The sequence below is a fragment of the Citrobacter sp. Cu096 genome (assembly GCF_030332285.1).
GTDB classification, from domain to species: Bacteria; Pseudomonadota; Gammaproteobacteria; order Enterobacterales; family Enterobacteriaceae; genus Citrobacter; species Citrobacter meridianamericanus.
The window spans coordinates 402601-460271 of record NZ_JAOWID010000030.1; the positions used below are offsets into that span (position 1 = coordinate 402601).

Sequence of the window (57671 nt, forward strand, 5' to 3'; positions counted from 1 at the left end):
GTTGACGAACCCGGTCATGACGGCCCCAGGGATGAAACGCATCAGACGCGCCATGCCCAGCACGCCAAACAGGATCTGAATAATTCCGGCCAGCACTACCGCAGGCAGGATGTACTGCACACCGTGTTGATGCACCATCGGGCCAATGACCAGCGCAACCGATCCTGCAGCGGCGGTAACCATTGCCGGACGCCCACCTAAAAATGACATTGCCAGGCACAATACAACCGAGGCGATCAGACTGACTTTCGGATCGACGCCAGCAATAACGGAAAAAGAGATCACTTCCGGGATCAGTGCCAGGGCGGTGACCACACCAGCCAGCGTTTCGCGAACCAGCAGACGGGGTTGGCGCAGCACGGCGCGGGTCGTGTGTTCTGCCACTGTTGCAGAGGAGGTGTGAGATGCAGACATAATTACTCTGAGATCAAAATGGCCTGATACAGCAGACCGACAGGCATCCGTGCGGTGAATAGCAAAGCGCAGCATAGTACCTGTCTGAGGGGGCGGTTTCCAGAAATGATTGTCAATAACCCTATAAAATACCAATGTATTGATAACATTTTTAAAAATTAAATATAATTTATAAACAATATTTAATTATTTTTACTTAAGTGTTACCGTTGATGCCGCTCGATTTTCACCTGCATAAAAAGCAAAAAGCGATACTAAAAGTAAGGCATTAACATTATGAAAAAAGTGACTGCCATGCTCTTCACCATGGCCGTAGGACTGAATGTTGTCTCAATGGCGGCAAAAGCGAAAGCGGCGGAAGAGCAGGAAACGGACGTGCTGTTGATTGGCGGCGGCATCATGAGCGCCACGCTGGGAACCTATTTACAGGAGCTGGAGCCGCAATGGTCAATGACCATGGTTGAGCGACTGGACGGGGTAGCGCAGGAAAGCTCAAACGGCTGGAATAACGCCGGAACGGGCCACTCGGCACTGATGGAGTTGAACTACACACCGAAAAAGGCCGACGGTAGCATCAGCATTGAAAAGGCAGTCGAAATTAACGAAGCCTTCCAGATTTCCCGCCAGTTTTGGGCTCATCAGGTCAATAATGGCGTAATGCATGAACCTCGCTCATTTATCACCACCGTTCCGCATATGAGTTTTGTCTGGGGTGACGAGAACGTCAACTTCCTGCGTGCCCGTTACGCTGCACTGCAACAGAGCACGTTATTCCGCGGTATGCGTTATTCTGAAGATCACGCGCAGATTAAAGAGTGGGCGCCGCTGGTCATGGAAGGTCGCGATCCAAAACAAAAAGTTGCGGCAACGCGTACCGAGATTGGTACTGACGTGAACTACGGCGAAATCACGCGCCAGCTGATTGCCTCGTTACAGAAAAAACCTAACTTCGCGTTGCAGCTAAGCACTGAGGTGCGTGGCTTTAAGCGTAATGCTGACAATAGCTGGACCGTGACGGTCGCCGATCTGAAAAATAACGAAGCGGAACACGATATTAAGGCGAAGTTTGTCTTTATCGGTGCCGGTGGTGCTGCCCTGAAGCTGTTGCAGGAAACCGACATTCCGGAAGCGAAAGGCTATGCCGGATTCCCGGTGGGCGGGCAGTTCCTGGTTGCGGATAATCCGGACGTGGTCAATCGCCATCTGGCGAAAGTGTACGGTCAGGCCTCCGTTGGTGCGCCGCCGATGTCCGTGCCGCACATCGATACTCGTATCCTCGATGGTAAACGTGTGGTGCTGTTTGGGCCATTCGCAACATTCTCCACCAAGTTCCTGAAAAACGGTTCCTTGTGGGATCTGCTTAGCTCGACTACTACTTCGAACTTTATGCCGATGGTTAACGTGGGTCTGGATAACTTCGATCTGGTGAAATATCTGCTAAGCCAGGTGATGCTCAGCGACGATGACCGTTTTGCCGCGCTGCAAGAGTACTATCCGCAGGCGAAAAAAGAAGACTGGCGTTTATGGCAGGCAGGCCAGCGTGTGCAGATTATCAAAAGTGATGCGGAGAAGGGCGGCGTTCTGCGCCTGGGTACCGAAGTGGTCAGCGATAAAGAGGGCACCATTGCTGCGCTGCTGGGGGCTTCTCCGGGGGCGTCAACCGCCGCGCCGATCATGCTGCATCTGATGGAAAAAGTGTTTAAAGATAAAGTGGCCAGTCCCGAGTGGCAGGCGAAGCTGAAAACCATTATTCCGTCCTATGGCACGAAGCTGAACGGTAATGTTGAGGCTACGGAACAAGAGCTGCAGTACACCAGTGACGTTCTGGGGCTGAAGTATGATAAGCCGCAGGTCGCTGACGAAGCGCCGAAACCACAGCTGAAACCTCAGGCACAACAGCAGCCTGAGCAAAAAGCTGTCGCGGATATCGCGCTGTAAATAAAATGCCGGATGAGGTGCTACGCCGCCATCCGGCATATTCTCACTTATCGCGCGACTGCGTCCTGAATTTTATCTTCCGCTTTCCAGATGCGGTATTTCACGTCCACGTTTTCCGGGGTGTAGACCACAATCGGCAACTTGCTGTTGTAACGCAGCATACCGTCATCACCCAGATACGCGGTGATGAATTTCTTCTCTTTCTTACCGTCCGGGCAAGCCATCATGGTTGAGATCGGAGACGTAACTTTGTCAAAGACATAGTAGTCATATCCCCAACCTTCCAGCGTTTTGCTGTCCAGTTCTCCGCCCAGGCGGTGTTGGTTGCAGTCAACTTCCAGTGTTTGTCCGATCAGTAGTTCTACTTTGAGAGTAGATTCATCTTTCTCAGGAGTAAGTTGGATAACCTGGCGTTTCATACCCTTTTCCGCTTTAGGATAGGGGGCGACTTTTTCCAGCGGCTGAGCGCTGGTATCGTTACTGGCAGCCCACGCAGAGGTACTGGCAAATGCGGCGAAAAGTACGGCAGGGACAATTGTCTTCATCTTATTGTTCACAGTGTTTCCTTTCTTCTGTCTTATGAACGAGTCTGGATCAGGTTAACATATTTACATAATCTATTAATCTGTATTTACTTATATTTAAGGTGAATTAAATAGTATTTACCTGTCTATATAGCGATATATTCCAAGAGTTATCCTAATGTTGAGATTTTCAGCTTTTTGCGAAATTCGTTATATATGCGTTTATATAACTCATTGAAATGTGAGCAAAAGCGCATTTTTTCCCGCCAACTCAACACTCCTTTGATCCGGCAACAGCATTTACCCCGATTGGGGTATGCTCCTCTAACACATCCTGAAATATCTTACGGCTAAAAATAATTACTCATAAATAGTGCAGTTTTTTATGTCGTTCAACCCGTCGAGGGAGAGCGTCCTTATGGAAGGACAATGTCATGGTTGATTTATCCCGTCGAGGTATGTTGACAGGCAGTTGGCGAAATGCCAACGCGGGGATCCGTCCGCCATGGAGCAAGGAAGACTCCCACTTTCTGGCCCATTGCCTCCGTTGTGACGCCTGCATCCAGGCGTGTGAAACCGACATCCTGCAGCGAGGCCAGGGTGGTTACCCGAGCGTAAATTTCAAACACGGCGAGTGCAGCTTTTGTTATGCCTGCGCAGAAGCCTGTCCCGAATCACTTTTTCTTCCGCGCCACACCAGGGCATGGGATCTGAATTTTACTATCGGGGAAAACTGTCTCGCACACCAGTCCGTTGAATGTCATCGCTGTCAGGATAGCTGTGAACCCATGGCCATAACCTTTCGTCCCACGCTGTCCGGCATTTATCAGCCGCAGCTCGACAATCAGGACTGTAACGGATGTGGCGCATGTGTCGCTATCTGCCCGGTATCAGCCATTAACGCGGAGTACAACCATGGACAATAACTGGCAGGTCTGCAGCCTGGTCGTTCAGGCCAAAAGCCAGCATATCAATGATATCGCCACACAGTTACGTTCCTTTCCCGGTTGCGAAGTTGCCCTCAGCGATATGGAAAGCGGTCAACTGATCGTGGTGGTGGAAGCTGAACACAGCGAAACGTTAATGAAAACTATTGAGTCAGTGCGCAACGTTGCGGGCGTACTGGCGGTGTCGCTGGTTTATCACCAGCAGGATGAGCAAGGTGAGGAAACACCATGAAACTCAGTCGTCGTAGCTTTATGAAAGCTAACGCCGTTGCGGCCGCTGCGGCGGCTGCCGGGTTAAGCGTGCCGGGCGTAGCCCGTGCGGTAGCCGGTCAGCAAGAGGCCATTAAATGGGATAAAGCCCCGTGCCGTTTTTGCGGGACGGGCTGTGGCGTATTGGTCGGGACGCAGCAAGGGCGTGTTGTGGCATGCCAAGGCGACCCGGATGCGCCGGTTAACCGTGGGCTTAATTGTATTAAAGGTTACTTCCTGCCGAAAATCATGTACGGAAAAGACCGTTTAACGCAGCCGATGCTGCGCATGAAGGACGGGAAGTATCACAAAGAGGGCGAGTTCACCCCGATTAGCTGGGACCAGGCTTTTGACGTGATGGAAGAGAAATTCAAAACGTCCATGAAAGAGAAAGGCCCGGAGTCTATCGGTATGTTCGGCTCTGGTCAGTGGACGATTTGGGAAGGTTATGCTGCGGCTAAATTGTTCAAAGCGGGTTTCCGTTCCAATAACATCGACCCGAACGCGCGTCACTGCATGGCGTCAGCGGTAGTCGGCTTTATGCGTACCTTCGGTATGGATGAGCCGATGGGCTGCTATGACGATATCGAGCATGCTGACGCTTTCGTCCTGTGGGGCGCGAATATGGCGGAAATGCATCCGATCCTGTGGTCGCGCATCACCAACCGTCGTTTGTCCGACCCTAACGTTAACGTCGCGGTTCTTTCCACCTTCCAGCACCGCAGCTTTGAGCTGGCGGACAACGGTATGGTCTTCACGCCGCAAACCGATCTGGTGATCCTCAACTACATCGCGAACTACATTATTCAAAACAATGCGATAAATCAGGATTTCTTTAGTAAGCACGTTAACGTGCGTAAAGGCGTAACGGATATCGGCTACGGTCTGCGTCCTACCCATCCGCTGGAAAAAGCGGCGAAAAATCCGGGTTCCGATGCCTCTGAACCGATGAGCTTTGAGGACTACAAAGCTTTCGTTGCCGAGTACACACTCGATAAAACTGCCGAAATGACCGGCGTCCCGAAAGATCAACTGGAACAGTTAGCCCAGTTGTATGCCGATCCGAAGAAAAAAGTCATCTCCTACTGGACGATGGGCTTTAACCAGCATACCCGCGGCGTGTGGGCCAACAACCTGGTCTACAACCTGCACCTGCTGACCGGCAAAATCTCCCAGCCAGGCTGTGGTCCGTTCTCGTTGACCGGCCAGCCTTCCGCCTGCGGTACTGCGCGTGAAGTCGGTACGTTCTCTCACCGTTTGCCTGCGGACATGGTGGTAACGAACGAAAAACACCGCGATATCTGCGAGAAGCACTGGAATATACCGGCGGGGACAATTCCGGCGAAAGTCGGCCTGCATGCCGTGGCGCAAGACCGTGCGCTGAAAGACGGCAAGCTCAATGTCTACTGGACGATGTGTACCAACAACATGCAGGCTGGTCCGAACATCAACGAAGAACGTATGCCGGGCTGGCGCGATCCGCGCAACTTCATCATTGTCTCCGATCCGTATCCGACGGTCAGCGCCCTGTCTGCTGACCTGATCCTGCCGACCGCAATGTGGGTAGAAAAAGAAGGCGCCTACGGTAACGCGGAACGCCGTACACAATTCTGGCGTCAGCAGATTAAAGCGCCGGGCGAATCGAAATCGGATCTGTGGCAACTGGTGCAGTTCTCTCGTCGCTTCAAAACAGAAGAGGTGTGGCCGGAAGAGCTGCTGGCGCAGAAACCGGAACTCCGCGGCAAAACGCTGTATGACGTTCTGTTTGCCACGCCTGCAGTGACGAAATTCCCGGTGGCTGAACTGGCTAACGATCAGCTCAACGATGAGTCCCGTGAGCTGGGCTTCTATCTGCAAAAAGGACTGTTCGAAGAGTACGCCTGGTTTGGTCGCGGTCATGGGCACGACCTTGCGCCATTTGACGATTATCACAAAGCGCGCGGCTTACGCTGGCCGGTCGTTGAGGGTAAAGAAACCCAGTGGCGTTACAGCGAGGGCAACGACCCTTATGTAAAAGCGGGCGAAAGCTACAAGTTCTACGGTAAGCCGGACGGCAAAGCGGTCATCTTCGCGCTGCCGTTTGAACCTGCTGCTGAAGCGCCGGATAAAGAATACGACCTGTGGCTGTCTACCGGACGTGTGCTGGAACACTGGCATACCGGCAGCATGACACGCCGTGTGCCTGAACTGCACCGCGCTTTCCCGGAAGCCGTGCTGTTTATCCACCCGCTGGATGCAAAAGCGCGCGATCTGCGCCGTGGCGATAAAGTCAAAGTGGTTTCCCGTCGTGGCGAAGTGATTTCGATAGTTGAAACACGCGGTCGTAACCGTCCGCCGCAGGGGCTGGTGTACATGCCGTTCTTCGATGCCGCACAGCTGGTGAACAACCTGACGCTGGATGCGACAGATCCGCTCTCCAAAGAGACGGATTTCAAGAAGTGCGCCGTGAAACTGGCGAAGGTGTAACGCGTTATGTCCCGGTCAGCTAAACCCCAAAATGGCCGCCGCCGCTTTCTGCGCGATATGGTTCGTGCTGCGGGTGGGCTGGCCGTCGTTGGCGTGGCTCTGGGGTTGCAACAGCAAACCGCACGAGCAACCGGCGTGCGGTTGCGCCCGCCCGGCGCACTGAGCGAGGAGGCGTTCGCCAGCGCCTGCGTGCGCTGCGGACAGTGCGTTCAGGCCTGCCCGTATGACACGTTGAAGTTGGCGACGCTGGCCTCCGGGCTGGCAGCGGGTACGCCGTATTTTGTCGCTCGTGAGATTCCCTGCGAAATGTGTGAGGACATTCCGTGCGCCAAAGTCTGCCCCAGCGGCGCATTGGACAGGGAAATTGCATCCATAGACGATTCACGTATGGGGCTGGCAGTTCTGCTGGATCACGAAAACTGCCTCAACTATCAGGGGTTACGCTGTGACGTTTGTTATCGCGAGTGCCCGAAAATTGATGAGGCTATCACCCTTGAGCTGGACCGCAACATGCGTACAGGCAAGCACGCGCGGTTTATTCCTACCGTGCACAGCGATGCCTGTACCGGCTGCGGGAAATGCGAAAAAGTCTGCGTACTGGAGCAGCCTGCAATAAAAGTGTTGCCGCTGTCGCTGGCGAAAGGGGAGTTAGGACACCATTACCGCTTCGGTTGGCTGGAGGGGAACAATGGCAAATCGTAAACGTGATGCCGGGCGTGAAGCGCAGGCGAAAAAAGGATGGTGGATGAGCCACCGCTGGCTGGTGCTGCGTCGTCTGAGCCAGTTTTTGATCCTGGCGATGTTCCTCAGCGGCCCGTGGCTTGGCGTGTGGATCCTGCATGGCAATTACAGTAGCAGCCTGTTGCTGGATTCCATTCCGTTCACCGACCCACTGATGACCCTGCAAAGCCTGGCCAGCGGACATCTGCCGGCGACGGTGGCGTTAACGGGCGCCATCATCATCACGGTGCTGTATGCCCTGGCGGGTAAGCGACTGTTTTGCAGTTGGGTTTGCCCAATGAACCCGGTTACCGATTTAGCCAGTTGGCTGCGCAGAAGGTTTGACTTGAATCAGTCCGCGACCCTACCGCGCCATATACGGTACGTCCTGCTGGTGGTCATTCTGGTCGGTTCAGCGCTGACTGGTACGCTGCTGTGGGAGTGGATAAACCCGGTTTCTCTGCTGGGACGCAGCCTGGTAATGGGATTCGGTAGCGGAGCGTTGCTGATCCTCGCGCTGTTTTTATTTGATTTACTGGTCGTTGAACACGGCTGGTGCGGGCATCTCTGCCCACTGGGAGCGCTGTATAGCGTAGTGGGAAGTAAAGGTGCATTAACCGTCTCAGCAAAAGAACGTAACAGATGTAACCGCTGTATGGATTGTTTTCATGTTTGCCCGGAACCGCATGTGCTACGTGCGCCGGTGCTGGATGAGCAAAGTCCGGTGCAGGTAACCAGTCGCGATTGCATGGCCTGCGGTCGCTGTGTGGATGTCTGTTCTGAGGATGTTTTTACAATAACAACACGATGGAGTTCGGGAGCGAAATCATGAAAAGCCATGACCTGATTAAAGCGCTGAGTCAATGGATGGCCGCGCTGGCCTTGCTAGTCAGTGGGGCAGTTTGGGCTGCAAATGGAGTGGATCTGAGCCAGTCACCGGAGGTCTCAGGAACGCAGGAAGGGGCGATTCGCATGCCGAAAGAGCAAGTGCGTATGCCGCTGAACTATGTGAATCAGCCGCCGATGATTCCGCACAGCGTTGAAGGATATCAGGTGACGACTAACACTAACCGCTGCCTGCAATGCCACGGTGTGGAAAGCTATCGCACCACCGGTGCGCTGCGCGTCAGTCCTACGCACTTTATGGATAGCGACGGCAAGGTATTGGCTGAAGTCGCGCCGCGTCGTTATTTCTGTCTGCAATGTCACGTTCCGCAGGCTGACGCTGCGCCGATTGTTGAAAATACCTTCACCCCCTCGAAAGGTTACGGGAAATAAGAGGTCATTATGGAAAATTCTAACCGTAAACCAGGCTGGATTAAGCGCGTCTGGCAATGGTGGCGTCGCCCCAGCCGTCTGGCGCTCGGCACGCTGTTGTTAATCGGCTTTGTGGGCGGCATTATTTTCTGGGGCGGCTTTAATACCGGTATGGAAAAGGCCAATACAGAAGAGTTCTGCATTAGCTGTCACGAAATGCGCAATACGGTGTACCAGGAATACATGGAAACCGTACACTACAACAACCGTAGTGGTGTGCGAGCGACTTGCCCTGATTGCCATGTCCCACACGAGTGGGGTCCAAAAATGATCCGTAAGATCAAGGCCAGTAAAGAGCTGTACGCGAAAGCACTGGGGTTAATAGATACACCGCAGAAATTTGAAGATCATCGTTTAACGATGGCGCAAAATGAGTGGCGGCGTATGAAAGATAACAATTCGCAAGAGTGTCGAAACTGTCACAACTTCGAGTTTATGGATTTAACCGCCCAGAAAGGCGTAGCGGCCAAAATGCACGACCAGGCCGTGAAAGACGGGCAAACCTGTATTGACTGCCATAAAGGGATAGCGCACAAACTGCCTGATATGCGCGAAGTCAAACCGGGCTTTTAACAGGATGTAGATAACCAGGTATGCTTGAAGCCAGAGAATTACTTTGCGAGCGGGATGACAGAATACTTTTCAGTGAGTTGTCATTTCGCGTCAACGCAGGGGAATGGGTACAAATTACCGGCAGCAACGGCGCAGGGAAAACCACTCTTCTGCGGTTGCTTACCGGGCTGGCGCGTCCCGATGCAGGGGAGGTTTGCTGGCAAGAGCAACCGCTGCATCATGTGCGGGATAGCTACCACCAACAATTGTTGTGGATCGGACATCAGCCGGGGATAAAAACCCGGCTTTCGGCGTTGGAGAACCTGCGTTTCTTCCACCACGACGGCGACATCGCACAGTGTCTGGCTGCGCTGGCGCAGGCGGGGCTTGCCGGATATGAAGATATTCCGGTGAACCAACTCTCCGCCGGACAACAGCGGCGCGTGGCGCTGGCCCGTTTGTGGCTGACTCGCGCCCGGTTGTGGATCCTCGATGAGCCCTTTACCGCCATTGATGTGAACGGCGTTGAGCGACTGACTCAGCGTATGGCGCAGCATACGGAGCAGGGGGGTATTGTTATTCTCACTACCCACCAACCGCTCAATGTCGAAACCGATAAAGTGCGACGTATTGCGCTGACCAGCGAGAGGACAACGCAATGATGTGGCGAATCTTCCGTTTAGAACTGCAAGTTGCGTTTCGTCATAGTGCGGAAATCGCCAATCCTTTATGGTTCTTCCTGATTGTTATCACGTTGTTCCCTTTGAGCATCGGTCCGGAGCCGCAGCTGCTGGCGCGCATTGCGCCGGGCATCATCTGGGTTGCGGCACTGCTGGCGTCGTTGCTGGCGCTGGAACGGTTGTTTCGTGATGACTTACAGGATGGCAGCCTTGAGCAACTGATGCTGCTGCCGCTGCCGCTGCCGGCAGTAGTTCTGGCGAAGGTGATGGCGCACTGGGTTGTGACCGGTTTGCCGTTGCTCATCCTCTCGCCGTTAGTCGCTCTGTTGCTGGGCATGGATATGTACGGCTGGAAAATTATGGCGTTGACCTTATTACTTGGGACGCCAACGCTGGGCTTTCTCGGCGCACCGGGTGTGGGGTTGACGGTAGGCTTAAAGCGCGGCGGTGTGTTGTTGAGCGTGCTGGTTCTCCCGCTCACCATCCCCTTACTGATTTTTGCGACCGCCGCGATGGATGCGGCTTCCATGCACTTACCGGTTGAAGGGTACATGGCGATTTTGGGCGCGTTGCTGGTAGGCAGCGCCACGCTAAGCCCGTTTGCCACGGCTGCGGCGTTACGGATAAGCGTGCAATAGCGCAGATTAGATGTGCAGGCCGGGCAAGACGCTCAGGCAAAACGGATATTAATTATGGAGTCTGGTGACTGAACTATGTGGAAAACACTTCATCAATTGGCGATGCCCCCTCGGCTCTATCAGATCTGTGGCTGGTTTATTCCGTGGCTGGCGATTGCCAGCGCGGTGGTACTGATTACAGGCTTGATCTGGGGCTTTGGTTTCGCGCCTGCAGATTATCAGCAGGGGCAGAGCTATCGCATTATTTATCTGCACGTTCCGGCGGCAATATGGTCGATGGGAATTTACGCATCAATGGCTGTTGCCGCGTTTGTCGGCCTGGTCTGGCAGATGAAAATGGCCAATCTGGCGTTGGCTGCGATGGCGCCCATTGGTGCAGTGTTCACCTTTATTGCGCTGGTGACGGGTTCCGCATGGGGCAAACCGATGTGGGGAACCTGGTGGGTCTGGGATGCCCGACTCACCTCTGAACTGGTACTGCTGTTTCTCTACGTTGGCGCCATTGCGCTGTGGCATGCGTTTGATGACCGCCGCCTGGCGGGGCGTGCTGCCGGCATTCTGGTGCTGATTGGCGTGGTCAACTTACCGATAATTCACTACTCGGTTGAGTGGTGGAATACGCTGCATCAGGGGTCAACCCGCATGCAGCAGAGCATCGATCCGGCAATGCGCGCGCCGCTGCGTCTGGCTATCGTCGGCTACCTGTTACTGTTTGTCACGCTGGCGCTGATGCGCATGCGTAACCTGATTTTGATGATGGAAAAACGCCGCCCCTGGGTGAGCGAACTGATCTTAAAAAGAGGCCGCCAATGACCCCTGCATTTGCATCATGGAGTGATTTTTTCGCGATGGGCGGTTACGCCTTGTATGTCTGGCTGGCTGTCGCCATGACCCTTATTCCTCTGGTGGCGCTGGTGCTGCATTCTGCATTACAGCATCGCGCAATCTTACGCGGTGTGGCGCAGCAGCGGGCGAGAGAAGCGCGTATGCGTGCGGCGCAAGTGCAACGGGAGGCGGCGTGAATATTCGACGTAAAAATCGGCTATGGATAGCCTGTGCGGTGCTTGCTGGTCTGGCTTTGACCATTTCGCTGGTGCTCTATGCGCTGCGTTCCAATATCGATCTGTTCTATACGCCGGGAGAGATACTCTACGGTAAGCGTGAAACCCAGCAGATGCCTGAAGTCGGTCAGCGCCTGCGCGTGGGCGGTATGGTTATGCCCGGCAGCGTAAAGCGCGATCCGCAGTCATTGAAAGTGAATTTCAGCATCTATGACGCCGAAGGTGTGGTGGATGTAACCTATGAAGGTATTCTGCCGGACCTGTTCCGTGAAGGGCAGGGCGTCGTCGTTCAGGGCGAGCTGGACGGGGGAAATCATGTGCAGGCCAAAGAGGTTCTGGCCAAACATGATGAAAACTACACCCCGCCGGAAGTCGAAAAAGCGATGCAGGAAAACCATCGTCGTCCGGAAAGTGTTTATAAGGATAAAACGTCATGATGCCTGAAATTGGCAACGCGCTGTTATGCCTTGCGCTTGGCGTTGCATTACTGCTGTCGGTCTATCCGCTTTGGGGCGTAGCGCGCGGCGATGTACGGATGATGGCTTCCGCGCGGCCCTTTGCCTGGGTGTTATTTATCTGTGTGATGGGGGCGTTCCTGATTCTGGTCAACGCCTTCGTGGTTAATGACTTTACCGTCACCTACGTCGCAAGCAACTCCAATACCCAGCTTCCGGTCTGGTATCGGGTGGCGGCGACGTGGGGCGCGCATGAGGGCTCGCTGCTGCTGTGGGTGCTGCTGATGAGTGGCTGGACGTTCGCCGTCGCGGCGTTCAGCCAGCGCATGCCGCTGGATATCGTCGCCCGCGTGTTGGCGGTGATGGGGATGGTCAGCGTCGGCTTCCTGTTGTTTATCCTGTTTACCTCCAACCCGTTTGCCCGCACGCTGCCTAACTTTCCTATTGAAGGGCGCGATCTGAACCCGCTGTTGCAGGATCCGGGGCTTATTTTCCACCCGCCGTTGCTGTACATGGGGTATGTCGGTTTCTCCGTGGCATTTGCTTTTGCCATTGCCGCGTTGATGAGTGGACGACTGGACAGCACCTTCGCCCGTTTTTCGCGTCCGTGGACGCTGGCGGCGTGGGTCTTTTTGACGCTGGGCATTGTGCTCGGTTCTGCCTGGGCCTATTACGAGCTGGGTTGGGGCGGCTGGTGGTTCTGGGATCCGGTCGAAAACGCCTCGTTTATGCCATGGCTGGTGGGAACGGCGCTGATGCACTCGTTGTCGGTGACAGAACAGCGCGCCAGCTTTAAAGCATGGACACTGCTGCTGTCAATCTGCGCCTTCTCGCTTTGCCTGTTAGGAACTTTCCTTGTGCGCTCTGGCGTGTTGGTGTCGGTGCATGCCTTCGCCTCCGATCCGTCGCGCGGTATGTTCATTCTGGCCTTCATGGTGCTGGTGATTGGTGGCTCCCTGCTGCTGTTTGCCGTGCGCGGTCACAAGGTTCGCTCGCGGGTTAATAACGCACTGTGGTCGCGTGAATCGCTGCTGCTGGGGAATAACGTTCTGCTGATTGCCGCCATGCTGGTGGTGCTACTGGGCACATTGCTGCCGCTGGTGCACAAACAGCTTGGGTTGGGCAGTATTTCGATTGGCGAGCCTTTCTTCAACACAATGTTCACCTGGCTAATGGCGCCGTTCGCGCTGTTGCTGGGGATTGGACCATTAGTGCGCTGGGGGCGTGACCGACCGCGTAAGCTGAAAACACTATTGCTTGTCGCGTTTGTCACCACGCTTGTCCTGTCACTGCTGCTGCCGTGGCTGTTTGAGGATCGCATTGCGGCGATGACCGTCGTGGGCCTGGCGATGGCGTGCTGGATTTTTGTACTGGCGATGGCCGAAGCGTTCCTGCGTATTTCCCGCGGAACGAAGTTAACACCAAGCTATTGGGGCATGGTGTTGGGTCACGTAGGGTTAGCGATCACCATTGTCGGTATTGCCTTTAGCCAGAACTACAGCGTTGAACGTGATGTGCGTATGAAGGCGGGTGATAGCGTCAGTATCCATAACTATCAGTTCACGTTCCGCGAAGTGAGAGATATTACCGGACCAAACTACCGGGGGGGCGTTGCCATTATTGGCGTCACTCGTGATGGTAAACCGGAAGCCACGCTGCATGCGGAAAAACGCTTCTATAACAGCACCAGTTCGATGATGACTGAAGCGGCAATTGACGGCGGATTCACACGTGACCTTTACGCTGCGTTGGGCGAAGAGCTGGATAACGGCGCCTGGGCTGTACGTCTGTACTATAAACCGTTTATTCGCTGGATTTGGGCCGGAGGATTGCTGATGGCGCTGGGTGGGTTGTTCTGCCTGTTTGATCCACGCTATCGCCAGCGCACGCGTCCTCGCGCTGCGGTGCAAAAAAATGCGTCGGAGGCTGTATGAAGCGCAACGCACTGTTAATCCCGTTTATTATTTTTCTCATTATTGCTGCGGCGCTGCTGTGGCAGTTAGCGCGCAACGCGCAAGGGGACGACCCCACGAATCTGGAATCGGCGCTGATTGGCAAACCGGTTCCAACATTCCGCCTCGAATCGCTGGAAAATCCGGGTCAGCATTATCAGGCCGATGTGCTGACGCAGGGTAAACCGGTATTGCTGAACGTCTGGGCGACCTGGTGTCCGACCTGTCGCGCAGAGCATCAGTATCTGAATCAGCTGTCTGCGCAGGGCGTGCGGGTGGTGGGTCTGAACTATAAAGACGATCGCCAGAAAGCTATTGTCTGGCTGAAAGAGCTGGGCAATCCATATGCGCTGAGCCTGTTTGACGGCGATGGGATGCTTGGCCTGGATCTTGGTGTGTACGGCGCGCCGGAGACGTTTTTGATCGACGGGAAAGGCATTATTCGCTACCGCCATGCTGGTGATTTAAACGCCAGGGTATGGGAACGCGAGATCAAACCGTTGTGGGATAAGTACAGTAAGGAGGCTGCGCAATGAGAGTTTTACTGGGCCTGCTAATGCTGGTTATCTCGGGATCCGCTCTGGCGACTATTGACGTGATGCAGTTTAAGGACGAAGCGCAGGAGCAGCAGTTCCGCCAGCTTACCGAACAACTGCGTTGTCCTAAATGTCAGAACAACAGCATTGCTGATTCTAACTCAATGATTGCCACTGACCTGCGCCAGAAAGTGTACGAACTGATGCAGGAAGGAAAAAGCCAGAAAGAAATTGTTGATTACATGGTGGCGCGTTACGGCAACTTCGTCACTTACGATCCGCCATTGACGCCGCTTACCGTGCTGCTGTGGGTAATGCCGGTGGTAGCCATTGGTCTGGGAGGCTGGATTATTTTCGCTCGTACCCGCCGACGCGTTCGGGTGAAACAGGAGGCGTTTCCTGACGACGTTATCCCGGATGGCAAGCGCGGTGGATTCGGGTTGTTTGTGCCTGGCATCGTGGTGGCGCTGGGGGTTGGCGCAGTGAGCTATTACGAAACCGGCAACTACAAGCAGGTTCAGGTGTGGCAACAGGCCACCGCTCAGGCTCCGGCGCTGCTGGAGCGGGCGTTGGATCCGAAAGCAGACCCACTGAATGAAGAAGATATGACACGTCTGGCGTTGGGGCTGCGCACTCGCTTACAAGCCGATCCTGCCAACGTTGAAGGTTGGATCATGCTTGGGCGCATTGGCATGGTACTTGGTAACGCCAGTACGGCCACTGAAGCCTATGCCAATGCTTATCGACTGGATCCGAAAAACAGCGATGCTGCGCTGGGCTATGCGGAAGCGCTGACCCGTTCTTCCGATCCTGACGATAACCGTCGGGGAGGGGAGCTGCTACGCCAGTTGGTACGCGGCGAACATGCCAACGTGCGGGTTCTCAGCATGTACGCGTTTAACGCTTTTGAACAGCAGCGCTTTGGCGAGGCGGTTGCGGCGTGGGAGATGATGCTGAAATTATTACCCGCCAACGATACTCGTCGGGCGGTGATAGAACGCAGCATTAAGCAGGCGATGGAACAGCTAACGCCGCAGGAGAAGTAAGATTGGAAGATGCCGGATGGCGACGCAAAGCGTCTTATCCGGCCTACTAATGCACGTGACTTGTAGGCCCGATAAGCGTAGCGCCATCGGGCAATATCTGATTACTGCATGCCGCGCGTTTGTAAAAACAGGATGGTGGCAGCGACACGAGAACGCACGTTGAGTTTGCGCAGCAGATTGCGAATATGCACCTTCACCGTCTGTTCAGAAATATTCAGCACTGATGCAATCTGTTTGTTCGACAGCCCCTGAGCCAGTTCATGTAACACATCCAGTTCGCGTTCGGTGAGAATGCTGAATGGATCTTCCTGGGCGCCAAACAGGTCGCGCTCACGCAAATATTCGCTGACGCGGGTACTAAAGGCTTTACCGCCTTTGGCGCCGCTGCGAATGGCCTCCAGCAGAACTTCAGGATCGCTGTCTTTAAGTAAATAACCATCCGCGCCGGCATCAATTAAGGCATACACATCGCTGGCGGCATCCGAAACGGTTAGAATAATAATTTGCGCGGTGATGCCGTCCCGACGCAGCGCATTCAGGGTATCCAGCCCACTCATCCCTTTCATATTGAGATCCAGCAGGATCACATCAAGGTCAAGGCGATTTGCCAGATCGATAGCACTGGCACCGTCACCCGCTTCCGCGACTACGTTAAAGGCGGGATCAAGTTGCAATAATTGACTAATTCCCCGCCGCATCAGTGGGTGGTCGTCGACAATCAGCACCCGAAAAGGCGTTGCTTCAGGCATACTATTCTCCTGAGTTTTTATTAGTATCATTATTGTTTTCAGCGCATCAATCGTCCAGATTCATCGCGCTGATAAGAGGATAAATTTTACCCCAATTTGTGCATGGGTAAGTAGTAAAACCTGTGCAGAAAAGGGTGGGAATGCTGAATAATGGACATAAAAAAACCAACCCGAGGGTTGGTTTTTTTGGGGATTTTTGGTCGGCACGAGAGGATTTGAACCTCCGACCCCCGACACCCCATGACGGTGCGCTACCAGGCTGCGCTACGTGCCGACGCTATGGCTGCTAATACTACTGCTTTCCGCTACGAATGCAAGAGGATGTCTCGCTAACTGATTTATAATTAATCAGTTAGCAATAAATCGCTTCTCATCCGTCAGAACCTGTAACAGCAGACTTAGCTGCGGTTTCTGATCTTTTATTTTCTCGCCGCGTAAATTATAGGTCTGATAATTACCGTTGTTATTCAGCACCAGCGTCATCTCCGGTGTGGTAACGGCCATCGTGCTGCCGTCGGCGGCAGTAACCCAGTAATGGCGGCGGGTTGCATTGAACAGATCCTGCCCCTGTGAGTATTCGTTAGCAGGTGTACTGACGTGCAACAGGCGCTGCATTAGCGTTGTCATCAGGTCTGTATGATCGGTCAGACTATTGATGCGCTGGGCAGGCGTTCCCGGCCAGTGAATAACCAGAGGAACCTGCAGATGACCGCGTGACCAGGCAAAGTTGTTCTCTTCCTGCGTCAGCGGTACGCCCCGACCTGCGGTAATAATCACCACCGTGTTATCCAGTTTACCTGAGTCGCGCAGGGCGCTAATAACGCGGTTGATGTTGGCATCCACATCCTGAGCGGCGCTGGCATAGCGTTTGGCAAAATTCTTCTGGTTGCTGTCATCAAGGTTCGTCCCGTTAAAGGAGACCCACGAGAACCAGCGGTTATCTTCCTGCGCGTAGCGTCCCAGCCAGTTAATCCACTGGCTTGCGGTTTGTTCGTCAGATTGCGTTTGCACGCTTGGCATGGAGAAATCTGACAGCAGCGCCTGGCGATATAGCGGGCTGGTAAAGCCGTCCGAGGAGAATAGCCCTAACTGATAACCCTGCTGGTTCAGCGCGGATATCAACGCCGCAGGCGTTCGGGTCGATAAAATGCCGTCCATGTAGCTTGGCGATACACCATAGAACAGGCCAAAAATCCCGTTATCCGTGGTGTTGCCAGTGCTCATGTGACGCGTAAAGGAGATATTCTGCCCGGCGAATTCAGCCAGCGCAGGCATCTGCTTTTCAAAGCGTGAATAGTTCAGGCCGTCGACGGTGATCAGCAGGACGTTCTGGCCGGTGCCCATATCACGATAGCGCAGTTCGCTGAGCGGGTATTGTACGGATACTGCTTCCGGATTCCCCTGCTCGATCAGGCGACGCTGGTACTCTTGCGCATCCAGCAGACCATGTTTTTCCAGGAACTTACGCGCCGTCATCGGGTAGGAGAGCGGCAAGTTTGCGCGCTGCATGGTAATCGGGCGATAGAAATTGGCATCCGCCCAGATATACACCACGTGCGAGGCGATAAAGCAAATGAAGAAAAATGCGGCTAACGGTTTGGCAAAATGGCGGCGACGCGTCAAGCTACGTAGCTTTTGCCAGCTCCAGGTCGCAAAGAGCATTTCAATTAACAGAATCACTGGCACACTGATAAACATCAGTTGCCAGTCACGCGCAGCTTCATTCTGGTCAGGGTTGATGACCAGTTCCCAGACGATCGGGTTGAGGTGCAGATGGAAGCGGGTGAAAACTTCGCTGTCGATGAGCAACAGCGTCATGCCAGCCGTCGCCAGAATCGCTGACAAGAATCGCATCAGCCTCTGGGACATGACGATAAACGTCAGGGGAAACAGAATCAACAGATAGGCGGCAAAGACCAGAAAACTAAAATGTCCGACCAGGCTTACATAGGAATAAATGCGACCTGCAAGCGTTGTCGGCCAGTCGGCGACAAACAGGTAACGGCTACCGAGTACCACGGCCAACAGAATGTTGAACAAGGCAAACCAGTGCCCCCAGCTAACCATCTGGGAGACTTTCTCACGGTAGCGCTGACGATGAGTTACCATAAACTGTTGTTCGTTTCCCCGGAGCAGGCTCTTAATGCGCTTGGTCGTCGTTTACCGAAGACTGCAATGCGCGGGCAAAAGAGTTGGCAATCGCCTGGCGCTGGGCCGGTGCGATGCTTGTATTGATAAGGTTAGTTACCATATTTCCCAATACCATCAGGGAAAGATCGGTCGGCGCCTTATGTTTTTCCAGTACGTTGAGCATCTCATTCAGCAGTTGTTCAACGTGTTCGTCACTATAGCGGGAAATTTGTGGCATAAATCGAAATCAGTCTGTTCATGAAAGGGCAACATATTACCGTACAGACAGTTTTTTTTCTGCTTTTTTATCTTCTATTGCGTCACTGCCCGGCAGGTGATTGAATACCGCCCGGTCTAAAAGGAGAGTTTATCATGAGTCTGGATATCAACCAGATTGCCCTGCACCAGCTTATCAAACGTGACGAGCAGAATCTTGAGCTGGTCTTGCGCGATTCATTACTGGAACCGACAGCGACTGTTGTCGAGATGATGGCTGAGCTGCATCGGGTATATAGCGCCAAGAATAAAGCCTATGGCCTGTTTAGCGAAGAGAGTGAACTGGCGCAAACGCTGCGTTTACAGCGTCAGGGCGAAGAGGATTTTCTGGCTTTCAGTCGTGCCGCGACCGGACGCTTGCGGGACGAGCTGGCGAAATATCCTTTTGCCGACGGCGGCATTGTCCTGTTCTGCCATTACCGATATCTGGCGGTAGAGTATCTGTTGGTCGCCGTGCTGAACAATTTAAGCAGCATGCGCGTCAATGAAAATCTGGATATCAATCCGACGCACTATCTGGATATCAATCATGCGGATATCGTGGCGCGCATTGATTTAACCGAGTGGGAAACTAACCCGGAGTCCACGCGCTATCTGACGTTCCTGAAAGGGCGGGTAGGGCGCAAAGTCGCCGATTTCTTTATGGATTTCCTCGGTGCCAGCGAAGGTCTGAACGCCAAAGCGCAAAACCGTGGTCTGCTGCAGGCTGTCGATGACTTTACCAATGAGGCGCAGCTCGATAAAGCTGAACGCCAGAACGTGCGTCAGCAGGTGTACAGCTACTGCAACGAGCAGTTACAAGCCGGTGAAGAGATCGAGCTGGAGTCGCTGTCTAAAGAACTTTCCGGTGTCAGTGAAGTTAGCTTCAGCGAATTTACCGCTGATAAAGGTTACGAGCTGGAAGAGAGCTTCCCTGCGGATCGCAGTACGCTGCGTCAGTTAACCAAATTTGCTGGCAGCGGCGGTGGGTTAACTATCAACTTCGACGCCATGTTACTGGGTGAACGTATTTTCTGGGATCCGGCGACGGACACCTTGACCATCAAAGGTACGCCACCGAACCTGCGCGACCAGCTGCAGCGCCGCACGTCGGGTGGGAAGTAAAATGTTAATGCCGGATGGCGGCGTAAAGCCATATCCGGCCAACCTATAAGCCCCATAAAAAAACCCCGCCGAGGCGGGGTTTTTTTCAACTTGTAGGCGATTACGCGCGAACGAAGTCGATGTGAGTCAGCTTCGGCTTGAACGCATGACGCTGTACAGCCTGAGCTTTAACTTTAACTTCTTTACCGTCAACAACGATGGTCAGAACTTCGCTGTAGAATTCAGCTTTAGCTTGCATGTTCATAACTGCATCGTGATCCAGTTCGATAGCAATCGGGGCTTCTGCGCCACCGTAGATGATTGCCGGGAACTTGTTAGCGGCACGCAGGCGGCGGCTCGCACCCTTACCCTGCTCTTTACGTACTTCAGCGTTGATAGTAAACATTTAAATCTCTCTTTAATAATTCCTGCTACAGGCGACCCAGCAACAGGTAAGTGATCTGCTTTGCGTATGCAAAAGCGGGCGAGATTCTATACTCAAACGCCTGGCACATCAATCAAAAGTACGATTAACCGCGTAATTCATGTGCCCGACGAAAGCGTCCTTCATAATCGAAGACCTTTTCACGTACCTGCCAGTACTGACCTTTCATGCGCGCCACCACGAAATCAGGATGACGTAACAGCGCCTGCTGGGCGAGGATATCGGCGGCGGTTATCCAGCGTAAGGGAATGCCGGGCGTTCGGGTATGCGGGCGAATAAACAGTTGTTCGAAGGCCGTTCGCTGCGCGGGAGTGTGCAGGCGAAAGCGTTCGCTGACGTCGGCGCCATCTTCATCGTAATAGGTTATTTTCAGCCATTCGCCTTTTTCATCCTGCCCATTTTGTAGCGCCATCCCGCTGCAGCGCAAAACCAGCGCGTCTTTAAGCCTGAGCGCGGCTTTCAACATGTCATCCGGGTCAACCAGCACCGTGTCGCACTCCCGGCAGCGGCGGGCGGCGATGTCATTTTCCGCATTGCACTGTGGGCAGTTTTTAAAACGGAAACGAAAATCGCACTGTTCTCGATGGCCGTCATCATCTTCAAACCATCCCTGACAGCGGCGGCCAAAGTGCTCAATCAGCGTGCCGTCGGCCGTTGTTTTGCCCCAGAAGGTGTTGGCAAAGCCGCAGGCAGGGCAGAACACCTGTACCGGAACGTTGTCGCTTTTCCCTTTCGGCGCACCGACTTCCGGCGCGTACAGGTCGTGCGGGTTGCCAGCGTAATCGAGGATCAGACAGTCGGTTTTACCCGGTGCCAGGCGCAGCCCACGGCCGACAATTTGTTGGTAAAGGCTAACTGACTCGGTCGGGCGCAGAATGGCGATAAGGTCGACGTGCGGGGCATCGAAGCCGGTGGTCAGGACCGACACATTCACCAGATAGCGAAAGTGTTGGGCTTTGAACTCTTCAATTAACACGTCGCGTTCAACGCCAGGCGTGTCCCCGGTGATTAGCGCGGCATCGTCAGCAGGTAGCAAACCCAGAATTTCCTTGGCATGCTCAACGGTGGCGGCGAAAATCATCACCCCTTTACGCGTCTGGGCAAACTCGACAATCTGGCTGATGATATGCGGCGTTATTCGCTGCTGTTTTTTCAGTTCCTGATTCAGGTCCGCTTCGCTAAACAGGCCGTTACTCTGCGCCTGCAGGCGGCTGAAATCATATTGCACGACCGGCATGTCAAGGCGTTCTGGTGGCGTCAGATAACCGTGTTTAATCATGTAGCGCAGTGGTAATTCGTAAATGCAGTCGCGAAACAGCGCTTTTTCATCGCCGCGCACCATTCCGTGATAATGAAAATGGTAAATCCAGCCTTTGCCCAAACGAAAAGGTGTGGCGGTAAGCCCGAGCAGGCGTAAGTGGGGATTTACTTTGGTCAGGTGAGTGAGGATTTGCTGATACTGACTCTCTTCATCATCGCCAATACGGTGACATTCATCGACGATAAGCAGAGAGAATTCTCCCTGAAAGGCATCCAGATTACGTGCCACCGACTGTACGCTGCCAAATACCACTTTCCCGTGGCTCTCTTTACGCTTCAGACCTGCGGCAAAAATATCGGCTTCCAGCCCCAGCGCGCAATATTTGGCGTGGTTTTGCGCGACCAGTTCTTTGACGTGCGCCAGTACCAGTACGCGACCGCGCGCCACGCGGGCCAACTCGGCAATCACCAGGCTTTTGCCCGCACCGGTTGGCAGGACGATCACCGCCGGCGTGCGGTGATGGCGAAAATGGTTGAGCGTGGCGTCAACAGCTTCTTTTTGGTACGGGCGAAGAGTAAAAATCATGGGCTCACTAAAATAAACAATAACAAGGAGTAGTATGCCATGAATCATTTCTCTTGAGGGATGGTGTAACGCCGCTATACTGGGCGGATAACGGTCCCACTTTTCGGGCGTAAACCCGATTCTCGTATTTTTACAGGCAAAATCACACTCATGCGACTTGATAAATTTATCGCTCAGCAACTCGGCGTCAGCCGCGCTATTGCCGGGCGTGAGATCCGTGCTAACCGCGTTACCGTCGACGGTGAAATCGTCAGAAATAGCGCTTTTAAGCTGCTGCCAGAACACGACGTAGAATATGACGGTAATTCCCTGGTTCAACAAAATGGCCCACGCTATTTTATGCTGAATAAGCCCCAGGGTTATGTATGCTCAACGGATGACCCGGATCACCCGACGGTGCTCTATTTCCTTGATGAACCGGTGGCCTACAAACTGCATGCGGCAGGGCGTCTTGATATCGACACCACCGGACTGGTGCTGATGACCGATGACGGACAGTGGTCGCATCGCATCACTTCGCCGCGTCACCATTGCGAGAAAACCTATCTGGTGACGCTGGAGTCGCCAGTGGCAGATGATACCGCCGAACAGTTTGCCCATGGTGTACAGTTGCATAATGAGAAAGACCTGACCAAGCCAGCCTTGCTGGAAGTCATTACGCCAACTCAGGTGCGCTTGACCATCAGCGAAGGGCGCTATCATCAGGTTAAACGTATGTTTGCCGCCGTGGGTAACCACGTTGTGGAACTGCACCGTGAACGGATTGGTGACATCAGGCTTGATGATGATCTGGCGCCGGGTGAATATCGTCCTTTGACCGAAGAAGAAATTGCCAGCGTTAACTTAACCCCGCGTTAATTTCAGGAGCTAAATGTGACCACCCGGCAGAACTCGTCAATTGCCATTGTCTTTATCCTTGGCTTGCTAGCCATGTTGATGCCGTTGTCGATTGATATGTATCTTCCGGCGCTGCCTGTTATCTCTGAACAGTTTGGTGTGCCAGCTGGTAGCGCGCAGATGACCCTCAGTACCTATATTCTGGGGTTTGCAGCGGGTCAACTGTTCTATGGTCCAATGGCAGACAGTCTTGGACGCAAGCCAGTGATTCTGGGCGGGACGCTGGTGTTTGCGGCGGCGGCAGTGGCCTGCGCACTGGCGCAAACCATCGATCAGCTGATCGTGATGCGTTTTTTCCACGGCCTGGCTGCTGCAGCAGCGAGCGTGGTTATCAACGCCCTGATGCGTGATATCTATCCGAAAGAAGAGTTTTCGCGCATGATGTCATTCGTCATGCTGGTCACGACTATCGCGCCATTAATGGCGCCGATTATCGGTGGCTGGGTGCTGGTATGGCTGAGCTGGCACTACATCTTTTGGATCCTCGCCGTGGCCGCTATTCTGGCGTCGGTGATGATCCTTACTCTGATCAAAGAGACTTTGCCGGTAGAGCGTCGCCAGCCGTTTCGCCTGCGTACCACTATTGGTAACTTTGCCTCGCTGTTTCGCCATAAACGCGTGCTGAGCTATATGCTGGCCAGTGGGTTCAGCTTTGCCGGGATGTTCTCGTTCCTGAGCGCCGGCCCCTTCGTCTACATTGAGATCAACCACGTTTCACCGCAGCATTTCGGCTATTACTTCGCGCTGAACATTGTGTTCCTGTTCGTGATGACCATCATCAACAGCCGCTTTGTTCGGCGGGTTGGTGCATTGAATATGTTCCGTATTGGCCTGTGGATCCAGTTCGTGATGGCAGGCTGGATGGTCTTTAGTGCATTGTTCGGGGTTGGCTTCTGGGCGCTGGTGGTAGGCGTTGCGGCGTTTGTTGGCTGCGTGTCGATGGTGTCATCCAACGCCATGGCGGTGATTCTCGATGAATTTCCACATATGGCGGGAACGGCGTCATCGCTGGCAGGGACGTTCCGCTTTGGCATTGGCGCTATCGTTGGGGCGCTGTTATCTCTGGCTACCTTTAACTCGGCCTGGCCAATGATATGGTCGATAGCATTTTGCGCCACCAGCTCAATTCTCTTCTATCTCTACGCCAGTCGCGCCAAAAAACGGTGATCTATTACACAACCTGGGGGCCATAAGGCCTCCAGAGTTGATGTACATCAACCGCAAATCTATCATTTTCCCCGCGTATGTTTATTTTATGTAAAATCAATTTATGTAAAAAGTCACATCATTGTAGTTAAAAAGGTTGAGTTAGATCGCAGAAACGAGTACATATAGCGCGGAAACATGCCTGAACCGTTGAATAAATTTAAATAGTGGGTTCGGAAAGCGTCGTAAAGACTGGGTGTAAACGTTTACCAACTGTCTAAAGACGTATTGTCAATAATGTGTTAATATTGATGTAAAATAATTGTGAAGTGATTGTACTTCCAGGGAAAGAAAGTGATGACATTACAACTCTCAATCGTTCATCGTCTGCCGCAGTGCTATCGTTGGTCGGTGGGTTTCGCAGGTTCAAAGGTTGAACCGATTCCGCACAACGGTCAGAGCAATGAAAACAGCCTGGTGGCTCTCAAATTGCTTAGCCCTGATGGTGACAGCGCATGGTCAGTCATGCACAAACTTAGTCAAGCCCTCAGCGACATTGAGGTACCTTGTTCCGTGCTGGAATGCGAAGGGGAGCCGTGTCTGTTTGTGAATCGTCAGGATGAATTTGCCGCGACCTGCAGACTGAAAAATTTCGGCGTGGCCATCGCAGAACCATTTTCAAACAACAATCCGTTTTGAGCGTCAGCTTAGCGCAAGTAGCTGACGCGTATACGCCTGCTGTGGCGCGTTAAATACGTGCTCGCATTGCCCTTGTTCCACGACCTCTCCCTGACGTAACACAATAACCTGATGGCATAACGCGCGTACGACGTGCAGATCATGGCTGATAAAGATATAAGCCAGCCGATGCTTTTCCTGTAAGGACTTTAACAACGTCAGGATTTGCGCTTGTACGGTTCTGTCGAGCGACGATGTTGGTTCATCCAGAACGATCAGGGAGGGCTTGAGAATCAATGCCCTGGCAATAGCTATACGTTGACGCTGGCCGCCAGAGAACTCCGCCGGGTAACGATGTCGCGTTTCACTATCCAGTCCCACTTCCTTCATTACCGCCTTCACCTGCGCTTCGCGCTGTTCGGCTGAAAGGGTAGGCTGATGAACGCGCAACCCCTCCTCAATAATCTGTAGCACGCTCAGGCGCGGGTTCAGCGAGGAGTTGGGATCCTGAAAGACCACCTGTATGCGGTGACGGATCGGCAACAGCTGGCGACGATTTAAGGTATGCAGCGCCTGACCATCGAACACAATGCTTCCCTGTGAGGTGATTAACCTCAGGAGCGCCAGTCCGGTAGTGCTTTTCCCCGACCCTGACTCACCGACCAGCCCCAGCGTTTCACCGGGTCGCAGAGAAAAACTGATATTGTTAACCACGACGTTGTGGTCCACCACACGCTTCAGGATACCTTTGCGGATGGGGAATGCGACGCACAGTTTTTCCACTTCCAGCAGCGGGGCTTGCCCGGCTGGTAAAGGTATCGGGTCGCCGGAAGGTTCGCTGTTTAACAATTTCTGCGTATAGGGATGCGTTGGCGCACTGAGCAACTGTGCGGCATGATTTTGCTCAACACACTGGCCGTTTTGCATGACTGCTACGGTATCGGCCAGTTTTTTCACAATGCTGAGGTTATGGGTAATGAACAGCAATCCCATGTTCAGCTCACGCTGCAATTCCCGCAGCAGCTGCAGGATCTGCGCCTGGACGGAAACGTCCAGCGCGGTGGTGGGTTCATCGGCAATCAGCAGCTCCGGTCGCGTTAGCAGCGCCATGGCGATCATCACGCGCTGGCGTTCACCGCCGGACAGCTGGTGCGGGTAGTCTGCGAGTCGTTTGGCCGCCTGACGAATACCGACACGATCAAGACAGGTCAGTATTTCTGCACGCGCGGCCTCCCGACGCATTCCTCGATGCAGCGACAGCACTTCATAAAGCTGTTTTTCCAGGTTGTGAAGTGGGTTTAGTGACACCATTGGTTCCTGGAAAATCATGGCGATCTTATTCCCCCGCACGCCGCGAAGCACTTGCTCATCGGCGTGAAGTAATGATTCGCCATGAAAACGGATATCGCCGGAAAGGTAGACTACCGGAGGGGAGGGTAACAACCGTAAAATAGACAGCGCGGTCACGCTTTTACCTGAGCCGGATTCACCCACCAGTGCCAGCGTTTGCCCGGCATCAACGCGCAGTGACAGACTGTTGACCACGGTGCGCACGGTGTTCTGTTGGCGAAAACCTACCGATAAATTGTCAATAGCTAACAGAGGTTGTGTCATCTTAAATCGCCTTGTTGGGATCGAACGCGTCGCGTACCGCTTCACCAATAAAGATCAGTAGCGATAAGAGCAGGGCAACGGAGATGAACGCGGTAATGCCAAGCCACGGTGCCTGCAGGTTGTTTTTACCCTGCAACAGGAGTTCTCCCAGCGATGGCGAGCCAAGCGGTAAGCCAAACCCAAGAAAATCCAGCGAGGTCAGGGTCGTTATCGAGGCGCATAAAATAAACGGTAAAAAGGTCAGAGAGGCAACCATCGCATTGGGTAGCATATGGCGCAGAATAATACTGCGATCGCTCACGCCGAGCGCCTGAGCGGCACGAATGTAATCAAAGTTTCGGGTGCGTAAAAACTCCGCGCGCACCACGCCCACCAGGCTCATCCAGCCAAACAGCACCGTTATGCCCAGCAGCCACCAGAAGTTAGGCTGGACCACGCTCGACAACAAAATGATCAGAAACAGCGTTGGCATACCTGACCAAACTTCAATGAAGCGCTGCCCCCACAGGTCCACCTTGCCGCCATAATAGCCCTGGATTGCGCCAGCCATTATCCCCATCACGCTGGAGCACAGAGTTAGCATTAAACCAAACAGAACAGAAATACGTGTGCCGTACAGGATCCGCGCCAGCACGTCACCGCCGTTGGCATCCGTTCCCAGCCAGTTTTGTGCCGAAGGCGGGGAAGGGAAGGGCTTATCGGTGGCAAAGTTAATGCTGGTAGCACCAAAGCGTATTGGCGCCCACAGGATCCAGCCCTGGTCTTCCAGGCGCTGCTGTAGCCAAGGATCCTGATAATCAGCCTGGGTCGCCAGCGGTCCGCCGAAGTCGCTTTCACTGTAGTTTTTGAACAAGGGGAAATACCAACTGTTGTCGTAGCGCACCAGCAGCGGCTTATCATTGGCAATCAGTTCTGAACACAGGCTAAGGCCGAACAGCACCAGAAAAATCCACAGCGACCAATAACCGCGACGGTTATGGCGAAAACGCGCCCAGCGGGCCTGATTGACGGGGCTTAATCGCGACATTAACGTCCCTCAAAATCAATACGGGGATCGACCAGCGTATAGCTGATGTCACTGAGGATATTCAGCAGCAGGCCGATCAGGGTGAAGATATAGAGCGTGCCAAACATGACCGGATAGTCGCGTGATACGGTGGATTCATATCCCAGTAGCCCCAGACCATTAAGCGAGAACATCACTTCAATCAGCAGCGAGCCGGTAAAAAACATACTGATAAACGTCGCCGGGAAGCCCGCGATTACCAGCAGCATGGCGTTGCGAAACACATGTTTCCAGAGAATATTCTTCTCGCTGACCCCTTTGGCGCGTGCGGTGACGACATACTGTTTGCGTACCTCATCCAGAAATGAGTTTTTGGTCAGCATGGTCAGTGCGGCAAACCCGCCAACCACCGTTGCAAGCACGGGTAAGGTAATATGCCAAAGGTAGTCGGTCACTTTCTGATACCAGGGCAGGGAGTCAAAATTGGCGGAAACCAGGCCGCGCAGCGGGAACAGGTCGTAGTAGCTACCCCCGGCAAAAAAGACGATCAGCAAAATGGCAAACAGAAAGGCCGGTATGGCATAGCCAATAATAATAAATGCGCTGCTCCAGACATCAAATCGGCTGCCGTTATGAACTGCTTTGCGGATCCCAAGCGGTATTGACACCAGATAGATGATGAGCGTACTCCATAGACCCAGCGTAACGGAAACTGGCAGGCTGTCTTTGATAAGTGTCAGCACTGAGGCGCTACGAAACAAACTGTCGCCGAAATCGAAACGAATATAGTCCCAAAGCATTTTGAAATAGCGCTCATGAATGGGCTTATCGAACCCGTAACGCCGAGTGATTTCGGCGATGACTTCCGGGTCAAGACCCCGGCCGCCGCGATAATTACTGTCGCTAATGTTACCAACACCGGTTTGCGCGTGGCTGGCGCGAACGCCTTCACTGCCCGCACCAGGTAATGCCCCGCTTTGCCCGAACTCAATAGCGGCGACGGCCTGCTCAACTGGGCCGCCGGGGGCAATCTGCACGATAAAAAAATTGATCGTAATGATCGCCCAAAGCGTTGGGATCACCAGCAGCAGGCGTCGAATCAGATAAGCGCCCATTTATTCTCCCTGCCGTCTGGCAGCGGGCAGTTTCGCCGCTTTGTTGACGTCATACCACCAGTTGTCGAGGCCAATGGTATAAATTGGGCGAATAGCCGGATGCGAAAATTTATCCCACCAGGCGATACGATCCTCTGCCATAAACCACATCGGCAACATGTAGTAATTCCAGGTTAAAACCCTGTCCAGTGCCCGACCGAGTGGGATAAGTTTGGCTTTATTACCTTGCGCGGCAATGATTTGGCCAATCAGGTTATCGATTACCGGGCTTTGCACGCCGGGAGCGTTGTAGCTGGAGTCAATATAATCAGAAGCCCACAGAATTTGCAGGTCAGAACTCGGCCATGGCATCGCGCGATACAACCTTGGCATCATGTCATAGTCGCGACTGCGCAAGCGGTTGGTGATTTGCGAGTTATCAACCTGACGGATGTTCATCGTAATGCCTAAGCGTTGCAGGTTGTGTTGGAACGGCAACACCCACTGACTGTTGCTACCCGCCGGGAGCAACAGCTCAAAGCTCAGGGGTTTACCGCTGACGCTGTTTACGCGTTGCTGCCCCTTGAGTACCCATCCGGATTGTTCCAGTAAGGTATCAGCTTTCAACAAGTTCTCACGATCGTAGCCATCGCCTTTTGATTTTGGCGGCTGATAGATTTGGCTGAAGACCTCAGGAGGGAGATCTTTTTTCAAAGGGGCGAGAATCACCAGTTCATCTGCATCGGGGTATTTTGTAGCAGCATATTCGGTATTCTGAAAATAGCTGTTGGTCCGGCTCCAGGCGTTATAGAACAGTGCTTTATTCATCCATTCAAAATCAAAGGCCAGGGTGATGGCTTCCCGCACCCGTCGGTCACTGAACACCGGACGCTGAATATTAAATGCCAGCCAGCGCGTATCCTGGGCGGATTCATTTTTTTGTTCATCTTTAATGATGTAATGATTCGCGAAATTTCTCCCGGTATAACGCGTCGCCCAGTTTTTGGCATCGTTCTCAAGACGCAGGTCAAACGCCCCGGCCTTAAACGCCTCAAAAGCGACGTTATCATCCAGGTAGTAGTCGTAGCGGATAGTATCAAAGTTCCAGCGTCCGCGATTGACGGGCAGATTAGCGGCCCAATAATCTTTGACGCGCGAATAGACAATATACTGGCCCATTTTCCATTTCGTGATGCGATAAGGACCGCTGGCGAGCGGAGGTGATGATAGGGGGTCGCTGAGCTTATGATCTTTCCAGTACTTCTCTGGCATCACGGGTAATGAAAACAGGCTGAGCATGTCCTCTTTACCCGGTTTGGCTAATTCAATGCGTACGGTTAATGGCGCGATGGCTTTTACCGTTGTTCCCTTGTAGACCAGACGAAACTGCGGCACGCCTTCGGTCATAAATTTGTGGAAGGTGAATGCGACATCGCTGGCAGTAATGGGAGAACCATCATGAAAACGCGCTCGTGGATTAATGGCGATTTCCACCCAGGAATAGTCGTCAGCATAGCGTGCGCTGTCGGCGATGAGTGGATAATAGCTGCCAGGTTCATCGTCAGAGGTAGTAAACAGCGTATCGTAGAGGGTTTCGGTACGCGCACCGGGGTTACCGCGCATTGCATAGCGGTTGAAGTTATCAAAAGTGCCGATGGCGGAGAGAGTGATTTGCCCGCCTTTGGGGGCCGCAGGGTTTACGTAATCAAAATGATTAAAGTTGAACGCGTACTTCGGTTCACCCAGTACGGCAAAAGCATAGCTTTCTTTGATGGACTGCGCCTCGGCGCTAAACCCGATGAGGGCGATAAACAGCAGCAATACGCGAGGGATCATTAAAAGCGATTTCCTTTTCCTGCCACAACCCGACAGGCATCATGCCTGAGAGATAAGAGATGCGGCGGCGAGTGAGAGTCTATGATTCGCATACTGCGATCACCACGTCGGCTTATTGGGCTGCGCCATCCAACGCACGAAATCAGCAAGCTTTAATGGTCGGCTAATCCAGTATCCCTGGAAAAAATGTACTCCACGCTCGCGCAGCCAACGGGCTTGCTCAGGTGTTTCAACCCCTTCAGCAACTGTCAGCATATTAAGACGTTTAGAGAGTGTCAACACGGCGTCCAGAACCGGAGAGGTCAGGGTTTCCGTCCCAATGGCGTTAATAAAGCCGCGATCGATTTTCAGGTAGTCAACGGTAAAGCGCTCCAGATAGATAAGTGCGCTATGACCTGTGCCAAAATCATCAATGGCAATTTCAAAACCTGCTGAATGCAACCATTCAAATAGCTCGATTGCCTTGTGTTGATGCAGCATATCCCGCTCGGTGATTTCCAGCACCAGTTGAAAAAAGTGCGCGGGAAGACAAGTGTACAGGCGTTGAATATCATCTTTAAACGTCTCGCCGTGTAAGTGCGTTGGCGCGATATTGATCCCCAGTTTTGCGCCCGCGGGCAATGCTTTTTGTAGCATCGGTGCGTCCTGGGCTATCAGCTTAAAGAGGTGCTGGGTTAGCGGCACAATCATTTTCTGTGATTCTGCGTAGTGAATAAAGGCATCCGGAGGGATCTCACCGGTGGTCGGGTGATGCCAGCGTAATAGTACCTCGACACCTTTCACCTCCAGCGTTTGCACCTCTACGACGGGCTGGTACACCACATAAAACTGATTGTGTTTGATGGCGTTAAGGATATCTTTCCCCGGGCGTAAACGGACGGCATAGATGTAGTACCAGAGAAGGAGGGCGGTCATGATCCCGGCCAAGCATCCGAGCATGATGGCGTATCCCACATCTTTATACGTCCACCGATCCGCGTAAAAACGCACCTCCAACGGGAATGTAGACAACCGTGCATTATAGGATGGGATGGCAGGGAGTTTGGACGCAGGGATTAATTGTTCGGAAAACGTGGTGATAGCCGTCTTCCCGACGATGAGTGCTACGCCGTTGAAATCATCTTGCCTGGCGTTATAGAGAAGATAGGGGGCCAGGTTAACATTCAGAGTGGCAAAAACGCCGCTGTTCTGTAATGAATGATTGCGATACCAAATGAGTATTGCCGGTTTATTCGGCATCATTGGCGTACCGGGCTGGAGATCCATATCGATATCTTTCGTCATGTCCAGAACGGGAACCAACTGCTGAAGAGGAGTATTCATTGGACCGGTTGCTGAAGAGCAGAAAGCGATACCGTCTTTTACCAGTAAAAAGGCCCGAACATTCAGGCTAAACGCAGCGCTGGAAGTGAGTTGAGCTGAAGCTTGCGAGCAGGTGTCTTTTACCAGAGGCTGTAGCGTGTTGGTGGTGGTTTCAAGGTCAACGAAGAAACTTTCTATATAACTTTGTATGTTAGACGTTAGCGTGTCGTACTTTGCGTTTCGTTGATGCCATGACATAAAAAACTGCAGCGAGCTGACGAGTAACGCGACGACTATCCCCGTTATAACGCAGGTGAGCAGGAGTTTACGTTCGGAAGAAGAGGAGCGTCTTAACATAGTTCCTTATGTTTACCTGAAGTAACCATTTGTCCTGTATGAATATAACCTGAAATGATTCATGTTGTGAGATTTTTCTTAGTCACAAAAGCAACGCAAAAAAAAGCACCGCCGTAGCAGTGCTTTTTTATATGTCTCATCAGGATAGCCAAGGGATAGCTGCCAAACGAAATTAACTGCGGCTCAGGACCCGGCGAGCTTCGTTGTAACGCTTTTTCCAGTAAGGTTCGTTCATGCTGGAAATGATAACGCCACTGCTGGTCGAGGCATGTACGAACTGGTTGTTGCCGATATAAATACCGACGTGTCGGCCAGTAGAGCCAGCACGGAACAGAACCAGATCGCCTGTGCGCAGATTAGTGCGCGAAACGGATTTACCCGTTTCCTGTTGTTCATAGGTTGAGCGAGGAAGCTCTAAACCAAATTGTTCGCGAAACGTACGCTGTACGAAGCTTGAACAATCAATACCTTTTTTAGTGCTGCCGCCAAGGCGGTAACGCACGCCTTTCCAGTCAGCATACTGGTCCATAATACGTGATTTAACATCAATATTACGCACCATATTTTCAAATTCATCCTGAGAGGCTTGCAGTGAAGAGTTATCTCCATTGCCCACAGCATGCGTCTCAGAATGCATATTCCTGGCGGTGTTCGTTGTGCTACATGCAGAAAGCAGAACCGCAACTGCTATCGCGGGTATGCCCCGCAAGATATATCTCAAAATCGGTTGAGATTTGACCATTTTGTTTGTTTTCCCTTGAAGTCCTTAACGATAAATATCGTTATAAAAAATGCCAAACGTGACGAGACTAATTACCATCGCATGATGAGACAATTCTTTAAGGTCAAATCTGTGGCAGAACGCACAAATTTATTCGTAAAGAGAATAATTACCCTGCGAGGCAAAACGAGTTCGAGATTACCCGATCGCTCCGGTCATTGCGAGTGATTTTACGTGATTTCTTATAAGAAAAATTGATACAGAAAGTGAATAAACGGCATTGTATAAAATAAGAACAATCAGAGGAAAAAACAGGCAACTCATTCATTTGCAACATGAATAATGTGACAGGAGAATGACAATCAGAATGATGAAATATCGGCAAGCATCATCAGGGAATCAGAAGTATCCCTGATGATGTTAATTACTCTGTGTTATTTGTTTGAAAATTGTTTGTTTTTACCAGGCAGATAATTCACGAACAGCGTGACTAATCGGTCGCTTAATGGCGTCATTAACCACCAGGGAAGTCCAATCAAGACGACCGTCATGGAACCGACCACGATATCGGTGAGCCAGTGAGCGCCAATCATTACGCGCGGGAAGGCAAAAACCACAGTGATAATAAGGCCGATTATGCCTGCGATTTTTCCGAAATAACGCAGCATAAATGCGGAAAAAATAAGCAGCATCATACCGTGGTCGCCGGGGAAACTGTCTCTGGACGCATCTTTGGTTGGAATATGCAGCAGCTCGCTGACACGATAAATATTATCCAGCATCAGAGTAGGGCTGGCCCGTTTAACGGGAATTAGCGCCTGACCCAATTGATTTAATACCACGGCGGTGAGCAGCATTACCAGGCCAATAGCCACAATGCGTCGGCGACCTTCCGACGCCTCTTTCAGCCAAAAGTGCAGCATCAATGCGCCCATTGCCAGCAATGAGCAGCCATCAAAGGCCCGATTATTGGTGATAGCAACAATCCATAAAAACAACGGGTTTTCCACCAGCTTCTGATTAAAGAAGCGGAAAACATCCGTATCCAGTGAGGACCAGACCCCATGCCCGGTTGGAATATACCAGGACAGAAATAGCGCCAGACCCGCAATATTAAGCAGGAGAATAAGAGGATATCGGGTTTTCATCGTCGTTTACCATTGCTATAAAACGAAGGCAACCTTACGCGCCACCATCTAAACGAAGTCTCAACAACGCGCCCTGTAACGCATTCCAGTCGGTCTCGGTATCGGAAATAAGTTCAATACGGCTATCCGGTGGCGCAACATTTTGCGTTTCAATATGCCAGTCATCTCCCTGGCGGTTAATGCGTACCAGTCCTTCTTTAATACGCATTACCCCCTTCACGCGCCCTACGGGGGCAAGGCGTGACCATTCCAGCAGGCCGATGGTATCGAAGACTGTGTCAGCGTCAAAAATCCAACCGCAGGCCTGATGGCCCTGTCCGCTGTTCAGGCTGCGCCGCCAGCGCTGTTGGGCAGGCAGACTCAATGCCGCCAGCCCCTTTTTATCGGCATGACTATGGGTATGCTCAGCGCTTGCAGGAAGCTCCGCCAGGTTTAGTCGGGGCAAATCCAGTAGTTGACCGTCAATTTGCCCATGGTCGGCGTGAACTAACTGGCGATTGCCGCCGAAGTGTTGCCACCAGCTTTGCAGGGTATTTTCGCTTTCCGCTGTGGCGCGGTCGGCTTTGTTGGCCACTATGATATCCGCGGCGGCCAACTGGTCGCGGAAATTGTCATTGGCGACGCTTTTTTCATCCAGTAACAGCCGCGGGTCAAGAATACAGAGGGTCGCACGCAGATCGATCCACGGTTCGTAAACCGGTGCGGTGAGTAAATCCAAAATCTGTTTTGGGTGGCCGAGGCCAGTGGGTTCAATCAGCAGACGGTCAGGTTTTCCCTGACGTAGCAGCGTATTGAGGCCAACCTGCATCGGCAGACCGTTAACGCAGCACATACAGCCGCCGGGGATCTCTTTTAGCAGTGCGCCGCTGTCGGCCAGCAGCGCGCCATCGATGCCTACTTCGCCAAACTCATTGACCAGCACGGCCCACTTCTCTGCGGGATTTTTGTTCGCCAATAGATGAAGAATAGAGGTGGTTTTGCCACTGCCAAGGAAACCAGTGATGAGATTGGTTTTAGTCACATTTACTCCAGAATCATAAATTACCGTAATGGCATTTAACAATCCTGGCGAAAAACGGCGAAAAAGAGAAGGGGTGAGAGGACGAAGACGCACTTCGTCCGGTTTAATGGCAGAAATCGTTAATTATTTAACGTGGTAATGACAGCCTGATGTGCTCCGTATTGAGTAATACGTTGCCAGGCTTTTTCAATCGCTGCGACAAACTGCGGATTCTGGACGAGATCGGGAGCGAAAATTTCGCGCAGCGAAAGCAGGGCGCTGACACGTTCTGATTCAGTGCTCTGTTTAACCAGAGCGGTAATCTTCTCACTTAGCGGGTCACGAATATCAATTGCGGCGCCTGAGTCATCCACGCCGCTCACGTAACGCATCCAGCCGGCGACGCCGAGCGCCAGCAGCGGCCACTCGCTTTGACGTGCTAAATGTACGCGGATCCCTTCCAGCATTCGCTGGGGTAATTTCTGACTACCATCCATCGCGATTTGCCAGGTTTTATGCTTCAGCGCCGGGTTGGCAAAGCGCTCAAGCAGACTTAGTGCATATTGGTCCAAATCCACATCGGTAATTTGTAGTGTGGGGGCCTGTTCCTTGAGCATCAGCCGGTAAGCGGCTTCACGAAATGCGCGGTCCTGCATACATTCGCTAATATGCTGGAATCCGGCCAGATAGCCGAGATAAGCGAGAAATGAATGACTGCCGTTCAGCATCCGCAGTTTCATTTGTTCCCATGGCAAGACGTTTTCGACCATCTGCACACCCGCTGCTTCCCATTGTGGGCGGCCAGAGACAAAGTTGTCTTCAATCACCCACTGGATAAACGGTTCGCAGCTGATTGCGCAAGGATCGGCCACGCCCAGTTCGTGGGTAATTTCAGCCAGTGATGCTTCGGTAGCGGCAGGAACGATCCTGTCCACCATGGTGCCCGGAAAACTGACATGCGCCAGGATCCACTGCGCCAGTTCAGGTGAGCGTTTTTTCGCCATTCCCAGCACGGCGTTCTTTACTACGTGACCATTGTCCGGGATGTTATCGCAGGAGAGGACGGTAAACGGTTGCAGTCCACGTTCACGTCGACGGTGCAGTGCTTCAACAATAATTCCGGGCGCGGAGTGCGGTTCAGCCGGTGTCTGCAGATCGTGAATAATACGCGGATTAGAGAGATCCAGCGAACCTGTTGCCGGATCGATACAGTAGCCTTTTTCAGTAATGGTCAATGAGACAATCGCCACCTGAGGCTCGCAGAATTTTTCAATAATGGCTGTCAGCGAATCCAGCGTGGCGTTCAGACATTCGTTGACGGCGCCGATAACAATCGGCTGGTTGCCGTTAGCCCCTTTTTCTAACACCGTAAATAAATGATCCTGTTCGCGCAGCTGACGCATCAGCCGATCGCCGCTAAACAGGCTGATTTCGCAAATTCCCCAATCTCCGCCTTGCGCATTCAGCACCCTGTCGGTCAATAACGCCTGATGGGCGCGGTGAAAAGCACCGAAACCAAAATGCACAATCCGCGTTTTTAATTGCTGGCGGTCGTACTGCGGCATCATGACATTTTCCGCCAGTGGCGCTGAGGCAATAGTTTTCATTAAATACACCTGATTAACCATTAATTAACAATGCCAGTATAAAGTTATATGACAGCAAATTGAATTGGTGTGCCTCATTTATCAGGGGAATGTGAGCTGGATCAATCAATGACCGGCCATCTGTTGATCATCTATGGGATGCCTGTATGGTAGTCATCATTCAGTTAGCTTAATTTGGTATAACAACTTGTGAGGTGAAACAATGGAACAAACCTGGCGTTGGTACGGACCTAACGATCCAGTATCACTTGATGATGTGCGTCAGGCTGGCGCAACGGGTGTTGTGACCGCCTTGCATCATATTCCCAACGGTGAAGTGTGGCCGGTAGAAGAGATTCAAAAACGTCAGGCTATTCTGGCAGAAAAAGACCTGACCTGGTCGGTGGTGGAAAGTATTCCTGTTCACGAAGATATCAAAACACGTTCAGGTCAATATCAAACGTGGATTGCCAACTATCAACAGAGTATCCGTAATCTGGCGACCTGTGGCATCGATACCGTGTGCTATAACTTCATGCCGATCCTTGACTGGACGCGTACCGACCTCGAATATCAGCTGCCCGACGGCTCCAAAGCGCTGCGATTTGATCAGATTGCTTTTGCGGCCTTTGAACTGCACATTTTGCAACGCCCGGGAGCTGAAGCGGATTACACCGAAGAAGAACAACGTCAGGCGCTCGACTACTTCAATGCCATGAGCGATGCCGATATTGAAAAGCTGACCCGTAACATCATTGCCGGCCTGCCGGGTGCGGAGGAGGGTTATACGCTGGATCAGTTCCGTGCGCGCCTTGCCGAATATGACGGCATCAGCAAAGACGATCTGCGCGATAACATGGCGGTATTCCTGCGGGCGATTGTGCCAGTGGCAGAAGAAGTCGGCGTGCGCCTGGCCGTGCACCCTGACGATCCGCCGCGTCCGATCCTCGGCCTGCCGCGCATCGTTTCGACTATCGAAGATATGCAGTGGCTGAAAGAAACTGTCGACAGCATTAATAACGGTTTCACTATGTGTACCGGCTCTTACGGCGTACGCGCTGATAATGACCTGGTGAAAATGATCGAAACCTTTGGCGATCGCATCCACTTTACACACCTGCGCTCAACCTGCCGTGAAGAGAACCCAAAAACCTTCCACGAAGGTGCGCATCTGCAGGGCGATGTGGATATGGTATCGGTGGTGGCTGCCATCCTTAACGAAGAGCAGCGACGTAAAAAAGCGGGTGATTTGCGGCCTATCCCTATGCGTCCTGATCATGGACACCAGATGCTTGACGATCTGCACAAGAAAACCAATCCGGGCTACTCTGCGATCGGCCGCCTGAAAGGACTGGCGGAAGTTCGCGGCGTTGAGCTGGCGCTGAAACAAACGCAGTTCCGCGATCTGCTGTAAGGCTAACAACAGGGATTGTGCCACAGGTACAATCCCCGCTGTTTATCAAGGCTGTGTTAGCGCCAGCTCCAGCACCGACAACACCTTATTGATCTGCTGTATCTGCAACCCGCCAAAGCCAAAAAACATTACTGCGTCTCTGTTTTCCTTACGCCACACGGCTTCTGACCCATTTTCTATATCCGGCAGCGTGTCAAAGCGGATCCCTGCCAGCAGGCAACGCTGCTGCAGCCTCGCTATCGTATCGGGGTGTCTGTCAATGCGTAAAGAGAGGTGCAGACCCGCCGTTGCGCCAGCGATTTTCCCTGCCGAAAACAGACTGGAAAGGCCATCGCGTAACAAGATAAGGCGCGCGGCGTAACTGCAGGCCAGTTTACTGATGTGCGTATAAAACACCTGATTTTGCATTAATTCGGCTAAGAATTGCTGTAATAACCACTGACTCCCGTTGTTGTTAAGCGCTTTCATATTCTGTACCGCCGGGAGCAGTTCATCTGGGCAAATGAGATAGCCAAGACGTGCCCCCGGTCCCAGCGTTTTAGAAAATGTTCCCATGTAGATAACCCGATTGTGATAATCCATGGCTTTCAGCGCAGGGAGGGGATTCTCGCCATAGGTAAACACAGCATCATAATCATCTTCAATGATATAAGCGCCGACGCGCTGCGCCCACGTCAATAACGACTGACGACGCTCCAGCGAAAGTACGCTTCCCATCGGATATTGATGAGCTGGGGTTACATAGCAAAGCTGGGTTTCCGCTTCGGGTAAATTATCTGTTTGCAGTCCGTGGTTATCTACCGCAATTGACGTAATATCTGCGCCATAATAATTAAACAGATGCCATGCGCCAGAATAACAAGGGGACTCGGTCACAACGTGGCACTTTTTTTGCTGACTGACAGCATGATGAATAATAAATATTTGACTAAGCAGTGACAATCCTTCCTGAATCCCGTTGGTAATAATGATGTTCTCTGCCCGGGTATTAATGCCGCGAGTTAAATTAAGGTATCTGACTAATTGCTCACGCAGTGAAAATAATCCGTTTGGTGAATGATATCGGGTAAATAATTGTTCTTTAAACACGCTCGGGGCATTATTCCATTTTCTCCAGCTTGCCCAGGGAAAAGCATTGGGGTCGGGGACGCCTATCCGGCAGTAGCATTCCCGCCCGGGTTCTGCGTAAACATCGGTAGAGACCCCGGCAGCTTTAGGTTTTACCGGTGGGGAGCCCTGAGTCACGGGCGCATGCACTGGGGTTACACGTACAGGCCTGGTGAATATCACCTCATAGCCAATGCCGTGTCGGCTCTTAATTAACCCAGCTGCCATCAGCTTGTCATAGGCCATCACTACCGTTATTTTAGCAACGTGCAATACCTGAGCCTGCTCGCGAATAGAGGGGAGTTTGTCTCCACAAAGCAAATCACCCTGCTGAATGGCCTGGAAATAAAATTGAAATATCTGCAGTTGCAGTGGAGTACGGCTTTCTCTATTGAGCGTCAGTGTTAGCATAAGAAATTCCTTATTTACAGATGGTCACTATATTACGAATTTCTGATCTTTACTATTTGACTCACCTCATAGAGTGGATGCTGTTCCTATAATTTGCTTTCGCTGTCTCTATTTTTGATTTTTATTATCCCTTAGCGTGTCGCTATTAAAAAATGGAGGCAAGCATGTCGTGGATAAGAAAAAGCGCACTGTGGTGTGTATTCGCCGGAGCGGTAGTCATGGCCCTGGCTATTTGGGGAGCGTGGCAAGGCGTTCATTACACCAGTACGACCGAGTTTTGTTTATCGTGTCACTCAATGCGTACGGCAGGAGAGGAGTATAAAACCAGCGTGCATTTTCGCAATGCTTCTGGCGTGCGTGCGGAGTGTAAGGATTGTCATATTCCACCTGGCATCGTCCCAACGTTGGTTCGTAAAACGCAGGCCTTAAACGATCTCTATCACACCTTTATTTCCCCTTCGATTGATACCCCAGAAAAATTTACCGCAAAACGGGCGGAGCTGGCCCAGAGGGAATGGGCACGTATGAGCGCGAATAATTCAGCGGCGTGTAAATCTTGCCACAGCTACGAGGCGATGGATCACGGCAAGCAATCAGCCAATGCGGCGGCGCAAATGACCGCGGCGGCGGCAAAAAACAGTAACTGTATCGATTGCCACAAAGGCATTGCTCATCACAAACCCGATATGAGCAGCGGTTTTCGCGATCGCTATAAGCAGCTACAGCATCAGGGGGCGTCGTTGTCACAGGTGAGTACGCTGTTCTCGCTAAGCGAAAAAGCCCTGACGGCTACGGCAGGGAGCGCGGCAGGTAAAGCGCTTTTGTTTCCTGCCACCGAGGTCAAGGTGCTGCAAAAAGAGGGCAACAACCTACAACTTGAAGTAACAGGTTGGCGTGAAAGTAAAGGGCGTGGGCGGGTGATTACCCAGTATATGGGGAAGCGCGTTTTCTCCGCTGTGCTCGATGACGCCCTGATGGCTAACGTAAACGTGTTGCAAACTCAGGTCGATCCTGACTCACATCAGCAATGGCAACAAGTGAGCGTCACCGCCTGGACCTCCGCGCAGGACTTTATCAACACGCTGGATCCCATCTGGGAATACTCGGATCAAATGCTGCAATCCACTTGTAGCGCCTGTCACAGCACGCCCCCAACCACACGCTATACCGCCAACGGCTGGATCGCCGGATTGAAAGCGATGTCGACCTACTACCGGCTTAACCCGGTGGAAGAACGCACGTTGTTGAAATATCTCCAGACCCACGCCAGCGATGTGTCCGACCCTAATAACAATTAAGGATAATGTATGGATATTCATGACGTTAATTCGTCCCGCCGCCGTTTTCTGAGCGGTATGCTGGCGGTAGGCGTTGCCAGCGCACTGGCGCCCAATCCACTGATATCAAAAGTGTGGGCCGCGGGAGAAAACCCCGAGCAGTGGATCCAGTCCGGTTCACATTATGGTGCTTTTGAAGCCAAAGTGGTCAACGGCGAATGGACAGAAACACGCCCGTTCAAACATGACAAATGGCCCTGCGATATGCTGAACGCGGTGCGCGAGGTGGTCTATAACCCTTCGCGGGTACGCTACCCGATGGTGCGTCTGGACTGGCTGCGCAAGCGGGAAAAGTCTGACCGCAGCCAGCGCGGAGATAACCGTTTTGTACGGGTGAGCTGGAGTCGGGCGCTGGATCTGTTTTACGAAGAGCTGGAGCGGGTGCAAAAAACCTACGGCTCATCGGGCGTATTTACCGGGCTTGCCGACTGGCAAATGGTGGGCAAATACCATAAAGCGGGCGGGGCAATGGACCGGGCACTTGGTCTGCATGGTAGCTATGTGACAACTGTCGGTGACTACTCTGCGGCAGCGGCACAGGTCATTTTGCCGCATGTGATGGGGTCGCTGGAGGTTTATGAGCAGCAAACGTCACTGCCGCTGGTTATTCAGAGCAGTAATACCATTGTGCTGTGGGGCTGCGATCCGATCAAGAATCTACAGATCGAGTTTTTGGTTCCCGATCACGACGCGTTTGGCTATTGGCAGCAGATTAAAGAAGCGGTTGCGCAGGGTAAGCTGCGCGTTGTCAGCGTTGATCCGGTGCGTAGCAAGTCGCAAAACTATCTTGGCTGTGAACAACTGGCGTTGCGACCACAAACGGATGTCGCGTTAATGCTGGCGCTGGCGCATACCCTGTATGAAGAAAAACTGTATGACACGGCATTCATTAACGATTACACCGTGGGTTTTGAACAGTTTTTGCCCTATCTGCTTGGGGAGAGTGACAAGCAGCCGAAAAATGCCGAATGGGCGGCCGAAATCTGTGGTCTGACGGCGGAGCAGATCCGTGACTTCGCCCGCCTGCTGGTCAAGGGACGGACACAGTTTATGGGGGGCTGGTGCGTACAGCGTATGCATCATGGCGAGCAGTATCCGTGGATGCTGGTGGTACTGGCCAGCATGGTTGGACAAATTGGCTTGCCGGGCGGCGGGGTCGGATTTGGCTGGCACTATAACGGCGGTGGGACGGTGACATCGACCGGGCCAGTGCTCACCGGGCTGGGGAGTATTAATAATCCGCCGGAGGCGAAGTACAAAGCGGATTTTCGCGGTGCTTCTGAGCATATTCCCACCTCACGTATCGTTGATTGCCTGCTTGCGCCAGGCAACAAGATTGCCTTCAACGGTGAGACGTTAACGTATCCTGACATCAAAATGGCGATCTACAGTGCGGCCAATCCCTTCCATGCGCAGCAGGACAGGAACCGCATGATCGACGCGTGGAAAAAGCTGGAAACCGTGGTGGTGTTAGATCACCAATGGACCGCGTCGTGCCGTTTTGCCGATATCGTCCTGCCTGTGACCACCCGCTTTGAACGTAACGATATTGAGCAGTTTGGTACGCATTCGAATAAAGGGTTGATGGCGCTGCATCAGATTGTTAAACCGCAATACGAAGCGCGGCATGACTTTGATATCTTTGCCGGGTTGTGTAAGCGCTTTGATAAGGAAACTGTGTACCGTGAAAACCGGGATGAAATGCAGTGGATACAGGCGCTTTATGACGAAGGCGTGAAGATGGGGGCGTCGCTCGGCGTCACCTTACCGGACTTCACTACATTCTGGCAGGGGGAAGGCTACATTGAGTATCCGGCGGGGCAACCGTGGGTGCGTCACGGTGAGTTTCGCGACCAGCCTGATCTTAATCCGTTGGGAACGCCGTCTGGTTTGATTGAAATCTACAGCAAAACCATCGCAGGCTTCGCCTACAAGGACTGTCCGGGGCATCCGGTGTGGATGGAGCCATTTGAGCGTACCCATAGCGGCAAAACAGATAAATACCCGCTGCATCTGCAATCCTGCCACCCGGATAAACGTCTGCACTCCCAGTTGTGCTCCAGCGAGGCGTTTCGCAACACCTACGCGGTTGCCGGGAGAGAGCCGCTTTACATCAGCGAACAGGACGCCGCCGCGCGTGGTTTAAAAGCCGGTGATATCGCCCGTGTCTTTAACGCTCGTGGCCAGGTGTTGGCTGGTGTGGTGGTCAGTCCGGATTTTACCCCAGGCGTGATCCGCATTCATGAAGGGGCGTGGTACTCCCCGCAGGAAGGGGGGAAAGCCGGAACGTTATGCACCTATGGTGATCCGAACGTACTGAGCGCGGATATGGGTACTTCGCAACTGGCTCAGGGGCCGTCGGCGCATACCGTGCTGGTGGAGGTCGAACGTTATCAGCAGAAAGCTCCGCAGGTGACGGCATTTGGTGGACCGCAGACGGTGCAAGAGGAGGGGGCAAGTGCAGCATAATCAAATTCATCTACAACGTGCGGCGATCTACCAATGGTTTTCACAATTGTTATTTCGTGAGCTGGACGAAAAACAGCTCACCAGTCTGGAAAGCGGCGAGCATCGGGCGTGGATTGCATCACTGGCGGCGATCCCCGGATTGTCTGCCGAGGTAAAACAATTTGAGCGTAGCCTGGCTCGGGCTTTGCGGCGGGACTCCCGACAGTTGGAACTGGCTGCAGATTTTGCCTCGCTGTTTCTGCTGGCACCGCCTGTGAGTGTTTCTCCCTACGCAGGACACTATCCGCACACGACAGCTGCAGCAGAACGCCGGCAAATGAATGTTCTGTTGGTCGAACAAGGGCTGGCGGCGCGGGAAAATGAACCTTCCGATCATATTGCCGTACAACTGGCATTGATGGCGAGGATGGTTGCTAAAGAGGAGCCGTTCTCAACACAGTATTACTTTTTACATCATCATATTCTGTGCTGGGCACCGTTATTTCGCGACGCTTGTCTGGTGCGGGATAACGAGGGGTTTTATCCTCAGGCGGTTAATCTGATAGTGCGTTTTATGCGCGAGGATGAACAGTATCTGGAAACGCTGTTGATGGATGATTTTTATTTCAGCAGTCAGTGCTGAAAATGACAAAGGGACAGCCTGCGCTGTCCCTTGTCGTCGATGAGCGGCAGAAAATTAATCCGCGCGACCCATATAGCGACGTTCTTCGATATGAATTCGGATTTTCTCACCCGCACTCAGATACTCAGGAACAAGAATAACCAGACCGGTGCTCAGGGTCGCCGGTTTGTTACGCGCACTTGCTGAGGCGCCTTTAATGCCCGGTGCCGTTTCAACGATCTCCAGGTCTACCGTTTGCGGCAGTTCAAGCGCCAACAACTGGCCGTCCCAGGTCAGTACCTGCATATCTGGCATTCCACCTTCCGGCATGAACAGCAGCTCTTCTTCAATCTGGTCTTTGGTGAAGGTATACGGGGTATAGTCTTCTTTATCCATAAAGACGTATTCGTTGCCATCGACGTAGGAGAAATCAACGCCACGACGGCTCAGGGTGACGGTATCAACAATATCATCGCCTTTGAAGCGCTCTTCAACTTTCAGACCGGTACGAACATCAGAAAAACGCATTTTGTACAGCGTTGCAGCGCCGCGTGCGGTGGGTGACTGAATGTCAATATCTTTTACAATCAACAGTTTGCCGTTGTAATTCAGTACCATACCTTTTTTAATTTCGTTCGCTCTTGGCATCGAAAAAATCCTGTAATGAGGGGTGTCTAAAATATCGCGTAAAACTACTCGCGCTGGGGCATTCAGGCAAGCGGAATTCATGCTTTTGCTGGTGCAAAAAAGGTGTTACTGTGCGCTTCCCGCACAATCCGATGGTTTACGCTTAAGAGAGTACTTGTATGGAATGCCGTCCGGATTGTGGTGCATGCTGCACCGCACCTTCAATCTCCAGCCCCATCCCCGGCATGCCACAAGGCAAGCCCGCTAATACGCCATGTGTTCAGCTTGATGAATCCCTGCGCTGTAAAATTTTTGGCTCGCCGCTGCGACCAAAAGTGTGCGCCGGTTTACAGCCCAGTGCGGAAATGTGCGGACAGACGACGCACCAGGCCATGGTGTATCTTATTGAGCTCGAAACACTGACCGCACCTTAAACATCTTTTATGCGCGCCAGGCACACGACGGTGGCGACTATCATCACCAGCGCAAACCAGAACACTGCGTGATAGTTCCAGATTTCTGCGGCAATACCCGCCAGCGAACCGGCAATAATCCAGCCCACGCGAATAGTATTCGTATAAAGGGTCGTGGCTGAACCCGCCTGTCCCGGCATCAGGTCCTGGAAATAGAGCATGCCAATCCCGCCGAGAATACCGATGTAAATTGCGTTCAGCAGCTGTAAGCCAAGCAATATCGCGGGAGAGTGAGCCAACAACATACCGGCATAAAAGAAAAATCCAGCGACGACGGCAATTCGCATCAACAGGCGTTTACCTAAACGCTTAGCGAAGTATCCGGCAATCAGCATGGTTGGGATCTCCAGTCCTGCGGCGGTTCCCATCATGATGCCCGCCAGTTTTTCCGGCAGATGCAGTTCGTTGATAATAAACAGTGGCATATTAATGATATAGAGACTATTGGTTCCCCACATTAATGTGCATATAACAAACAACAGCAGTGTATCGCGTCGATTGCGCCTTGGGGCCTCCACCGCGCCTGTCGCGAGCGGCACGTTTTTACTCATTGAGGGTAAGAACAACCAGACCATTATGCCGCAGACAATAAATGCCACTGCCGCACTGAGGTACATGACCGTAAAGCTGAACCCCATGGCCAGCGCGTAGGCCAGCGGCGGGCCAATCACCCAGGCCAGCGAAACCTGCGCACGTAATATTGAACTGAACATGACGGCTTCCCGTCCCGTACGGTCGGCATGCTCGCGAGCGAGGGCAAACATTTGCGGGTTGGCGGTCGAACCAAAGCTGCTGAGGAATACCCCGACAAACAACAAGATAAAATAGTTACGGTTCCAGGCGAAAAGCACGCAGGCCAGCATCCCCAGCACGCAGCAAAATACGATCAAGTTTTTGCGATCGCCCTTTTTATCTGAACGTCCGGCCAGAAACTGACTCACCAAAATGCCGATTACGGCGCTACCGGTAAAAAAGAACCCGACCATGCCGGGACGGGCATGGACTTCATCCGTCAGAAAAAGACTAAGCGTTGGCGTCTGCAACGCACCGGCGATACCCGTCAGAAATGCGACAAGCAGGAACGCCGCAGACGTTAAATCAAACGCCCGGGGTGAGGCGGCTACGGGGGTGTTATGCATGTTTTGATATCAATGATGTGAAGAGACGCGGAGTTTACGCTGCTTGTCAGAAAATAAACAGGGAGCCAAATCAAAATCGGCATTAAAAATCAAAATAGCATTTCAGTCAGAGAATGCAGTTTGCTGACGTAGCTGAATTTGACAAGCTGACGCCGTTTTTGCGTCAGCAATTTGATCTCTGGCGAAGAGAAAATGTGCGTTATCTCTAAATTCAGCAAGTAATTTGTTAACTTTACTTGTGTGCTGCACAAAAAAGAGCAAGACTTCTTGAAACGTTTCAGCGTCATCTCGCCATAACTGATGGAGTCAGGTGACGCCATTTTTCTCATGTTGGCTGAATCGTTTCAATTCAGCGGGAGAGGAGAACCATGTTCCAGTTATCTGTTCAGGATATTCACCCGGGCGAACAGGCCGGGAATAAAGAAGAGGCTATTCGCCAGGTTGCCGCTGCCTTAGTGCAGGCGGGTAACGTCGCGGAAGGCTACGTCAATGGCATGCTGGCGCGTGAACAACAGACGTCCACGTTCCTCGGCAACGGTATTGCTATTCCTCACGGTACGACGGACACGCGCGATCAAGTGTTGAAAACCGGTGTGCAGGTGTTTCAGTTTCCGCAGGGTGTGACCTGGGGAGAGGGGCAGGTTGCATATGTGGCGATCGGTATTGCCGCCAGCTCGGATGAGCACCTCGGTTTGCTGCGTCAGCTGACGCACGTACTGAGTGATGACTCCGTCGCTGAACAGCTGAAATCTGCGACCACGGCGGAAGAACTGCGCGCGTTGCTGATGGGTGAAAAGCAAAGCGAACAGCTAAAGCTTGATAACGAAACGCTGTCGCTGGACGTCGTTGCCAACTCGCTGGTAACGCTGCAGGCGCTCAACGCGGCGCGGCTGAAAGAGGTCGGTGCGGTTGACACCGCCTTTGTCGCCAGAGCGATAAATGAGCATCCGATGAATCTCGGCCAGGGTATCTGGCTGAATGACTGTGCTGAAGGTAACGTGCGTAGCGCCGTTGCGGTCAGCCGCGTAGCGACAGCGTTTGATGTACAAGGTGAAGCTGCGGCCCTGCTGGTGACTGTCGCCATGAATGACGATCAACCGGTTGCGGTGCTGAAGCGTCTTGGCGATCTGCTGCTGAATAATAAAGCTGACCGTTTGTTGAAAGCCGATGCGGCAACGTTGCTGGCGCTGCTGACCAGCGATGACGCCTTAACTGATGATGTACTGAGCGCCGAATTTATTGTGCGCAATGAGCATGGCTTACACGCCCGTCCGGGCACCATGCTGGTGAATACGATCAAACAATTTAACAGTGAAATTACCGTGACAAATCTTGATGGAACCGGCAAACCGGCGAATGGACGCAGTCTGATGAAAGTTGTGGCATTAGGCGTGAAGAAAGGACATCACCTGCGCTTTACCGCCCAGGGCGAGGATGCTGAACAGGCGCTGAAAGCGATTGGCGAAGCCATCGCGGCAGGTCTTGGGGAGGGCGCGTAATGAGCAGACGTGTTGCTACTATCACCCTCAACCCGGCATACGACCTGGTGGGTTTCTGCCCGGAAATTGAACGCGGTGAAGTGAACCTGGTTAAAACAACCGGTCTGCACGCGGCAGGGAAAGGGATTAACGTCGCTAAAGTTCTGAAAGATTTAGGTATTGATGTCACGGTAGGCGGTTTCCTGGGTAAAGACAACCAGGATGGTTTCCAGCAGTTGTTTAGCGAGCTGGGCATTGCCAACCGTTTTCAGGTTGTACAAGGGCGTACCCGTATCAACGTCAAGCTGACCGAAAAAGACGGCGAAGTGACCGATTTTAATTTCTCCGGCTTTGACGTCACCCCGGCTGACTGGGAACGTTTTGTGAATGACTCCCTGAGCTGGCTGGGCCAGTTCGACATGGTGTGCGTCAGCGGCAGTTTGCCGACTGGCGTGAGCCCGGAAGCCTTCACCGACTGGATGACTCGCCTGCGCAGTCAGTGTCCTTGCATTATCTTTGATAGTAGTCGTGAAGCGCTGGTGGCGGGTCTGAAAGCAGCACCGTGGCTGGTGAAACCAAACCGTCGGGAGCTGGAAATCTGGGCGGGCCGTAAGCTGCCGGAAATGAAAGATGTGATTGAAGCGGCGCATGCGCTGCGCGAGCAGGGGATTGCTCACGTGGTGATTTCACTTGGCGCAGAAGGTGCGCTGTGGGTTAACGCTTCAGGTGAATGGATTGCTAAACCACCGTCAGTTGACGTGGTTAGCACCGTAGGCGCGGGCGATTCAATGGTTGGCGGTCTGATTTACGGGCTGCTGATGCGTGAGTCCAGCGAACATACCCTGCGTCTGGCGACAGCTGTTGCCGCCCTGGCGGTAAGCCAAAGCAATGTGGGCATTACCGATCGTCCTCAGTTGGCCGCAATGATGGCGCGTGTCGACTTAAAACCGTTTAACTGACAGCAGGAGAGGCATAATGAAAACGCTGCTGATTATTGACGCTAATCTCGGCCAGGCTCGCGCTTACATGGCGAAAACCCTGCTTGGAGCGGCGGCGCAGAAAGCACATCTTGAAATTATTGATAATCCGAATGATGCAGAACTGGCAATTGTTCTGGGCGACACGCTTCCTGCCGACAGTTCGCTGAACGGCAAAAAAGTCTGGCTGGGCGATATAGGTCGTGCAGTTGCGCATCCTGAACTGTTCCTCAGCGAAGCAAAAGGTCATGCAAAACCATACAGCGCTCCGGTTGCAACAGCGCCTGTGACCAGTAGTGGTCCAAAACGCGTTGTGGCGGTGACGGCTTGTCCGACCGGCGTTGCGCATACGTTTATGGCTGCTGAAGCTATTGAAACAGAAGCGAAAAAACGTGGCTGGTGGGTGAAGGTTGAAACCCGTGGTTCTGTTGGCGCAGGCAATGCTATTACGCCGGAAGAGGTGGCTCAGGCGGACCTGGTGATTGTGGCGGCTGACATTGAAGTTGATCTGGCGAAGTTTGCCGGGAAACCAATGTACCGTACGTCTACTGGTCTCGCACTGAAGAAAACCAAGCAGGAGCTGGACAAAGCGCTGGAAGAAGCAACGCCGTATCAGCCAACCGGCAAAGCGCAGACTTCAGCAACCGAAGGTAAGAAAGAGAGTGCGGGTGCATATCGTCACCTGCTGACGGGCGTGTCCTATATGCTGCCGATGGTGGTTGCTGGCGGTCTGTGTATTGCACTCTCATTCGCTTTTGGCATTGAAGCATTTAAAGAGCAGGGTACGCTGGCGGCGGCGTTGATGCAGATTGGCGGTGGTTCAGCCTTTGCGTTGATGGTGCCGGTTCTGGCGGGTTATATCGCGTTTTCCATCGCTGACCGTCCGGGTCTGACGCCGGGTCTTATCGGCGGTATGCTTGCGGTGAGTACGGGGTCCGGCTTTATTGGCGGGATTATTGCCGGTTTCCTTGCGGGTTATGTGGCAAAACTCATCAGTACGAAGCTGAAACTCCCACAGAGTATGGAAGCGCTGAAGCCGATCCTGATCATTCCGCTGCTTTCAAGTCTGGTGGTGGGCCTGGCCATGATCTACCTGATCGGTAAACCAGTAGCCGGTATTTTGGAAGGTCTGACCCACTGGCTGCAAACCATGGGCACAGCGAATGCGGTACTGCTTGGGGCAATTCTTGGCGGCATGATGTGTACCGACATGGGCGGTCCGGTTAACAAAGCGGCGTATGCTTTCGGTGTGGGTCTGCTCAGTACGCAAACCTATGCGCCGATGGCTGCCATCATGGCGGCAGGTATGGTGCCTCCGTTGGCGCTGGGTCTGGCAACGCTGGTTGCGCGTCGTAAGTTCGACAAAGCGCAGCAGGAAGGCGGTAAAGCAGCGCTGGTGCTGGGCCTGTGCTTTATCACCGAAGGGGCTATCCCATTCGCTGCCCGTGACCCGATGCGTGTTCTGCCTTGCTGTATCGTGGGCGGCGCGATTACCGGTGCTATCTCGATGGCGGTAGGTGCGAAGCTGATGGCACCGCACGGTGGTCTGTTCGTGCTGTTGATTCCTGGCGCAATTACACCGGTACTGGGATACCTGCTGGCCATTATCGCCGGTACGCTGGTAGCCGGGCTTTCCTACGCGGTACTGAAACGCCCGGAAGCAGAGGTTGTGGCAAAAGCGGCATGATTGAATGCTGATATCGGGGGCAGAGATTTCTCTGCCCCTTTTTTTTATCTATTAACCGCCGCCCGGAGAGGTGTAAAACGGTTCAGGCAATCATTGGCGCGATGATAAAACCAAAGGCAACGCCTGCGATGATCCCCCCCAGTCCTGGCAGCATAAACGGATGGTTTAAGACATACTTACCCACGCGCGTTGTCCCGGTGGTGTCGAACTCCATTGCTGCCAGCGAAGTGGGATACGTGGGTAGAACAAATACCCCGGTGACTGCCACATAGGAAGCCAGAATCGCCCAGGTGGGTACACCGAGCGCAACGGCAAGCGGGATAATCAGCGGCGTGGTGGCTCCCTGCGAATAGAGAAGCGCGCAGGTACCAAACAGCACCAGAGCCAATAGCATCGGATAAGCCCGTAGAATGTCGCCCGCGATATCCTTTATCCCTGTTAAGTGGGCGTCAATGAAGGTTGTGCCCAGCGTAACAATCCCCAGAATCACCGCCAACGAACTCATTCCCGCACGGAACGTGGATGTCAGGACAATGGCGTCAGTTGATGTTTTGCATAACACCACCATCAGACACGCGGCAGCCAGCATGCAGATAATGATAATGTCCCTTGTATTCATTGGGTTACCTGCATCGAATCCGGGGCGTAGTTGAGGGCATGCGGCAAGAATAACGATGACGACCGTTGCCAACATAAACAGGGCTACTGACAGTCTGGCACCCGGCGTAGTGCTGTTTTGCCCTTCGTATTTACGCACCAACCCTTTTTGCAGACGTTCCAGATAGACTTCATCATCCTGTAGTTCACATCCCTGACGGGAAGCGATAAACGCTGCGACCATCGCGGCGACAAACGAGGCTGGCAGACACACCGCCATGACCTGGATAAAGCTGATACCGTTGCCTTCCATTATGGTCAGCATAGCCGCCATTGCGGCACTGATCGGCGAGCCGGATATTGCCACCTGAGAGGCCACGACGGATCCTGCGAGGGTACGAGAAGGGCGGATACCTGATTCTTTGGCAACTTCGGCAATCACCGGTAAAGTGGAAAAGACAATGAATCCTGTTCCCGCCATAATGGTCATTGACCAGGTGATAATTGGCGCAATTATATTGATATATTTAGGGTTGCGACGCATAAAATTGCCGGCGACACGAACCAGATAATCCATACCACCGGCGGCTTGTAGTGCAGAGGCAGCCACTACCACCGTCATAATAATGAGAATCACGTCAACGGGTGGCGAACCAATTTGTAACCCAAATCCCAGTGTTAAAATAGCCAGCCCCAATCCACCACATAAACCAATACCAATACCGCCGAGGCGGATACCAAAAAATATTGCGCCCAACACTACGATAATTTCCAGCCAAATCATAATGGCCTCCGCCAGAGAGTGATTCGTTATTAATGTGAGTGTTTATTTGATGCGATAATTAACCTGAATTTTATTTTCATTGCGCTAAAAGATGATTTTTTCCAACACGTTTCTCGTACCATTTAATACCGGCGCGAACCAACGAACCGGTTGAATCAATATATTTTTCGGGTGACATTTTGACTGCCTCAGCAAGAATGACGGGAACTTCAGTACATCCCAGCACGATGACCTGTGCGCCGCGTGAGAAGAGTGCTTCTGCCTGTTCATTCATCAGCGTTTGCGCCCGCTTAACCTCACCGGCTTTTAAGCAATAGATACTTTCCATCACCTTTTCCTGACTGGCCGAGTCAGGGCTGACGCAGGTTAACCCAAGAGATTCTATGCCCTTTTGATAGAGACCCATGTACAATGTGGCGTTGGTAGCGAGTAATCCGATACGCGATTTTCCACAGTTCCTGACCTCGTTGATAGTCGTTTCAACAATGCTCAGCAGCTCTGTGTGACAGCACTTTTTTAATTCGTCAAACCAAAAGTGGGCGGTATTACAGGGGATCACAATACATTCGGCACCAGCATCTTCAAGTTTATGCATATAATCGCGCATTGCCGGGAGTGGGGAATTACCATGATGCATTAACGCGTCGGTTCGGTCAGGAATATCTGGAATAGAGGAAATAATTAATGGGATATGTTCCTGGTCACGTTGTGCTACGGTAAAGGTGACAAACTTATTAAACAGATCGACGGTTGCAGCTGGTCCCATACCACCCAGTACGCCAATTAAACCTTTCACGATATATACCTCGACTGACCGATAATTAATATTCAGATCTGGATTGTGTCTGCTGATCATGTTTAACAGCAGTGAGACGCGAGGAGAAATGCAATAATGTTGGGTTCAATGCAAAAACTGCATAGCTGCGGTTTCTTTTGCATTCTCGGTAGGCCAGTATTTAGCCAGGGACCTGACGTTCCAGCGCCGCTAAGCGGTCGTAGCCGTTGAGCAAAGGAACCTGTTAATGTTAAAAACGAACGTTTGATGCAAAAAACAAATCATCAGGTGTTGATGATGAATATCATCTGCGGAAATATTCAGGCATGATGTATCAGGTTAATCGGCATATTTCAAAATCCGTGTGATACGCATGAAAAATATTGAGACAAAATGGTTATATGACTTTCTGACGCTGGAAGCGTGCCGTCATTTTTCCCAGGCGGCTGAGGAACGCAACATTTCCCAACCAGCATTTAGCCGACGGATCAAAGCACTCGAATCCGCCGTAGGCGTGTTACTTTTTGATCGTACAACGAGCCCCCTGCAACTCACGGAGGAGGGCAAGCTATTCCATTCGCAAACCCGTAGCCTGCTGCAACAGCTGGAATGTAATCTGGATGAGCTAAGTGGCCACAACTTGCTTGGGGTACCCAATATTAAAATTGCGGCGGCACATTCTCTGTCGCTGACGATGTTGCCCAGATTAGTGCACGCAATGGCAGCCTGGGGTGAGGAATTTGTCTGGCACGTCGAAGCTATCGATGTTGTTCAGGCGGTGAATACTCTGCGCGAGGGGAAAAGTGATTTTATTATCTCTTTTCGGGATGAAGACTTAATGCAGTCACCATTCTGCGGCTTGAAGGTTTTTGAGTCTGAGCTGTATCCCGTCTGTGCGGCTGATGCGCAGGGAAAACCGTTGTTTGATCTCTATCAGCCGCAGGCGCCAATTTTGAACTATACCAGCACATCCTACATGGGGAGACTGGTAAACCGCCATTTGGCAGAAGTAGGCGGTATTTCAGCACGAACGCTGTTTATGTCTTCGATGAGTGAGTTATTGAAAAATATGGCCTTGGATGGGCATGGTATCGCCTGGTTACCGGCGTGGACTATCGTAAACGAACTGCGCGATAAGCGGCTGGTTTGCCTGCAGACACCGGAACTGATGGTGCCTATTCAGGCCTATATTTACCGGATGGACACTCGCCTGAATAAAACGGCTGAGCACTTTTGGCGGATTTTGTACAACCATATGCCAGAGGATCTGGTTTCGCTTAGTTGATACGCGCCAGTTCGTTTGGCGTGTCTGAAAATCTCCGGTTATGACCAAGGATACCTTTTGATTTGATCAATTTGTGTACTACCTCTCATTTCCTCTCTCCCTGATAAACTGTATCTATAAAAAATTGTGATTCTGTTCATATCTATCGACTTTATAGCTTGTGGATAGATTTACTTTGTCAAAAACACGCTTACTATGAACACGTGTTTGATGATGAACAAGTGCTCTAATAACCTAATATGTGGCGTTGGTTATTTTTAACGAACTCATTTGTGGCAAGTTAATTGCCAGGGGACGTGCTATGCGTGAAAAGGAATACATCGTAACGATTGGCTCAGCCAATATGGATGTTGCTGGGTATTCGCATGCCTCACTAAATTATGCGGATTCTAACCCAGGTAAAATTAAATTCACCCCCGGCGGCGTAGGACGCAATATTGCTCATAATCTCGCGCTGCTGGGTAAAAATTCGTGGTTGCTAACAGCGGTTGGTAACGATTTTTATGGTCAATCATTGTTGGCACAAACCAATCAATCTGGAGTACATGTTGATAAGTGTCTTATCGTTCCCGGAGAAAATACATCAAGTTATTTATCGTTGCTTGATAACACCGGTGAAATGTTAGTTGCTATTAATGATATGAGTATTACCGAACATATTTCAGCAGAATTTTTATCGCAGCATTTTGATTTTATTCGGCAGGCAAAAGTCATTATCGCCGATTGCAATATCAATGAAGACGCTCTGGCATGGGTACTGGAAAATGCCGGAGATGTTCCGGTGTTTGTTGACCCGGTATCGGCCTGGAAGTGTGTGAAAATTCGCAGGCGTCTTGCAAAAATTCACACCCTCAAACCAAATCGCCTTGAAGCCGAAACGCTTAGCGGTATTGCGCTTTCCGGGCGCGATGACGTTGGAAAAGTCGCTGCGTGGTTTCATGATCGTGGCTTAAACCGGCTGGTGCTTAGCATGGGGGGCGACGGTGTTTATTACAGCGATATTACGGGGAATTGCGGTTGGTCGCTCCCCATTAAAACTCGCGTCATTAATGTTACAGGGGCTGGCGATGCGATGATGGCTGGACTGGCTTCCTGCTGGGTAGACGGTATGCCCTTTATTGATTCTGTCCGATTTGCGCAGGCGTGTTCATCAATGGCATTAGCCTGTGAATATACCAATAACCCTGATTTGTCTGTTGCGAATGTTAGCTTAATAGTGGAGAACACAGAATGTCTGAATTAACTCTTTCCTCTGAATTATTACAAATATCACCAGAAGTTCAGCAAGCATTAAACAGTAAAAAACCGATTGTTGCGCTTGAATCAACCATTATTTCTCATGGTATGCCATTTCCGCAGAATGCTCAGACAGCGATTGAAGTAGAAGAAACTATTCGTAAGCACGGCGCTGTTCCTGCGACCATTGCCATTATCGGCGGAATAATGAAAGTAGGTTTAAGTAAAGATGAAATTGAGTTGCTTGGACGAGAAGGACATAATGTTACTAAAGTCAGCCGTCGTGATTTGCCATTTGTGGTCGCGGCAGGGAAAAATGGTGCCACCACCGTTGCCTCTACGATGATTATTGCCGCGTTGGCCGGAATTAAAGTATTTGCGACCGGGGGAATTGGCGGCGTTCATCGTGGTGCTGAACATACGTTTGATATTTCCGCAGATCTACAGGAACTGGCACATACCAATGTCACGGTAATTTGTGCCGGGGCGAAATCTATTTTGGATCTCGGTTTAACGACTGAATATTTAGAAACCTTTGGCGTACCGTTAATTGGTTATCAGACAACATCGCTCCCGGCATTTTTCTGTCGTACCAGTCCTTTTGAAGTCAGTATCCGTCTGGACAGCGCGAAAGAGATTGCCCGCGCCATGGCGGTGAAATGGCAAACGGGTCTCAATGGAGGCCTGGTTGTCGCCAATCCAATCCCGGAGCAGTTTGCTATGGCCGAAGAGAAAATTAATGCGGCTATCGATCGGGCGGTAAAAGAAGCGGAAGAGCAGGGCGTCGTGGGTAAAGAAAGTACGCCGTTCCTGTTGGCGCGAGTTGCGGAGCTGACCGGCGGCGACAGTCTGAAATCAAATATTCAGCTGGTGTTCAACAACGCAGTGCTGGCCTGTGAAATTGCGAAGGAGTATCAACGCCTCGCCTGACAGAATTTCCCGGGCAGAATGCGGTCGCCCGCGAATATCAAACCTACCAAAACCTGGCGATAACGCTGGGTTTCCTGGCATGAAGGGAATTTCATTATGGATATAATGAGAAGTGTTGTGGGTATGGTGGTATTACTGGCCATCGCGTTTCTGCTGTCAGTAAATAAAAAACGTATTAGTCTGCGCACTGTTGGGGCTGCGCTGGTACTGCAAATAGCCATCGGCGGCATTATGCTCTATTTCCCGCCGGGAAAATGGCTGGTTGAACAGGCCGCGCTCGGCGTGCACAAGGTGATGTCATATAGTGATGCAGGTAGCGCATTTATCTTCGGCTCTCTGGTTGGGCCAAAAATGGATGTGCTGTTTGACGGGGCCGGGTTTATTTTCGCCTTCCGGGTGCTCCCGGCCATCATTTTTGTGACCGCACTCATCAGTCTGCTCTACTACATTGGCGTGATGGGGCTGTTGATCCGCATCCTCGGCGGTATTTTCCAGAAGGCGCTGAATATCAGTAAGATCGAGTCATTTGTCGCCGTAACCACGATTTTCCTCGGGCAAAACGAGATCCCGGCAATCGTGAAACCGTTTATTGATCGCCTGAATCGCAATGAGTTGTTTACCGCTATCTGTAGCGGGATGGCCTCGATTGCTGGCTCAATGATGATTGGTTACGCCGGAATGGGCGTCCCGATTGATTATTTGTTGGCGGCATCCTTGATGGCAATCCCTGGCGGTATTTTGTTCGCGCGTATGCTGAGTCCGGCAACGGAAGAATCTCGCGTCACCTTTGAAAACCTGTCATTTACTGAAACACCACCGAAAAGCATCATCGAGGCGGCGGCGAGTGGGGCGATGACCGGGCTGAAGATCGCCGCAGGTGTGGCGACAGTAGTTATGGCATTTGTCGCCATTATCGCGCTGATTAACGGTATTATCGGCGGAATTGGTGGTTGGTTTGGTTTTGGCCACGCCACTCTGGAAGGGATCTTTGGCTATGTGTTAGCCCCGCTGGCGTGGATTATGGGCGTGGACTGGAGTGATGCGACGCTGGCAGGTAGCCTGATTGGACAGAAGCTGGCGATCAACGAATTTGTCGCTTATCTCAACTTCTCGCCGTATCTGCAAACGGGCGGGACGCTGGACGTGAAGACCATCGCGATTATCTCGTTTGCGCTGTGTGGTTTCGCGAACTTCGGTTCGATTGGCGTCGTGGTCGGGGCATTTTCGGCGATTGCGCCACAGCGTGCACCGGAAATCGCGCAGCTTGGAATGCGAGCGCTGGCAGCAGCAACGCTGTCGAACCTGATGAGCGCCACTATCGCCGGTTTCTTTATCGGACTGGCATAAAATAAAGTTTGTAGGCCGGATAAGCGTAGCGCTATCCGGCAGACATTCAAGCTGTTTGCAGCAAATACAGAGCGTTATCCGCAGAGAGCGTTGGGTTGTTGATACTGACGCTGGCCCGCGATAATGCCGCGCAGGCCATGGCAAAGCGCGCGCTTTCACGAAACTCACTGCCTTCCAGAAAGCTGTACAGTAATCCCGCCATAAAAGCGTCATCGGCACCAAAACTGTCTACCACCGTATGCTCAGGCGGCGTCAATAAAAACTGTTCGCCGTCCTTTTCGCTGCAAAAAACGGATTCATCTTCCAGGCAGACAAAAATGCGTTTTACCCCTTGCTGATGCAGGCTATTGACGGCCTGTACGCGATCCGCATCAGTATGAATAGGTTGGCCCCATAAAATCGCCAGCTCTTTCTGCGTGGGTTTAAGCGTATGAATACGCGTAAACCAGGTCTTCATTTTTGCCGCTTTGAACTCTGAAACGGTGTCAATAAATACCGGAATGTCATCGGCAATAGTAAAGACCCACTCAATGGCTTCGGCGGTCAGATTGCAATCGGCCAGTACGACACCGGAATGGCGGATCAAAT

At 52.3% G+C, this 57671-nt stretch carries 54 protein-coding genes and 1 tRNA gene (2 of these 55 only partly in view); 32 read left to right on the forward strand and 23 right to left on the reverse strand.

The features are described from left to right. Nucleotides 1-414 carry the 5' portion of a SulP family inorganic anion transporter gene (locus OGX99_RS16230; protein WP_286544226.1) on the reverse strand. Its footprint begins 834 nt before the window's first position, so the window shows 414 of its 1248 coding nt (coding positions 1-414); it begins with the start codon at nt 412-414; the stop codon falls past the left edge of the window. A gap of 276 nt (nt 415-690) precedes the next feature. Between OGX99_RS16230 and mqo the strand changes: the two genes are divergently transcribed. Beyond that, entirely contained in the window at nt 691-2352 is a 1662-nt protein-coding gene (mqo, locus tag OGX99_RS16235) for a malate dehydrogenase (quinone) (RefSeq protein WP_151219881.1), read from the forward strand. A 47-nt stretch (nt 2353-2399) separates the two neighbouring features. Here the strand turns inward: mqo and eco are convergent, their stop codons facing one another. Continuing rightward, complete coding sequence (eco, locus tag OGX99_RS16240; protein ID WP_187253580.1) at nt 2400-2897, reverse strand: serine protease inhibitor ecotin; 498 nt, start codon at nt 2895-2897, stop codon at nt 2400-2402. A gap of 413 nt (nt 2898-3310) precedes the next feature. Between eco and napF the strand changes: the two genes are divergently transcribed. From napF to OGX99_RS16315, 15 genes are all read left to right on the forward strand, one after another. Further along, on the forward strand, nt 3311-3802 hold the full coding sequence (gene napF / locus OGX99_RS16245) for a ferredoxin-type protein NapF (protein ID WP_187253433.1): 492 nt from the start codon (nt 3311-3313) through the stop codon (nt 3800-3802). Continuing rightward, nucleotides 3792-4055, forward strand: coding sequence for a chaperone NapD (napD, locus tag OGX99_RS16250; protein ID WP_151219879.1), 264 nt, complete (start codon nt 3792-3794; stop codon nt 4053-4055). Before napF ends, napD begins: the two co-directional genes overlap by 11 nt. Continuing rightward, complete coding sequence (gene napA / locus OGX99_RS16255) at nt 4052-6538, forward strand: nitrate reductase catalytic subunit NapA (RefSeq protein WP_286544228.1); 2487 nt, start codon at nt 4052-4054, stop codon at nt 6536-6538. Before napD ends, napA begins: the two co-directional genes overlap by 4 nt. A 6-nt stretch (nt 6539-6544) precedes the next feature. Beyond that, entirely contained in the window at nt 6545-7240 is a 696-nt protein-coding gene (napG, locus tag OGX99_RS16260; RefSeq protein ID WP_151219877.1) for a ferredoxin-type protein NapG, read from the forward strand. Further along, nucleotides 7227-8090: a quinol dehydrogenase ferredoxin subunit NapH gene (gene napH / locus OGX99_RS16265; RefSeq protein ID WP_151219876.1), complete on the forward strand. Its 864-nt coding sequence runs from the start codon at nt 7227-7229 to the stop codon at nt 8088-8090. The genes napG and napH overlap by 14 nt, the downstream gene beginning before the upstream one ends. Beyond that, entirely contained in the window at nt 8087-8536 is a 450-nt protein-coding gene (napB, locus tag OGX99_RS16270) for a nitrate reductase cytochrome c-type subunit (protein WP_151219875.1), read from the forward strand. The genes napH and napB overlap by 4 nt, the downstream gene beginning before the upstream one ends. A 9-nt stretch (nt 8537-8545) precedes the next feature. Then, entirely contained in the window at nt 8546-9148 is a 603-nt protein-coding gene (gene napC, locus OGX99_RS16275) for a cytochrome c-type protein NapC (protein ID WP_003027548.1), read from the forward strand. Between the two features lie 20 nt (nt 9149-9168). Further along, nucleotides 9169-9789: a cytochrome c biogenesis heme-transporting ATPase CcmA gene (gene ccmA / locus OGX99_RS16280; RefSeq protein WP_151219874.1), complete on the forward strand. Its 621-nt coding sequence runs from the start codon at nt 9169-9171 to the stop codon at nt 9787-9789. Then, nucleotides 9786-10445 carry a heme exporter protein CcmB gene (gene ccmB, locus OGX99_RS16285; protein ID WP_151219873.1) on the forward strand — a complete coding sequence of 220 codons (660 nt, stop codon included), beginning with the start codon at nt 9786-9788 and terminating at the stop codon, nt 10443-10445. The genes ccmA and ccmB overlap by 4 nt, the downstream gene beginning before the upstream one ends. Before the next feature lie 75 nt (nt 10446-10520). Beyond that, nucleotides 10521-11258 carry a heme ABC transporter permease gene (locus tag OGX99_RS16290; protein ID WP_151224740.1) on the forward strand — a complete coding sequence of 246 codons (738 nt, stop codon included), beginning with the start codon at nt 10521-10523 and terminating at the stop codon, nt 11256-11258. Beyond that, nucleotides 11255-11467: a heme exporter protein CcmD gene (gene ccmD / locus OGX99_RS16295; protein ID WP_151219871.1), complete on the forward strand. Its 213-nt coding sequence runs from the start codon at nt 11255-11257 to the stop codon at nt 11465-11467. Before OGX99_RS16290 ends, ccmD begins: the two co-directional genes overlap by 4 nt. Then, nucleotides 11464-11943 (forward strand): cytochrome c maturation protein CcmE, encoded by a 480-nt coding sequence (ccmE, locus tag OGX99_RS16300; protein ID WP_016153767.1) that lies wholly within the window; start codon nt 11464-11466, stop codon nt 11941-11943. The genes ccmD and ccmE overlap by 4 nt, the downstream gene beginning before the upstream one ends. Further along, on the forward strand, nt 11940-13895 hold the full coding sequence (locus tag OGX99_RS16305) for a heme lyase CcmF/NrfE family subunit (protein WP_187253428.1): 1956 nt from the start codon (nt 11940-11942) through the stop codon (nt 13893-13895). Before ccmE ends, OGX99_RS16305 begins: the two co-directional genes overlap by 4 nt. After that, entirely contained in the window at nt 13892-14449 is a 558-nt protein-coding gene (dsbE, locus tag OGX99_RS16310; RefSeq protein ID WP_151219870.1) for a thiol:disulfide interchange protein DsbE, read from the forward strand. The genes OGX99_RS16305 and dsbE overlap by 4 nt, the downstream gene beginning before the upstream one ends. After that, nucleotides 14446-15495, forward strand: a complete 1050-nt coding sequence (locus OGX99_RS16315) for a cytochrome c-type biogenesis protein CcmH (protein ID WP_151219869.1) — start codon at nt 14446-14448, stop codon at nt 15493-15495. Before dsbE ends, OGX99_RS16315 begins: the two co-directional genes overlap by 4 nt. A 101-nt stretch (nt 15496-15596) precedes the next feature. Here the strand turns inward: OGX99_RS16315 and narP are convergent, their stop codons facing one another. The 4 genes from narP to OGX99_RS16335 all read right to left on the reverse strand — a co-directional run bounded on the left by narP (nt 15597) and on the right by OGX99_RS16335 (nt 18612). After that, nucleotides 15597-16244 carry a nitrate/nitrite response regulator protein NarP gene (gene narP / locus OGX99_RS16320; protein WP_278237797.1) on the reverse strand — a complete coding sequence of 216 codons (648 nt, stop codon included), beginning with the start codon at nt 16242-16244 and terminating at the stop codon, nt 15597-15599. 197 nt (nt 16245-16441) lie between these two features. Further along, nucleotides 16442-16518: transfer RNA gene (locus tag OGX99_RS16325), tRNA-Pro, on the reverse strand. 74 nt (nt 16519-16592) lie between these two features. Next, nucleotides 16593-18353 (reverse strand): LPS biosynthesis-modulating metalloenzyme YejM, encoded by a 1761-nt coding sequence (gene yejM / locus OGX99_RS16330; protein WP_151219868.1) that lies wholly within the window; start codon nt 18351-18353, stop codon nt 16593-16595. Between the two features lie 31 nt (nt 18354-18384). Further along, nucleotides 18385-18612, reverse strand: coding sequence for a YejL family protein (locus tag OGX99_RS16335; protein WP_003027506.1), 228 nt, complete (start codon nt 18610-18612; stop codon nt 18385-18387). Between the two features lie 134 nt (nt 18613-18746). Between OGX99_RS16335 and yejK the strand changes: the two genes are divergently transcribed. Beyond that, complete coding sequence (yejK, locus tag OGX99_RS16340) at nt 18747-19754, forward strand: nucleoid-associated protein YejK (protein ID WP_151219867.1); 1008 nt, start codon at nt 18747-18749, stop codon at nt 19752-19754. 100 nt (nt 19755-19854) lie between these two features. On the opposite strand, the gene rplY is transcribed toward yejK, so the two are convergent. Both rplY and radD read right to left on the reverse strand, forming a co-directional pair. Then, complete coding sequence (gene rplY / locus OGX99_RS16345) at nt 19855-20139, reverse strand: 50S ribosomal protein L25 (RefSeq protein WP_006683755.1); 285 nt, start codon at nt 20137-20139, stop codon at nt 19855-19857. A gap of 124 nt (nt 20140-20263) precedes the next feature. Then, nucleotides 20264-22024 carry a DNA repair helicase RadD gene (gene radD, locus OGX99_RS16350; RefSeq protein ID WP_151219866.1) on the reverse strand — a complete coding sequence of 587 codons (1761 nt, stop codon included), beginning with the start codon at nt 22022-22024 and terminating at the stop codon, nt 20264-20266. 150 nt (nt 22025-22174) lie between these two features. Here radD and rsuA point away from each other — a divergent pair, with 150 nt between their 5' ends. The 3 genes from rsuA to OGX99_RS16365 all read left to right on the forward strand — a co-directional run bounded on the left by rsuA (nt 22175) and on the right by OGX99_RS16365 (nt 24766). Then, a complete protein-coding gene (rsuA, locus tag OGX99_RS16355) occupies nt 22175-22882 on the forward strand; it encodes a 16S rRNA pseudouridine(516) synthase RsuA (protein WP_151219865.1) in 708 nt (235 codons plus the stop codon). A 15-nt stretch (nt 22883-22897) separates the two neighbouring features. Beyond that, nucleotides 22898-24088 carry a Bcr/CflA family multidrug efflux MFS transporter gene (locus OGX99_RS16360; RefSeq protein ID WP_286544231.1) on the forward strand — a complete coding sequence of 397 codons (1191 nt, stop codon included), beginning with the start codon at nt 22898-22900 and terminating at the stop codon, nt 24086-24088. A 333-nt stretch (nt 24089-24421) separates the two neighbouring features. After that, entirely contained in the window at nt 24422-24766 is a 345-nt protein-coding gene (locus OGX99_RS16365) for a YejG family protein (protein WP_087051313.1), read from the forward strand. Nucleotides 24767-24769: 3 nt separating this feature from the next. On the opposite strand, the gene yejF is transcribed toward OGX99_RS16365, so the two are convergent. From yejF to OGX99_RS16410, 9 genes are all read right to left on the reverse strand, one after another. Next, nucleotides 24770-26359, reverse strand: a complete 1590-nt coding sequence (yejF, locus tag OGX99_RS16370) for a microcin C ABC transporter ATP-binding protein YejF (RefSeq protein WP_151219863.1) — start codon at nt 26357-26359, stop codon at nt 24770-24772. A gap of 1 nt (nt 26360) precedes the next feature. Beyond that, nucleotides 26361-27386: an ABC transporter permease gene (locus OGX99_RS16375; RefSeq protein WP_151219862.1), complete on the reverse strand. Its 1026-nt coding sequence runs from the start codon at nt 27384-27386 to the stop codon at nt 26361-26363. Further along, nucleotides 27386-28480, reverse strand: a complete 1095-nt coding sequence (locus tag OGX99_RS16380) for a microcin C ABC transporter permease YejB (protein ID WP_003834575.1) — start codon at nt 28478-28480, stop codon at nt 27386-27388. The genes OGX99_RS16375 and OGX99_RS16380 overlap by 1 nt, the downstream gene beginning before the upstream one ends. Next, the gene (locus OGX99_RS16385; protein WP_286544234.1) at nt 28481-30295 is read right to left on the reverse strand and encodes an extracellular solute-binding protein; all 1815 of its coding nucleotides are present in this window, start codon (nt 30293-30295) and stop codon (nt 28481-28483) included. It lies immediately after the preceding gene. Nucleotides 30296-30394: 99 nt separating this feature from the next. Then, a complete protein-coding gene (locus OGX99_RS16390; RefSeq protein WP_210904553.1) occupies nt 30395-31954 on the reverse strand; it encodes a cyclic di-GMP phosphodiesterase in 1560 nt (519 codons plus the stop codon). 172 nt (nt 31955-32126) lie between these two features. Then, entirely contained in the window at nt 32127-32696 is a 570-nt protein-coding gene (gene mepS / locus OGX99_RS16395) for a bifunctional murein DD-endopeptidase/murein LD-carboxypeptidase (protein WP_003027474.1), read from the reverse strand. 413 nt (nt 32697-33109) lie between these two features. Continuing rightward, nucleotides 33110-33823, reverse strand: a complete 714-nt coding sequence (locus tag OGX99_RS16400; RefSeq protein ID WP_151219859.1) for a phosphatase PAP2 family protein — start codon at nt 33821-33823, stop codon at nt 33110-33112. Nucleotides 33824-33857: 34 nt separating this feature from the next. Continuing rightward, the gene (locus OGX99_RS16405) at nt 33858-34844 is read right to left on the reverse strand and encodes a CobW family GTP-binding protein (RefSeq protein ID WP_286544237.1); all 987 of its coding nucleotides are present in this window, start codon (nt 34842-34844) and stop codon (nt 33858-33860) included. Nucleotides 34845-34963: 119 nt separating this feature from the next. Further along, a complete protein-coding gene (locus tag OGX99_RS16410; protein WP_151219857.1) occupies nt 34964-36430 on the reverse strand; it encodes a mannitol dehydrogenase family protein in 1467 nt (488 codons plus the stop codon). Between the two features lie 202 nt (nt 36431-36632). On the opposite strand from OGX99_RS16410, the gene uxuA reads away from it, so the two are divergent. Next, nucleotides 36633-37823, forward strand: coding sequence for a mannonate dehydratase (gene uxuA / locus OGX99_RS16415; RefSeq protein ID WP_187253422.1), 1191 nt, complete (start codon nt 36633-36635; stop codon nt 37821-37823). Between the two features lie 45 nt (nt 37824-37868). On the opposite strand, the gene pdxR is transcribed toward uxuA, so the two are convergent. Continuing rightward, nucleotides 37869-39341 carry a MocR-like pyridoxine biosynthesis transcription factor PdxR gene (gene pdxR / locus OGX99_RS16420; protein ID WP_210904556.1) on the reverse strand — a complete coding sequence of 491 codons (1473 nt, stop codon included), beginning with the start codon at nt 39339-39341 and terminating at the stop codon, nt 37869-37871. Between the two features lie 164 nt (nt 39342-39505). Between pdxR and torC the strand changes: the two genes are divergently transcribed. Genes torC through torD form a run of 3 tightly spaced genes read left to right on the forward strand, consistent with a single transcriptional unit; the run spans nt 39506 to nt 43769 of the window. Then, nucleotides 39506-40639, forward strand: a complete 1134-nt coding sequence (torC, locus tag OGX99_RS16425; protein WP_210904557.1) for a pentaheme c-type cytochrome TorC — start codon at nt 39506-39508, stop codon at nt 40637-40639. 9 nt (nt 40640-40648) lie between these two features. Continuing rightward, complete coding sequence (gene torA / locus OGX99_RS16430) at nt 40649-43147, forward strand: trimethylamine-N-oxide reductase TorA (protein WP_151219855.1); 2499 nt, start codon at nt 40649-40651, stop codon at nt 43145-43147. Then, nucleotides 43137-43769 carry a molecular chaperone TorD gene (torD, locus tag OGX99_RS16435; RefSeq protein WP_151224735.1) on the forward strand — a complete coding sequence of 211 codons (633 nt, stop codon included), beginning with the start codon at nt 43137-43139 and terminating at the stop codon, nt 43767-43769. The genes torA and torD overlap by 11 nt, the downstream gene beginning before the upstream one ends. A 54-nt stretch (nt 43770-43823) precedes the next feature. Here the strand turns inward: torD and yeiP are convergent, their stop codons facing one another. Then, nucleotides 43824-44396, reverse strand: a complete 573-nt coding sequence (yeiP, locus tag OGX99_RS16440) for an elongation factor P-like protein YeiP (protein WP_151219854.1) — start codon at nt 44394-44396, stop codon at nt 43824-43826. A 158-nt stretch (nt 44397-44554) separates the two neighbouring features. Here yeiP and OGX99_RS16445 point away from each other — a divergent pair, with 158 nt between their 5' ends. After that, entirely contained in the window at nt 44555-44809 is a 255-nt protein-coding gene (locus OGX99_RS16445; RefSeq protein ID WP_151219853.1) for a YkgJ family cysteine cluster protein, read from the forward strand. Here the strand turns inward: OGX99_RS16445 and setB are convergent. Continuing rightward, on the reverse strand, nt 44806-45987 hold the full coding sequence (gene setB, locus OGX99_RS16450) for a sugar efflux transporter SetB (protein WP_187253417.1): 1182 nt from the start codon (nt 45985-45987) through the stop codon (nt 44806-44808). The two genes, OGX99_RS16445 and setB, sit on opposite strands and share 4 nt — an antisense overlap. Before the next feature lie 368 nt (nt 45988-46355). Here setB and fruB point away from each other — a divergent pair, with 368 nt between their 5' ends. From fruB to fruA, 3 genes are read left to right on the forward strand one after another with little or no spacing between them, the layout of a single operon-like run. After that, nucleotides 46356-47486: a fused PTS fructose transporter subunit IIA/HPr protein gene (gene fruB, locus OGX99_RS16455; protein ID WP_151224734.1), complete on the forward strand. Its 1131-nt coding sequence runs from the start codon at nt 46356-46358 to the stop codon at nt 47484-47486. After that, the gene (fruK, locus tag OGX99_RS16460) at nt 47486-48424 is read left to right on the forward strand and encodes a 1-phosphofructokinase (RefSeq protein ID WP_151219850.1); all 939 of its coding nucleotides are present in this window, start codon (nt 47486-47488) and stop codon (nt 48422-48424) included. Before fruB ends, fruK begins: the two co-directional genes overlap by 1 nt. A gap of 16 nt (nt 48425-48440) precedes the next feature. Continuing rightward, entirely contained in the window at nt 48441-50129 is a 1689-nt protein-coding gene (gene fruA / locus OGX99_RS16465) for a PTS fructose transporter subunit IIBC (protein ID WP_151219849.1), read from the forward strand. 82 nt (nt 50130-50211) lie between these two features. Here fruA and OGX99_RS16470 read toward each other — a convergent pair whose 3' ends face one another. Beyond that, nucleotides 50212-51510, reverse strand: a complete 1299-nt coding sequence (locus tag OGX99_RS16470) for an anaerobic C4-dicarboxylate transporter (protein WP_103770442.1) — start codon at nt 51508-51510, stop codon at nt 50212-50214. A 76-nt stretch (nt 51511-51586) separates the two neighbouring features. Then, nucleotides 51587-52306, reverse strand: a complete 720-nt coding sequence (gene cuyB, locus OGX99_RS16475) for a cysteate racemase (protein WP_187253416.1) — start codon at nt 52304-52306, stop codon at nt 51587-51589. A 352-nt stretch (nt 52307-52658) separates the two neighbouring features. On the opposite strand from cuyB, the gene hypT reads away from it, so the two are divergent. The 4 genes from hypT to OGX99_RS16495 all read left to right on the forward strand — a co-directional run bounded on the left by hypT (nt 52659) and on the right by OGX99_RS16495 (nt 57083). After that, the gene (hypT, locus tag OGX99_RS16480) at nt 52659-53570 is read left to right on the forward strand and encodes a hypochlorite stress DNA-binding transcriptional regulator HypT (RefSeq protein WP_151219846.1); all 912 of its coding nucleotides are present in this window, start codon (nt 52659-52661) and stop codon (nt 53568-53570) included. Between the two features lie 301 nt (nt 53571-53871). Then, nucleotides 53872-54813, forward strand: a complete 942-nt coding sequence (locus OGX99_RS16485) for a pseudouridine kinase (protein WP_151224733.1) — start codon at nt 53872-53874, stop codon at nt 54811-54813. Then, on the forward strand, nt 54801-55736 hold the full coding sequence (locus tag OGX99_RS16490; protein WP_187253415.1) for a pseudouridine-5'-phosphate glycosidase: 936 nt from the start codon (nt 54801-54803) through the stop codon (nt 55734-55736). Before OGX99_RS16485 ends, OGX99_RS16490 begins: the two co-directional genes overlap by 13 nt. Nucleotides 55737-55832: 96 nt before the next feature. Beyond that, a complete protein-coding gene (locus OGX99_RS16495; RefSeq protein WP_003840095.1) occupies nt 55833-57083 on the forward strand; it encodes a NupC/NupG family nucleoside CNT transporter in 1251 nt (416 codons plus the stop codon). 46 nt (nt 57084-57129) lie between these two features. Here OGX99_RS16495 and OGX99_RS16500 read toward each other — a convergent pair whose 3' ends face one another. After that, nucleotides 57130-57671 carry the 3' end of a sugar kinase gene (locus tag OGX99_RS16500; RefSeq protein ID WP_151219843.1) on the reverse strand. It continues 547 nt past the right edge of the window, so the window shows 542 of its 1089 coding nt (coding positions 548-1089); its start codon lies off the right edge, out of view — the gene reads right to left on this strand; its stop codon occupies nt 57130-57132.

Bases quoted from the DNA above. Each gene is read 5' to 3' on its own strand.
- mqo (WP_151219881.1), top strand. From the start codon at position 691: ATGAAAAAAGTGACTGCCATGCTCTTCACCATGGCCGTAGGACTGAAT.
- eco (WP_187253580.1), bottom strand. From the start codon at position 2,897: ATGAAGACAATTGTCCCTGCCGTACTTTTCGCCGCATTTGCCAGTACC.
- napF (WP_187253433.1), top strand. From the start codon at position 3,311: ATGGTTGATTTATCCCGTCGAGGTATGTTGACAGGCAGTTGGCGAAAT.
- napD (WP_151219879.1), top strand. From the start codon at position 3,792: ATGGACAATAACTGGCAGGTCTGCAGCCTGGTCGTTCAGGCCAAAAGC.
- napA (WP_286544228.1), top strand. From the start codon at position 4,052: ATGAAACTCAGTCGTCGTAGCTTTATGAAAGCTAACGCCGTTGCGGCC.
- napG (WP_151219877.1), top strand. From the start codon at position 6,545: ATGTCCCGGTCAGCTAAACCCCAAAATGGCCGCCGCCGCTTTCTGCGC.
- napH (WP_151219876.1), top strand. From the start codon at position 7,227: ATGGCAAATCGTAAACGTGATGCCGGGCGTGAAGCGCAGGCGAAAAAA.
- napB (WP_151219875.1), top strand. From the start codon at position 8,087: ATGAAAAGCCATGACCTGATTAAAGCGCTGAGTCAATGGATGGCCGCG.
- napC (WP_003027548.1), top strand. From the start codon at position 8,546: ATGGAAAATTCTAACCGTAAACCAGGCTGGATTAAGCGCGTCTGGCAA.
- ccmA (WP_151219874.1), top strand. From the start codon at position 9,169: ATGCTTGAAGCCAGAGAATTACTTTGCGAGCGGGATGACAGAATACTT.
- ccmB (WP_151219873.1), top strand. From the start codon at position 9,786: ATGATGTGGCGAATCTTCCGTTTAGAACTGCAAGTTGCGTTTCGTCAT.
- OGX99_RS16290 (WP_151224740.1), top strand. From the start codon at position 10,521: ATGTGGAAAACACTTCATCAATTGGCGATGCCCCCTCGGCTCTATCAG.
- ccmD (WP_151219871.1), top strand. From the start codon at position 11,255: ATGACCCCTGCATTTGCATCATGGAGTGATTTTTTCGCGATGGGCGGT.
- OGX99_RS16305 (WP_187253428.1), top strand. From the start codon at position 11,940: ATGATGCCTGAAATTGGCAACGCGCTGTTATGCCTTGCGCTTGGCGTT.
- dsbE (WP_151219870.1), top strand. From the start codon at position 13,892: ATGAAGCGCAACGCACTGTTAATCCCGTTTATTATTTTTCTCATTATT.
- OGX99_RS16315 (WP_151219869.1), top strand. From the start codon at position 14,446: ATGAGAGTTTTACTGGGCCTGCTAATGCTGGTTATCTCGGGATCCGCT.
- narP (WP_278237797.1), bottom strand. From the start codon at position 16,244: ATGCCTGAAGCAACGCCTTTTCGGGTGCTGATTGTCGACGACCACCCA.
- yejM (WP_151219868.1), bottom strand. From the start codon at position 18,353: ATGGTAACTCATCGTCAGCGCTACCGTGAGAAAGTCTCCCAGATGGTT.
- OGX99_RS16335 (WP_003027506.1), bottom strand. From the start codon at position 18,612: ATGCCACAAATTTCCCGCTATAGTGACGAACACGTTGAACAACTGCTG.
- yejK (WP_151219867.1), top strand. From the start codon at position 18,747: ATGAGTCTGGATATCAACCAGATTGCCCTGCACCAGCTTATCAAACGT.
- rplY (WP_006683755.1), bottom strand. From the start codon at position 20,139: ATGTTTACTATCAACGCTGAAGTACGTAAAGAGCAGGGTAAGGGTGCG.
- radD (WP_151219866.1), bottom strand. From the start codon at position 22,024: ATGATTTTTACTCTTCGCCCGTACCAAAAAGAAGCTGTTGACGCCACG.
- rsuA (WP_151219865.1), top strand. From the start codon at position 22,175: ATGCGACTTGATAAATTTATCGCTCAGCAACTCGGCGTCAGCCGCGCT.
- yejF (WP_151219863.1), bottom strand. From the start codon at position 26,359: ATGACACAACCTCTGTTAGCTATTGACAATTTATCGGTAGGTTTTCGC.
- OGX99_RS16375 (WP_151219862.1), bottom strand. From the start codon at position 27,386: ATGTCGCGATTAAGCCCCGTCAATCAGGCCCGCTGGGCGCGTTTTCGC.
- OGX99_RS16380 (WP_003834575.1), bottom strand. From the start codon at position 28,480: ATGGGCGCTTATCTGATTCGACGCCTGCTGCTGGTGATCCCAACGCTT.
- OGX99_RS16385 (WP_286544234.1), bottom strand. From the start codon at position 30,295: ATGATCCCTCGCGTATTGCTGCTGTTTATCGCCCTCATCGGGTTTAGC.
- OGX99_RS16390 (WP_210904553.1), bottom strand. From the start codon at position 31,954: ATGTTAAGACGCTCCTCTTCTTCCGAACGTAAACTCCTGCTCACCTGC.
- mepS (WP_003027474.1), bottom strand. From the start codon at position 32,696: ATGGTCAAATCTCAACCGATTTTGAGATATATCTTGCGGGGCATACCC.
- OGX99_RS16400 (WP_151219859.1), bottom strand. From the start codon at position 33,823: ATGAAAACCCGATATCCTCTTATTCTCCTGCTTAATATTGCGGGTCTG.
- OGX99_RS16410 (WP_151219857.1), bottom strand. From the start codon at position 36,430: ATGAAAACTATTGCCTCAGCGCCACTGGCGGAAAATGTCATGATGCCG.
- uxuA (WP_187253422.1), top strand. From the start codon at position 36,633: ATGGAACAAACCTGGCGTTGGTACGGACCTAACGATCCAGTATCACTT.
- pdxR (WP_210904556.1), bottom strand. From the start codon at position 39,341: ATGCTAACACTGACGCTCAATAGAGAAAGCCGTACTCCACTGCAACTG.
- torC (WP_210904557.1), top strand. From the start codon at position 39,506: ATGTCGTGGATAAGAAAAAGCGCACTGTGGTGTGTATTCGCCGGAGCG.
- torA (WP_151219855.1), top strand. From the start codon at position 40,649: ATGGATATTCATGACGTTAATTCGTCCCGCCGCCGTTTTCTGAGCGGT.
- yeiP (WP_151219854.1), bottom strand. From the start codon at position 44,396: ATGCCAAGAGCGAACGAAATTAAAAAAGGTATGGTACTGAATTACAAC.
- OGX99_RS16445 (WP_151219853.1), top strand. From the start codon at position 44,555: ATGGAATGCCGTCCGGATTGTGGTGCATGCTGCACCGCACCTTCAATC.
- setB (WP_187253417.1), bottom strand. From the start codon at position 45,987: ATGCATAACACCCCCGTAGCCGCCTCACCCCGGGCGTTTGATTTAACG.
- fruB (WP_151224734.1), top strand. From the start codon at position 46,356: ATGTTCCAGTTATCTGTTCAGGATATTCACCCGGGCGAACAGGCCGGG.
- fruK (WP_151219850.1), top strand. From the start codon at position 47,486: ATGAGCAGACGTGTTGCTACTATCACCCTCAACCCGGCATACGACCTG.
- fruA (WP_151219849.1), top strand. From the start codon at position 48,441: ATGAAAACGCTGCTGATTATTGACGCTAATCTCGGCCAGGCTCGCGCT.
- OGX99_RS16470 (WP_103770442.1), bottom strand. From the start codon at position 51,510: ATGATTTGGCTGGAAATTATCGTAGTGTTGGGCGCAATATTTTTTGGT.
- hypT (WP_151219846.1), top strand. From the start codon at position 52,659: ATGAAAAATATTGAGACAAAATGGTTATATGACTTTCTGACGCTGGAA.
- OGX99_RS16485 (WP_151224733.1), top strand. From the start codon at position 53,872: ATGCGTGAAAAGGAATACATCGTAACGATTGGCTCAGCCAATATGGAT.
- OGX99_RS16490 (WP_187253415.1), top strand. From the start codon at position 54,801: ATGTCTGAATTAACTCTTTCCTCTGAATTATTACAAATATCACCAGAA.
- OGX99_RS16495 (WP_003840095.1), top strand. From the start codon at position 55,833: ATGGATATAATGAGAAGTGTTGTGGGTATGGTGGTATTACTGGCCATC.